Source organism: Romboutsia maritimum (assembly GCF_002251085.2).
Classification (GTDB): Bacteria; Bacillota; Clostridia; order Peptostreptococcales; family Peptostreptococcaceae; genus Romboutsia_B; species Romboutsia_B maritimum.
On the sequence record NZ_NOJZ02000004.1, the window covers coordinates 1 to 57,671 of the forward strand.

General features: G+C 25.5%; 56 protein-coding genes, 1 tRNA gene and 1 other annotated feature (1 of these 58 running past the window's edge). Of the genes, 51 read left to right on the forward strand and 6 right to left on the reverse strand.

Annotated elements, in window-relative coordinates:
- The 18 genes from CHF27_RS14165 to CHF27_RS03735 form a co-directional block, all read left to right on the forward strand.
- Positions 1-340 (forward strand): hypothetical protein (locus tag CHF27_RS14165; protein ID WP_330409744.1); only part of this gene is annotated, 340 nt, incomplete at its 5' end.
- A 254-nt stretch (positions 341-594) separates the two neighbouring features.
- The gene (locus CHF27_RS03655) at positions 595-855 is read left to right on the forward strand and encodes a hypothetical protein (RefSeq protein ID WP_095406211.1); all 261 of its coding nucleotides are present in this window, start codon (positions 595-597) and stop codon (positions 853-855) included.
- 202 nt (positions 856-1,057) lie between these two features.
- Positions 1,058-2,425, forward strand: a complete 1,368-nt coding sequence (locus CHF27_RS03660) for an APC family permease (RefSeq protein ID WP_095406210.1) — start codon at positions 1,058-1,060, stop codon at positions 2,423-2,425.
- Between the two features lie 319 nt (positions 2,426-2,744).
- Positions 2,745-3,554 carry a polysaccharide deacetylase family protein gene (locus tag CHF27_RS03665; protein WP_095406209.1) on the forward strand — a complete coding sequence of 270 codons (810 nt, stop codon included), beginning with the start codon at positions 2,745-2,747 and terminating at the stop codon, positions 3,552-3,554.
- Positions 3,555-3,616: 62 nt separating this feature from the next.
- Positions 3,617-4,576, forward strand: coding sequence for a peptidylprolyl isomerase (locus CHF27_RS03670; protein WP_243444936.1), 960 nt, complete (start codon positions 3,617-3,619; stop codon positions 4,574-4,576).
- A 171-nt stretch (positions 4,577-4,747) separates the two neighbouring features.
- Positions 4,748-5,197: a GNAT family N-acetyltransferase gene (locus tag CHF27_RS03675; protein WP_095406207.1), complete on the forward strand. Its 450-nt coding sequence runs from the start codon at positions 4,748-4,750 to the stop codon at positions 5,195-5,197.
- A 203-nt stretch (positions 5,198-5,400) separates the two neighbouring features.
- Complete coding sequence (pdxS, locus tag CHF27_RS03680) at positions 5,401-6,279, forward strand: pyridoxal 5'-phosphate synthase lyase subunit PdxS (protein ID WP_095406206.1); 879 nt, start codon at positions 5,401-5,403, stop codon at positions 6,277-6,279.
- A gap of 1 nt (position 6,280) precedes the next feature.
- Positions 6,281-6,853, forward strand: coding sequence for a pyridoxal 5'-phosphate synthase glutaminase subunit PdxT (gene pdxT, locus CHF27_RS03685; RefSeq protein WP_095406205.1), 573 nt, complete (start codon positions 6,281-6,283; stop codon positions 6,851-6,853).
- 618 nt (positions 6,854-7,471) lie between these two features.
- Positions 7,472-7,780, forward strand: coding sequence for a YhdT family protein (locus CHF27_RS03690; RefSeq protein ID WP_095406204.1), 309 nt, complete (start codon positions 7,472-7,474; stop codon positions 7,778-7,780).
- Positions 7,780-9,282 (forward strand): sodium/pantothenate symporter, encoded by a 1,503-nt coding sequence (panF, locus tag CHF27_RS03695; RefSeq protein WP_095406203.1) that lies wholly within the window; start codon positions 7,780-7,782, stop codon positions 9,280-9,282. The genes CHF27_RS03690 and panF overlap by 1 nt, the downstream gene beginning before the upstream one ends.
- A 155-nt stretch (positions 9,283-9,437) precedes the next feature.
- Positions 9,438-10,754 (forward strand): sodium-dependent transporter, encoded by a 1,317-nt coding sequence (locus CHF27_RS03700; protein WP_095406202.1) that lies wholly within the window; start codon positions 9,438-9,440, stop codon positions 10,752-10,754.
- 225 nt (positions 10,755-10,979) lie between these two features.
- Complete coding sequence (locus CHF27_RS03705) at positions 10,980-11,768, forward strand: M48 family metallopeptidase (protein WP_095406201.1); 789 nt, start codon at positions 10,980-10,982, stop codon at positions 11,766-11,768.
- A 77-nt stretch (positions 11,769-11,845) separates the two neighbouring features.
- Positions 11,846-12,277, forward strand: coding sequence for a hypothetical protein (locus CHF27_RS14115; RefSeq protein ID WP_095406200.1), 432 nt, complete (start codon positions 11,846-11,848; stop codon positions 12,275-12,277).
- 90 nt (positions 12,278-12,367) lie between these two features.
- A complete protein-coding gene (locus CHF27_RS03715) occupies positions 12,368-13,189 on the forward strand; it encodes a hypothetical protein (RefSeq protein WP_095406199.1) in 822 nt (273 codons plus the stop codon).
- A 157-nt stretch (positions 13,190-13,346) separates the two neighbouring features.
- Positions 13,347-13,991: a TM2 domain-containing protein gene (locus CHF27_RS03720; protein WP_158534723.1), complete on the forward strand. Its 645-nt coding sequence runs from the start codon at positions 13,347-13,349 to the stop codon at positions 13,989-13,991.
- The gene (locus CHF27_RS03725) at positions 13,963-14,292 is read left to right on the forward strand and encodes a DUF2752 domain-containing protein (protein WP_095406198.1); all 330 of its coding nucleotides are present in this window, start codon (positions 13,963-13,965) and stop codon (positions 14,290-14,292) included. Before CHF27_RS03720 ends, CHF27_RS03725 begins: the two co-directional genes overlap by 29 nt.
- 413 nt (positions 14,293-14,705) lie before the next feature.
- On the forward strand, positions 14,706-15,419 hold the full coding sequence (locus CHF27_RS03730) for a CPBP family intramembrane glutamic endopeptidase (protein ID WP_095406197.1): 714 nt from the start codon (positions 14,706-14,708) through the stop codon (positions 15,417-15,419).
- 24 nt (positions 15,420-15,443) lie between these two features.
- Positions 15,444-15,791, forward strand: a complete 348-nt coding sequence (locus CHF27_RS03735) for a hypothetical protein (RefSeq protein WP_095406196.1) — start codon at positions 15,444-15,446, stop codon at positions 15,789-15,791.
- Between the two features lie 198 nt (positions 15,792-15,989).
- On the opposite strand, the gene cax is transcribed toward CHF27_RS03735, so the two are convergent.
- A complete protein-coding gene (gene cax / locus CHF27_RS03740) occupies positions 15,990-17,033 on the reverse strand; it encodes a calcium/proton exchanger (protein ID WP_095406195.1) in 1,044 nt (347 codons plus the stop codon).
- A 221-nt stretch (positions 17,034-17,254) separates the two neighbouring features.
- Between cax and CHF27_RS03745 the strand changes: the two genes are divergently transcribed.
- The 7 genes from CHF27_RS03745 to CHF27_RS03775 all read left to right on the forward strand — a co-directional run bounded on the left by CHF27_RS03745 (position 17,255) and on the right by CHF27_RS03775 (position 22,894).
- Positions 17,255-17,330: transfer RNA gene (locus tag CHF27_RS03745), tRNA-Met, on the forward strand.
- 100 nt (positions 17,331-17,430) lie between these two features.
- Positions 17,431-18,339 (forward strand): helix-turn-helix transcriptional regulator, encoded by a 909-nt coding sequence (locus CHF27_RS03750; RefSeq protein ID WP_095406194.1) that lies wholly within the window; start codon positions 17,431-17,433, stop codon positions 18,337-18,339.
- Positions 18,340-18,449: 110 nt separating this feature from the next.
- Positions 18,450-18,911, forward strand: a complete 462-nt coding sequence (locus CHF27_RS03755) for a GyrI-like domain-containing protein (RefSeq protein ID WP_095406193.1) — start codon at positions 18,450-18,452, stop codon at positions 18,909-18,911.
- A gap of 104 nt (positions 18,912-19,015) precedes the next feature.
- Entirely contained in the window at positions 19,016-19,216 is a 201-nt protein-coding gene (locus CHF27_RS03760) for a hypothetical protein (protein ID WP_095406192.1), read from the forward strand.
- 153 nt (positions 19,217-19,369) lie between these two features.
- Complete coding sequence (locus tag CHF27_RS03765; protein WP_095406191.1) at positions 19,370-20,623, forward strand: DUF4829 domain-containing protein; 1,254 nt, start codon at positions 19,370-19,372, stop codon at positions 20,621-20,623.
- Between the two features lie 164 nt (positions 20,624-20,787).
- On the forward strand, positions 20,788-21,396 hold the full coding sequence (locus CHF27_RS14170; protein ID WP_243444937.1) for a 3D domain-containing protein: 609 nt from the start codon (positions 20,788-20,790) through the stop codon (positions 21,394-21,396).
- Positions 21,397-21,568: 172 nt separating this feature from the next.
- Complete coding sequence (locus CHF27_RS03775; RefSeq protein ID WP_095406190.1) at positions 21,569-22,894, forward strand: hemolysin family protein; 1,326 nt, start codon at positions 21,569-21,571, stop codon at positions 22,892-22,894.
- 90 nt (positions 22,895-22,984) lie between these two features.
- Here the strand turns inward: CHF27_RS03775 and CHF27_RS03780 are convergent, their stop codons facing one another.
- Complete coding sequence (locus tag CHF27_RS03780; RefSeq protein ID WP_095406189.1) at positions 22,985-24,328, reverse strand: MATE family efflux transporter; 1,344 nt, start codon at positions 24,326-24,328, stop codon at positions 22,985-22,987.
- Between the two features lie 91 nt (positions 24,329-24,419).
- Between CHF27_RS03780 and CHF27_RS03785 the strand changes: the two genes are divergently transcribed.
- From CHF27_RS03785 to CHF27_RS03795, 3 genes are all read left to right on the forward strand, one after another.
- On the forward strand, positions 24,420-25,250 hold the full coding sequence (locus tag CHF27_RS03785; RefSeq protein ID WP_095406188.1) for a MerR family transcriptional regulator: 831 nt from the start codon (positions 24,420-24,422) through the stop codon (positions 25,248-25,250).
- A gap of 129 nt (positions 25,251-25,379) precedes the next feature.
- Positions 25,380-25,847, forward strand: coding sequence for a methylated-DNA--[protein]-cysteine S-methyltransferase (locus tag CHF27_RS03790; RefSeq protein ID WP_095406187.1), 468 nt, complete (start codon positions 25,380-25,382; stop codon positions 25,845-25,847).
- Positions 25,848-26,155: 308 nt separating this feature from the next.
- On the forward strand, positions 26,156-27,109 hold the full coding sequence (locus CHF27_RS03795) for an alpha/beta hydrolase (protein ID WP_095406186.1): 954 nt from the start codon (positions 26,156-26,158) through the stop codon (positions 27,107-27,109).
- A 23-nt stretch (positions 27,110-27,132) separates the two neighbouring features.
- Here the strand turns inward: CHF27_RS03795 and CHF27_RS03800 are convergent, their stop codons facing one another.
- Positions 27,133-27,855, reverse strand: coding sequence for a glycosyltransferase (locus tag CHF27_RS03800; RefSeq protein WP_095406185.1), 723 nt, complete (start codon positions 27,853-27,855; stop codon positions 27,133-27,135).
- A 113-nt stretch (positions 27,856-27,968) separates the two neighbouring features.
- Positions 27,969-30,056: a leucine-rich repeat domain-containing protein gene (locus CHF27_RS03805; protein WP_095406184.1), complete on the reverse strand. Its 2,088-nt coding sequence runs from the start codon at positions 30,054-30,056 to the stop codon at positions 27,969-27,971.
- A gap of 180 nt (positions 30,057-30,236) precedes the next feature.
- Between CHF27_RS03805 and CHF27_RS03810 the strand changes: the two genes are divergently transcribed.
- The 8 genes from CHF27_RS03810 (at position 30,237) to CHF27_RS03845 (ending at position 40,377) form a co-directional block, all read left to right on the forward strand.
- On the forward strand, positions 30,237-31,805 hold the full coding sequence (locus CHF27_RS03810; RefSeq protein WP_095406183.1) for a CgeB family protein: 1,569 nt from the start codon (positions 30,237-30,239) through the stop codon (positions 31,803-31,805).
- Positions 31,806-31,922: 117 nt separating this feature from the next.
- On the forward strand, positions 31,923-33,182 hold the full coding sequence (locus CHF27_RS03815; protein WP_095406182.1) for a nucleotide sugar dehydrogenase: 1,260 nt from the start codon (positions 31,923-31,925) through the stop codon (positions 33,180-33,182).
- Positions 33,183-33,234: 52 nt separating this feature from the next.
- On the forward strand, positions 33,235-33,888 hold the full coding sequence (locus tag CHF27_RS03820; RefSeq protein WP_095406181.1) for a hypothetical protein: 654 nt from the start codon (positions 33,235-33,237) through the stop codon (positions 33,886-33,888).
- Between the two features lie 235 nt (positions 33,889-34,123).
- A complete protein-coding gene (locus CHF27_RS03825) occupies positions 34,124-35,497 on the forward strand; it encodes an alanine/glycine:cation symporter family protein (RefSeq protein WP_095406180.1) in 1,374 nt (457 codons plus the stop codon).
- 451 nt (positions 35,498-35,948) lie between these two features.
- Positions 35,949-36,767: a 3D domain-containing protein gene (locus tag CHF27_RS03830; RefSeq protein WP_095406179.1), complete on the forward strand. Its 819-nt coding sequence runs from the start codon at positions 35,949-35,951 to the stop codon at positions 36,765-36,767.
- Positions 36,768-36,877: 110 nt separating this feature from the next.
- The gene (locus tag CHF27_RS03835; protein ID WP_095406178.1) at positions 36,878-38,575 is read left to right on the forward strand and encodes a phospho-sugar mutase; all 1,698 of its coding nucleotides are present in this window, start codon (positions 36,878-36,880) and stop codon (positions 38,573-38,575) included.
- A gap of 119 nt (positions 38,576-38,694) precedes the next feature.
- A complete protein-coding gene (locus CHF27_RS03840) occupies positions 38,695-39,528 on the forward strand; it encodes a YihY/virulence factor BrkB family protein (RefSeq protein WP_095406177.1) in 834 nt (277 codons plus the stop codon).
- A gap of 111 nt (positions 39,529-39,639) precedes the next feature.
- On the forward strand, positions 39,640-40,377 hold the full coding sequence (locus CHF27_RS03845; protein WP_095406176.1) for a TIGR00266 family protein: 738 nt from the start codon (positions 39,640-39,642) through the stop codon (positions 40,375-40,377).
- 387 nt (positions 40,378-40,764) lie between these two features.
- On the opposite strand, the gene CHF27_RS03850 is transcribed toward CHF27_RS03845, so the two are convergent.
- The gene (locus CHF27_RS03850) at positions 40,765-41,157 is read right to left on the reverse strand and encodes a hypothetical protein (RefSeq protein WP_095406175.1); all 393 of its coding nucleotides are present in this window, start codon (positions 41,155-41,157) and stop codon (positions 40,765-40,767) included.
- A gap of 440 nt (positions 41,158-41,597) precedes the next feature.
- Between CHF27_RS03850 and gap the strand changes: the two genes are divergently transcribed.
- On the forward strand, positions 41,598-42,617 hold the full coding sequence (gene gap, locus CHF27_RS03855) for a type I glyceraldehyde-3-phosphate dehydrogenase (protein WP_095406174.1): 1,020 nt from the start codon (positions 41,598-41,600) through the stop codon (positions 42,615-42,617).
- Positions 42,618-42,852: 235 nt separating this feature from the next.
- A complete protein-coding gene (locus CHF27_RS03860) occupies positions 42,853-44,016 on the forward strand; it encodes a CD0519/CD1768 family membrane protein (RefSeq protein WP_095406173.1) in 1,164 nt (387 codons plus the stop codon).
- Positions 44,017-44,127: 111 nt separating this feature from the next.
- On the opposite strand, the gene CHF27_RS03865 is transcribed toward CHF27_RS03860, so the two are convergent.
- Entirely contained in the window at positions 44,128-44,322 is a 195-nt protein-coding gene (locus tag CHF27_RS03865; RefSeq protein ID WP_095406172.1) for a hypothetical protein, read from the reverse strand.
- Between the two features lie 323 nt (positions 44,323-44,645).
- On the opposite strand from CHF27_RS03865, the gene CHF27_RS03870 reads away from it, so the two are divergent.
- The 13 genes from CHF27_RS03870 to CHF27_RS03930 form a co-directional block, all read left to right on the forward strand.
- Positions 44,646-48,884, forward strand: coding sequence for an acyl-CoA dehydratase activase-related protein (locus CHF27_RS03870; protein ID WP_095406171.1), 4,239 nt, complete (start codon positions 44,646-44,648; stop codon positions 48,882-48,884).
- 94 nt (positions 48,885-48,978) lie between these two features.
- Positions 48,979-49,347 (forward strand): C-GCAxxG-C-C family (seleno)protein, encoded by a 369-nt coding sequence (locus CHF27_RS03875; RefSeq protein ID WP_095406170.1) that lies wholly within the window; start codon positions 48,979-48,981, stop codon positions 49,345-49,347.
- Positions 49,348-49,563: 216 nt separating this feature from the next.
- Entirely contained in the window at positions 49,564-50,241 is a 678-nt protein-coding gene (locus CHF27_RS03880; protein ID WP_095406169.1) for a nitrite/sulfite reductase domain-containing protein, read from the forward strand.
- Between the two features lies 1 nt (position 50,242).
- On the forward strand, positions 50,243-50,428 hold the full coding sequence (locus CHF27_RS03885; protein WP_095406168.1) for a DUF1858 domain-containing protein: 186 nt from the start codon (positions 50,243-50,245) through the stop codon (positions 50,426-50,428).
- Positions 50,429-50,569: 141 nt separating this feature from the next.
- On the forward strand, positions 50,570-51,868 hold the full coding sequence (locus tag CHF27_RS03890; RefSeq protein WP_095406167.1) for a hypothetical protein: 1,299 nt from the start codon (positions 50,570-50,572) through the stop codon (positions 51,866-51,868).
- 73 nt (positions 51,869-51,941) lie between these two features.
- Positions 51,942-52,209 (forward strand) — a binding site (T-box leader).
- A 131-nt stretch (positions 52,210-52,340) separates the two neighbouring features.
- Positions 52,341-53,117 carry an amino acid ABC transporter substrate-binding protein gene (locus CHF27_RS03895; protein ID WP_095406166.1) on the forward strand — a complete coding sequence of 259 codons (777 nt, stop codon included), beginning with the start codon at positions 52,341-52,343 and terminating at the stop codon, positions 53,115-53,117.
- Between the two features lie 36 nt (positions 53,118-53,153).
- The gene (locus CHF27_RS03900) at positions 53,154-53,765 is read left to right on the forward strand and encodes an amino acid ABC transporter permease (RefSeq protein WP_095406165.1); all 612 of its coding nucleotides are present in this window, start codon (positions 53,154-53,156) and stop codon (positions 53,763-53,765) included.
- 11 nt (positions 53,766-53,776) lie between these two features.
- Positions 53,777-54,439, forward strand: coding sequence for an amino acid ABC transporter ATP-binding protein (locus CHF27_RS03905; protein ID WP_095406164.1), 663 nt, complete (start codon positions 53,777-53,779; stop codon positions 54,437-54,439).
- 384 nt (positions 54,440-54,823) lie between these two features.
- On the forward strand, positions 54,824-55,060 hold the full coding sequence (locus CHF27_RS03910) for a hypothetical protein (RefSeq protein ID WP_095406163.1): 237 nt from the start codon (positions 54,824-54,826) through the stop codon (positions 55,058-55,060).
- 163 nt (positions 55,061-55,223) lie between these two features.
- Positions 55,224-55,598, forward strand: a complete 375-nt coding sequence (locus tag CHF27_RS03915; protein ID WP_095406162.1) for a GntR family transcriptional regulator — start codon at positions 55,224-55,226, stop codon at positions 55,596-55,598.
- Between the two features lies 1 nt (position 55,599).
- Positions 55,600-56,451: an ABC transporter ATP-binding protein gene (locus tag CHF27_RS03920; protein ID WP_095406161.1), complete on the forward strand. Its 852-nt coding sequence runs from the start codon at positions 55,600-55,602 to the stop codon at positions 56,449-56,451.
- A gap of 4 nt (positions 56,452-56,455) precedes the next feature.
- On the forward strand, positions 56,456-57,106 hold the full coding sequence (locus tag CHF27_RS03925; RefSeq protein ID WP_095406160.1) for an ABC-2 transporter permease: 651 nt from the start codon (positions 56,456-56,458) through the stop codon (positions 57,104-57,106).
- Between the two features lie 356 nt (positions 57,107-57,462).
- A protein-coding gene (locus CHF27_RS03930; RefSeq protein ID WP_095406159.1) for a ligand-binding sensor domain-containing protein crosses the window boundary here: on the forward strand, positions 57,463-57,671 show its 5' end (the start). 3,019 nt of this gene lie beyond the right edge of the window; 209 of the gene's 3,228 nt are visible here — the first part of the coding sequence; the start codon lies at positions 57,463-57,465; its stop codon lies off the right edge, out of view.

A 57,671-nucleotide genomic window follows, 5' to 3' on the forward strand; every position in this document is an offset into this window, starting at 1 on the left:
GTTCGGTCAAACTAAAAAGATAAGTAATAGTACAATTAAAAAAGAAGAAGCTACTGTAGTTAATACTCAAATAGTTGTACTATCTGAAAGCGATAATAAAATAAATGAAAGTAATAATGCTAAAGCAGTAGTAGAAAGCTTTAAATCTATAAGTGAAGATAATATATTAGAAGGAAGAAAAATAAATAAAAAAGTAAATTTTGAATCTTATAATATAGGTACTGATATAAATAAAGTAAGTTGTGAGGAAGCTTCTAACTTTATAAGTTTACCAGGAACTGATTTAGATTTTAATTATTTAGTAATTATATATATTATTAATTCATTTATAAAAGTATAAATTTTGGTTAAGTTGTTATAATCAAACATAACAACTTTACTCACATTTTTACTACATATGTTATAGAATATGCAAATAAACATATATAATATATAAGAATAACTTATAGTTTTTAAAATTTATTTTGATTATAAAGTAATGAGTATAATTTAATAAAATAAAAAAATTATAAAATTTTTATTTTACAAAATAACTAAAATAAATAGAAAAAATGTGAATTTATATATATAATATGTATAAAGGGGGGAGTATTTATGACAATTACAATCAGTAAACAACAAATAGAAATGTTTTATGACAATTTGAAGTTGTATACTAAAGGGGATGAAGCTAGTAAGGTAGATTCTAAGTTTTATCTAATGTTTTTTGTAAACACTATATTAAATTCACTTGAAGAAGGGGAAATTGTTCATTTTGGAAATGAAATATTTGAATCAATAGATGAATTTAATAAATGGCTATATAATGATTACAATAAAAAGTTAGGGACAGAAAATTTAAAATATATATTATAAAAATAAAAAAATGACCTTTAAGGTCATTTTTTTGTTTTTACTTATACTAAATAATAAAATTTAAAATCTAAAAAACATTTGGAAATTAAAATATTAAATAGTTTGAAAAATGAGAAAATATGTTGAAAAATGGAGAAAATATATTATAATATATAATAATGTATATTAAGACAAAAATAAATAATAATTTTTGGAGGCAAAAATGGAAGACAAAGAATTGAAAAAAACACTTGGTATGTCAACTGCTTTATCTACAGTAGTTGGAATGGTCATAGGGGCAGGAGTGTTTTTTAAGCCACAATCAGTTTATTTAACAACTGGAGGAGCTCCTGGACTTGGTATTATAGCTTGGGTACTAGCAGGAATGATAACTATATTTGCAGGATTAACAGCCGCTGAGATATCAGCAGCTATACCAAAAACTGGTGGCATGATGATTTATATAAAAGAAATATATGGAGATAAATTAGGATTTTTAACTGGTTGGATGCAAACAGTTCTATTTATCCCAGGAACTATAGCAGCTTTAGCAATTATATTTGCTCAACAAGCAACAACTTTAATAGGAAATAATGATTTATTATTGCCTATATCAGTAGGAATAATAATGATAGTTGCGGGATTAAATTCTTTAGGCTCTAAGGTGGGAGGAAGTATACAAATAGTTTCTACAGTATGCAAATTAATACCTCTTATTTTAATAATTGTATTTGGTTTTATCAAAGGATCTGGAAATAATCCTATTTTACATCCGATAGTAGGTGAAAATATAAATTTTGCTAGTGTATTAGGTCAAGTTTTAATAGCTATATTATTTGCATATGATGGTTGGATTAATGTTGGAGCATTAGCAGGAGAGATGAAGAATCCAGGTAAAGATTTACCGAAAGCGATAGTTGGAGGATTATCAGTTGTTATGGCAATATATGTGGTTATTAATTTAGCTTATTTATGGGTGTTACCAGCAGAAAAATTAGCTACATTTTCAGCTCCAGCATCAGCAGTTGCAGAAACTATATTTGGACCTATAGGAGGAAAAATTATAATTGTTGGGATACTAATATCAGTGTTTGGAACACTTAATGGTTTTTTATTAACTGGTTCAAGAATAACATATACATTAGCCTGTGAAAAGACGTTACCAGGATATAACTTTTGGGCTAAATTAAATTCAACTAAAGTACCAATTAATTCAATATTTTTAGTTGCATTTATTTCATCATTATATGCACTTTCAGGTCAATTTAATTTATTAACGGATTTATCTATTTTTACTATATGGTTGTTTTATATATTAACATTTATAGGAGTAATTAAATTAAGAAAAGATCAGCCGAATTTATATAGACCATACAAAGTACCTCTATACCCGATAATACCAATGATATCAATAGCAAGTGGATTATTTGTTGTTATTAATCAATTATTTTTCTCTGGTATGAAAAGTACTATGATATGTATTGGTGGATTAATAATAACAATTATAGGATTACCAGTATATATTTATATGAATAAAAAATTGGAAATAAATTCGGAAATAAATTCGGAAAATTTTAACAATATAGCATAACGTTATTTAAAATAAAAAACGTATTAAGTTAAAATATAACATTTTAACTTAATACGTTTTTATTTTTTTGAAATTTAAAATGCAGATAAATTTTAGTTTATTTATATTCAGAAATAAGAAAAATAAAATTTTTAATATTAACTAATATGGGTGATAAAAGAGATATTTTGACTAATACTATTAAATAAAGTAAAAAAAATAAAATAGTTAAAACTTTTTGTCGAAGGTATACGTCTATATATCAGTGATAGAAAAATAAACAATGAAAAATAACAATATAACTAAATATAAATAATAACTAAGTATGGGGGTATGTGCGATGAATAAAAAGTTAAATAAAAAAAAGCTATTAATAGTTTCAGCTATGGGGACAATTGCTTTATTTGCAATTATAGCTACTTTTAATATAGGTTTTGTAAGTTCTAAAGAAGATGGTAAATTAAGAGATACTAATTTATCATCTGTTACAATGACAAATTTAATGGATTTTTCATCAAAGGAAATATATAAAGGACCAAGTGAAAATTCTGGTAAGGTTGCTTACATAACAATAGATGATGGTCCATCTAAATACACTGATGATATAATAAAGATTTTAAATAAATATAATGCAAAAGCAACATTTTTCATGATTGATGGAAATATGAAAATATATCTTGAGCAAGTTAAAAATATAATAGAAAGTGGAAGTACAACTGGATTTCATAGTGTTTCTCATGATATACATAAACTTTATGAAACAAATACATCTGCTAGGGAAGAGTTTGATATAAATAACAAGACACTATTTAAGATAGCAGGTAAGTATTCAAAAGTAATAAGATTACCTTATGGTAGTAAACCTTATATGCCATCATCATCATACGAGGTTTTGAATAGCGCGGGATATAAACTATGGGACTGGGATATAGATACACAAGACTGGAAATCAACTTCCACTCAAATTATAAATAATGTAAAAAAATACTCTAAAGATAGAGACAATATTGTTATATTAATGCATGAAAAGAAACAGACATTACACGCTTTAGATGAAATGTTAAAATATTTAAGTGATGAAGGATATGAATTTTTACCTATAGACCAAAATGAGAAGCCAAAAAACTATTGGTTAGGGAATCTAAGTTAATATAAAAAATAAAAAAACATATATATATATAGTGAAAATAAATAAAAATGAGGTGCATTGAAGTGAAGAGGATATTGTATACAGGAATAATTGCTATACTAACATTATCCATGACTGGATGTAGTGGAAAAATTATAGCTACAGTAAAGGGGATTGATATAACGAACGAACAATTTGAAAAAACATTACAAATAGTATCGTCTACTAGAAATTATATGGATAGTGAATATGTAGAAGATATGGAGAAATCTTTAGGTAAAAAATACAAAAAAAATTTGGAAAATACAGTATTATCATTTATGATAGATAATGAACTTTTATATCAAGAAGCTAAGGATAAAAAATTAATTCCAAGTAGTGAAGTAATTAATTCTAAATATGAAGAATTAGAAAAAATTATTAATTCAAATCCAACATACAAAAAAGAAATTGATAAAGTTGGATTGAATAAAGAATACTTATTAAAACAAATATCTAAAGATTTAGCAATCGAAAAAAATAAAAATAACTTTGAAGAAAAAATAAATATAAGTGAAAAAGATATATTAGACTATTATGAAAAAAATAAAAGTAAGTTTAAAATTAATGAAGTAGAAGCTTCTCATATTTTAATATCAACTTTGGATAAAAATAAAAAACAAGTTAAAGAGGATGAAAAGAAAAAATTAAAAGAAAAAACAGAAAATTTATTACATAAAATAAATAATGGGGAAAGTTTTGAAGAGTTGGCAAATAAATATTCAGATGATAAATCTGCTGGTAAAAATGGCGGAAAATTAGGATATTTCTCAAAAAATGAAAAAAATGCTGAGTTTACAAATGAGGCATTTAAATTACAAAAAGGTCAAATATCAAAAGTAGTAGAAACATCATATGGATATCATATAATAAAGGTAACTGATAAAAAAGAAATTTTAAAAAATTTAAATGACAGTAAAGATGATATAAAAAAACTTATATTGAATGAAAAATATATAAATCATATAGAAGAGTTAAATAAAAATGCAGATATAAAGAGATAACATAAAATTATATGCATATATAGAATTACAATAGCAAATATCTTATACTTTAATTAAAATGAATTTATTTAAATTTTAGTATAAGATATTTTTATATTAAAAAATGTATAATTAAAATCAATATGAATAGTGAAGTAGTAAAGTAGTTTAATCAAAAGGAAAGGAACATATATGAATATAGAAATTAGAGAAGTTACAAATGAAAATAGAAATCAAATTTTAAATTTGTCAGTTAATGAAAATCAAAAGTCATATATTGAATCTGTAGAAGAATGTTTAAAAGAGTCAATGGAATATAAGAACTATAAACCAGTAGGACTTTACAAAAATAGTTGTTTAGTTGGCTTTGCAATGTATGGTTTTTTCCCTAAGGAGGGTGAAAATGGAAGAGTTTGGTTAGATAGACTATTGATAGATAAAAAATATCAAGGTAAGGGTTTAGGAAGTGAAATGTTAGAATCTCTAATCAAGCATTTGGTAAAAGAGTACAAGTGTAATGAATTATTTTTAAGTCTATATGAAAATAATAAACGAGCTCTTCATTTATACAAAAAATTTGGATTTGAATTTAATGGGGAATTAGATGTTAATAACGAAAAAGTAATGGTTAAACATTTATAATAAATATAATATTTTTAAGATATTAAAAATTAAATAAAAGGAATACAAATAAAAAAGAATTAATTGTATTGGTACAATGTGTGCTAAATTCAATATAATACCAAAAATATTGAAAAAGAAATGAAATCGTACTACTATAATAATTGTTAAAGTTAAATGTATTAGCAAAAACAATACAATTTAAAAATAAGGGGGATACAATTATGAATAGCAGATACGCATTAAACAAAAACTTAGCTGAAATGTTAAAAGGTGGAGTAATAATGGATGTTACTAATCCTAAAGAAGCGATAATAGCTGAAAAGGCAGGAGCTTGTGCTGTAATGGCTTTAGAAAGAGTACCATCAGATATAAGAAGAGATGGTGGTGTAGCTAGAATGTCAGATCCTAAAATGATAAAAGAGATTCAAGAAGCTGTGAGTATACCAGTTATGGCAAAAGTAAGAATAGGACATTTTGTAGAAGCTCAAATACTAGAAGCTTTAGAGGTAGATTTTATAGATGAAAGTGAAGTTTTAACTCCAGCAGATAATTTATATCATATAGATAAAGTTAAATTTGAAGTTCCATTTGTATGTGGAGCTAGGAATTTAGGAGAAGCTTTAAGAAGAATAAAAGAAGGTGCTTCTATGATAAGAACTAAAGGAGAAGCAGGAACGGGAGATGTTGTTGAGGCTGTAAGACATATGAGAACTATGACATCTGATATAAGAAAAATTGTGTCTATGGGAGAAGAGGAACTTATGAATGCTTCTAAAGAAATGGGAGCACCATATGACTTAGTTAAATACGTGCATGATAATGATTCATTACCAGTGGTTAATTTTGCAGCAGGAGGTATAGCAACTCCAGCAGATGCAGCACTTATGATGCAATTAGGATGTGATGGAGTATTTGTTGGATCAGGAATATTTAAATCTAACAATCCTGAAAAAAGAGCAGAAGCAATAGTTAAAGCTGTTACATACTATAATAATCCTAAAAAATTGGCTGAGATATCAGAAAATTTAGGTGAAGCTATGAGTGGAATATCTGTTAGTAGTTTAGGAAGTAATGAAAAATTAGCAATAAGAGGATGGTAATATGAGAATAGGTGTATTAGCTATGCAAGGAGCCTATAAAGAGCATATAAATATACTTAGACAATTAGGTATAGAAGCTATAGATTTAAGATATAAGGAAGAATTTGAAAATATAGAAGGGATAATTATACCAGGTGGAGAAAGTACTAGTATAGGTAAATTAATTAAAATATTAGATATATATGATGTTTTAAAAGATAAAGTTTTAGAAGGTATGCCTATATTGGGTACTTGTGCAGGTATGATTGTATTAGCAAAAAAAATACATAATCAAGAAAATACTCATATAGCTACAATGGATATAGAAGTAATAAGAAATGGATATGGAAGACAGCTAGGAAGTTTTAATACAAATGAAAGTGTAAGGTATATAGGAGAAAATATACCTATGGTATTTATTAGAGCTCCTTACATAAAGAGTGTAGGAAAAGACGTAGAAATATTATCAGTTGTAGATGATAAAATTGTAGCTGCAAAACAAGATAATATGTTAGTTACATCTTTTCATCCAGAGTTAACTAATAATACTAACGTTCATGAGTATTTTGTAAAAATGATTAAGGATAGACAATAATTAAAAAACATATTGATTTTAAAGATTATCTCAACTAATTTATAAGTATCTATATAAAATTTATAAATAAATAAAAATGTGATTTTGTAGGCGAAAGTTATTAAATTAATTACTAATATTAGGTATATTCTTCTAAATAGTAATTAAATTTAAATTAACTTAATATAATTGTCCTAAAATAGAAAATAGGGAGGTTATAGTTATGGCAACAAGAAAGCACAGAAGAGATAAAGTTAAAATTAGAAAGAAAATGTTAAAAGAAATAGTAGAGAGAAAGAAAAATAAAGAAAACGAATTACAAAAGGATAAAAAATAAAATAAATCGGGGTATACCAAAATTTTTAGGTATACCCCGATTTGTTTTTATATACAATTTAAGATAGTCAATATAATAAACTTAAGTGGATTTGAGCTATATGAAATAAAAATAGATAAATTATAATAAATAAACCTTATGGACATAAGGAATAATGAAATTAATAAAATAAGTAAATTTAACTTATAATACTTAAACATAATTAAGCAATATGGTATTATTAATAATGGTTGAAAAAAATGTAATTATTTGTAATAAAATGTGAATTATATTTAAAATATTATTAAAGAAAGGAGAAACTAATGAATAAAAAAGAGTTTACAGAAGACCCTAGATTTAAACAGTGCAACAAAGAAGCATTTATGGGACTAAGTCTTGGAATTTTAAATCTTATTTGGTGGTTTGGATGGGGATATGGATTAGGTTCTAAGCCTATATCAGAGTATACATATATTATGGGTTTACCAACATGGTTTTTTATGAGTTGTATAGTTGGCGGTATACTTTTTTCTGTATTAACTGTTATTATGATAAATAAGTTTTTTAAAGATATGCCTTTGGAGGGCTTAACAGAGGAAGAAGTTGAAAAATATAAAAAGGAGTTTAAGTAATGAATAATGTAAATTATGGAGTTTTAATTCCTATAATTATATATTTTATAGTTATTTTTGCAGTAGGATTTTATTCTATGAAATTTGTACGTGAAGCAAAAATGTCCAAAGATACAGAAAAAGGATTTATGGATGAATATATGACTGGAGGAAGAGGTCTTGGAGGTTTTGTACTTGCAATGACATTAGTAACTACGTATCTAAGTGCAGGTAGCTTTATAGGTGGACCAGGTACTGCTTATACTCAAGGTCTAGGATGGGTATTTTTAGCTATGGCTCAGATGCCAACCGGATATTTTACTTTGTCAGTTTTAGGAAAAAAGTTTGCAATTATAGCTAGAAAAATAAATGCAGTAACTATAACAGATTTTTTACGTGTAAGATATAAGTCTGATGTAGTGGTTATTATAACGTCTTTATCTATAGTTGTCTTTTTTATAGCAGCTATGGCCGCACAATGGGTTGGAGCTGCAAGACTATTGCAAGGTTCGGTAGGTCTTGATTATAATATAGCACTTACTGCATTTGGAGCTACAGTAATAGTACATACAGTAATAGGTGGATTTAGAGCAGTTACAATATCAGATACTGTACAAGGGATAATAATGACAATAGCTACTATAACAATATTTGTAGGAACTGTTATAGCAGGAGGCGGTATTGGAAATATTATCCAAAACATGACTTTAGTTAATCCAAGAATGATTACACCATTTGGTGTTATAAAAGGAGATATGAGTATAATTTGGGTAACTTCATTTTGGATATTAGTAGGATTTGCAGTTGTAGGTATACCATCAGTTTCTCAAAGGGCTATGAGTTACAAAGATACTAAAAGTCTTCATAAAGGAATAAAGTATGGAACAATAGTTTCTATGATTTTACTTTTAGGAATGCATTTAGTAGGAGCATTTGCAGTTACATTGGTAGGTGGTATAGAATCTGGAGATTTGGTTATACCAACTCTTACTACACAACTTTTCCCATCAGTTCTAGCAGGTATTTTATTAGCAGGACCACTTGCATCAATAATGTCAACAGTTGATTCACAGCTGTTGGTAGCATCTGGATCAATAGTAAATGACTTATACGTAAATTATATAAAACCTGATTTAAAATATGATTCTAGAAAAATTGGTAAGATAAGTACTATTGCAACTGCAATTATTGGAGTAGCAATTTATTTAGTAGCATTTAACCCACCAGAATTAATAGTATGGTTAAACTTATATGCAAATGCAGGTATAATAGCTACATTTTTATGGTCAATAATTTTAGGACTTTATTGGAAAAAGGCAAATTCTAAAGGTGCTATTGCTTCAATAATAGGAGGAATAGGAAGTTATATTTTATTTAGTAGAATATGGACAAGGCCTTTAGGAATGCATACAATAGTGCTTCCTTTAATAATTTCATTAATATTATTTATAATAGTATCAATGATTACAAAACGACCGGATGATGAAACTATAGAAATATTTTGGGGGGTATATACAAAATAATAAAGATTATTTACAATATCAAAATTTAAAAATATGTATAAAGAATATATTAATTGATTAATATTTGATAATATAGTATATATATTTTAGTCATATCAAAATCTATATTTAAAATATATAAGATAACAAAGGAAAATTTAGACAGGGGGGACATTATGGAAAAAAGCCGAGATAGTTTTAATTCAAAATTAGGATTTATTATAGCATGTATAGGTTCGGCAGTAGGAATGGGAAATATTTGGATGTTTCCTTATAGAATAGGACAATTTGGGGGTGCAGCGTTTCTTATACCATATTTAATATTTGTAATTTTATTAGGATATACAGGACTTATAGGAGAATTTGCATTTGGCCGTATGAATCAAACAGGTCCAATTGGTTCTTTTGATAATGCTATGAAATCGAGAGGATTAAAAGGTGGAAAGTTACTTGGAATTATACCTGTAATTGGAGCATTTGGGATAGCTGTAGGATATGCTGTTGTTGTAGGATGGTTTATTAGATTTTTAGTAGGTTCAATAACAGGAACAATGATAAATACTAATGATTTAGTTTCCTATTTTGCAGAAATATCAGGAAGTTTTGGTAGTATTATATGGCATTTACTAGCTATAATAATAACATCAGTAATATTAATAATGGGCATTTCTAGAGGAATAGAAAAAGTTAATAAATTTATGATGCCAGCTTTTTATATTTTGTTTGTAGTAGTATTTATAAGAGTAATTATGATAGAAGGTTCAATAGAAGGTATAAAATATATGTTTTTACCTAAGTGGGAGTATATATCACAGCCTAAAACATGGATTTATGCATTAGGTCAGGCGTTCTTTTCATTGTCAATAGCGGGTTCTGGAATGATAGTATATGGAAGTTATTTAAAAAGAGATATAGATATCCCAAGTTGCGCTAAAAATACAGCTATATTTGATACCATTGCAGCAATAACAGCAGGTCTCGTTATTATACCAGCTGTATTTGCATTTAATCTTGACCCAGCAGCGGGACCACCTTTAATGTTTATAACTTTACCTATAGTGTTTAAACAAATGCCATTAGGACAATTATTTGCAATTTTATTCTTTACATCAGTACTATTCGCATCTATAACTTCACTTATGAATTTATTAGAAGTACCAATAGAAGCAATACAAAATAAATTTGAGTGTAAGAGAAATTTTGCGGTGATTTTAGTTTGTAGTTTATGTTTTGTAATAGGATTATTTATTGAAAATGGAGATATTTTAGGTAAATGGATGGATTTAGTATCTATCTATATAATACCATTAGGAGCTTTAATAGCAGGAATAATGTTCTTTTGGGTAATCGGAATTAAAGTTGCAAAATCCGAAATTGAACAAGGAGCAAGTAAGCCTTTAGGAAAATATTTTGATTCAATGGCTAAATACCTATATGTACTGCTTACATTGTTAGTACTTATAGGTGGCGTTTTATTAGGAGGAATAGGATAATATTTAAGTTATAAAAACGTAGACTTATTAAAAAATACAGAATAATATAAAAAGCAATCTTAGCTAAGATTGCTTTTTATATTATGTTAATAAATTTATTTACCATTATAATAAGAAAATAGATTATTGAATTAATTTATATAAGTAAAGTATGATATAATCTTATCATATGTTAATTAGGTATGAGTTACTGAAAAAATATAAATGTAAAGGTTGGAGATTGTTATGAATAATAAAAAATATAATGATTTAAACAGCATAGATAAAAACAGTAGCGATTTATCGGTTAAATATAAAGGGATAGAAATAAAGGCTAACCTAATTTATAGAAAAAGAAAAACTATAACTATTCAAATAAAGCCAAAAGAGCAAGTAACAGTCATAAGCCCTAATAAGGTTCCTAGAAATATAATCAAGGATATATTAATGGAAAAAGGAGATTGGATATTAGAAAAATTAGAAGAATACAATCAAATTAAAAATTTTTATATAGAAAGAGAATTTATAACAGGAGATAAATTTTTTTATTTAGGAGAAGAATTAAATTTAGAAGTAGTTAAAAAAAATTGTGATGAAAATTTAAGAAATAAAAATCCTAAAATAGTTGTAGAAGATTCAAAGTTGGTATTTAAGACAAATAATACAGATAAAGAATATGTAAAAAAGTATTTAAAAGAATGGTACAAAAAAGAAAGTGAAAAAATAGTTTTAGAGAGATTAATTCATTGTAGAGAAAAATCGCAAATAATGATGCAGTTGATACCGAGTAAGCTAAAAGTAAAAGAACAAAAAAAAAGGTGGGGAACATGTACATCTAAAAGAGCTATTTATATAAATTCAAAAATATCAATGGCACGGGTTGAAGCAATAGATTATATATTGATTCATGAATTTAGTCATTTAATACATATGAATCATTCTAAAGATTTTTATAATTTAGTTAAAAGTATAATGCCAAATTATAAGCAGAATGAAGATTGGCTTAAAAAAAATAGTTATAAACTAATATTGTAGATTAGTTTATAACTATTTTTAGGATATCTTTTGCATACAATTATAACAGTAGATAATTGTTGTGAAGGAGGGTATATATGGCTAATAGTACGACTAATGATAAAAATTATAAAAATAAAAAACAAAAATCTAGTAGTAATGCAAATTCATCTGAGCAAAAAAGCTTAGGATTAGCATCTATTAGCTATGCTGATTATGTAATACTCTCATCAACACTAGCTTTTGCATTGTCAGAAGAATTAAATGATGAAGACTTAAGTATGTTGATTGCTTTCTTAGCGATGATATCTTCAGATTTAGCTATGTTAACAACTAAAAAAGGAATAAATAAATTAAAACAGCAGACAAGTAAGCAACAATTAGGAGCTGATGAAGGTGCAATAATAGCTGAAGAATCTGTAGAAGGAAGTAATATAATAGTCAGTGGATTAAGTAGAACTAATAATAAAAAAAGTAAAAAGAAAAAATATATAAAAAAAGTAAAAAGAAAAAAGAAAAAAGAAAAATAAAGAGAAATATTAGTTAATGAAATTGTGTTCAATAAAAAATTATATTTAAAGATACTAAAAATACGATTAATATTTCAAGGGAGTGTTTTGATGAGTTTGCAAAAATATGATACAGAAAATCCTACTTTAGTTAATTCAATTGTATGTGCAATAGATATATTAGGATTTTCACAGATGATAGATAATTCTTGTAATGAGGGTTATGGAAATAAACTTTTAAGAGAAATTAATTATCTTATACATAAAAATAAACAATGTATAGTTCCGAATAAGTATAGTCATGGAAAAATAAAAATATTTACAGATAATATGGTTGTAGCATATCCGATAATAGGTGATGGAGAAGAAGAGTTAGATGAAATACTTGAAAATGTTTCAGAGTATCAATTCAATTTAGCTTTAGAAGGTTTATTTGTAAGAGGAGGCGTAAGTACTGGAGATTTTTACATAAGTGATGATATAGTATTTGGAAAGGCTCTTCTTGATGCACATAACATAGAAAGTAAAATTGCTTGTTATCCTAGAATTATACTTGGAAAAGATACTATTAAGCAATTACAAAAATATATAAATTATTATGAGGATGCTCCACAAAGAAGTAAAGTACTTATTGATACCGATGGACAATGGTTTTTAAATTACTTAGAAACAATATTTAAATTTTATACAAAGTGTAATAATGAATATGAATTTGAAAGAGTTCAATATGAACTTTTAAATAGACATAAAATTAAAATTGAAGAAATGTTAGAGCTTTATAAAGAAGATATAAGAGTTTGGGATAAATATGTATGGACTGCAAATTATCATAATTATTTTTGTGATTTGCATTTTGAGGGAGAAAAAGAATTGAAGATATCTAGAAAGTCTCTTCTTTCATGGCCTAGAGAAATTTCAGATGAGGATATTTGATTATTAAAAAATTCAAAAGTAAAAAATAATTTTAAATAGCTGACTCAATTTTTGAGACGGCTATTTTTTTGCTAAATTATCATAACATATTTAGTAATTTACATATTATATTATAGAGCTTATAAAGGATTTAGAATAATTTTATATGGAGGGGAATATGTACTGTAAAAATTGTAAAAGAGAATTAAAGGAAAATGATCAAACTTGTGCTAATTGTGGAGTTAAAGTAGGTGAAGGAAATAAATTCTGTCAAATTTGTAGTGAAGAAATTAAAGAAAATGCAATTTTCTGCGCAAGTTGTGGAAAGCCAGTAGATGTAAATTATACAGAAAAAATTGATTTGAGTAAGGATAATTATAGTAGAAATGAAAAAAAGATATATTGTAGAAATTGTGCAAATGAAATGACTCAAGATGCAGCTGTATGCATAAAATGTGGATTTAAAAAAGGAAATGGAAATAATTATTGTAGTTCCTGTGGAGGAAAAACTAATGAAAATGCAGATGTATGTATTAATTGTGGAGCAGGATTAAATAATAAGAAAATTTATAGCTTAAATGGAAGTGGTAGCAAAAGTAAGTTAATAGCAGTATTATTATGTATATTTCTAGGTACGTTAGGTATACACAGATTTTATGTAGGAGACAATACAAAAGGGTTTGTTATATTAGCGTTGACACTAGGAGGAGTTTTAACTTGTGGAATAACCGCTATAATCAGTTGTATATGGGTTATTGTAGATTTGATTTTAATAATTTTAGATGAAATAACTGATGAAAATGGATTTCCACTTGAATGGTAGAAGATTAAGACTTCTTTTATATATTTCTATAATAATAATAATATATGTTGTACCTATAAGTTTTGTTGAAGGTAGAAGTTTTTGTATTTGGTATAATTTATTTAAAATAAAATGTCTGGGATGTGGAATGACAAGAGCAATTTTTAATTTATCTAGATTAAACATTAGAAATGCCTTGGAGTACAATTGGATGGTAGTATTTATATCTATTCCCATATGTTTTGTAGTTAAGGATATAGCAAATATTTTTTATGAAGAATTTAAGATATACAAATTAAAACATCCCAAAGTTCAAAAGTAAATAGAAATTAAAATATTCAATATTTATAGACTTTAATGAGGATGTAGATAAATTTGTGTGAAAACAAATTCACCTACATCCTCTGTACATTATCTAAAAAATCTAACTATCCAAAAAGGATCTTCAAATAATACGGTTAATTTACTACTAATCTTGTTCATGACTAGTTCCTCATGTTTTAAATTACAGAGAAGGGACAACCCCAGGAGGGCAGGTTATTGCTATTATAAGATATGTTCAGACTACCAACCGAAACCGTGTTTTTATCTCTAATTTTATTTTAGAATATTATTTAGGTATTTTCAAGTATACATAGTTTATACTAAAATTTTATCTATACAATAAAAGTATATGATAAAATATGGTAAAAGATTTAATTTTAAATTTAGTATAAAATACATGGAGGAAAAAAGTTGGAAAATTTAGATCATACATTTAAACCTAGGCAAAATAAAAAATTATATAGAAACTATATAATAATGAGTTCAATTTTATGTGCAACAATATTATTTATAATAGAGCAAATACTAATGGTAGATTATTTAACTAAAACCTTAAGTAAGATAATATTATTTACAATTAGTCCATTAATTTTAATAAAATTTATAAGAAAGACATCATTAAAAAAAGGATTAAATATTCAAAAGACAGATATAAAAACTATAAGTACAGGAATAGGTTTAGGATTAGTAGCAGTAGGCATATTAATAGGTACATTTATGATATTAAAACAATCTATAAATATGGAAACAATATCTATTGAGATGGCTACAAAATCTAAAATAACAGAAGCTAATTATTTAATAGTTGCAACTTACTTTACTTTAGGAAATTCTTTTTTAGAGGAATTTTTCTTTAGAGGTTTTGTATTTATAAATATGTTTAAAATGGGATATAAAAAGACTGCATATATATTTTCATCAGCACTATTTGCAATTTATCATATAGGCATTTTTAAAAATTGGTTCATTTTAGAATTAATAGTTTTATGTTTAATAGGATTGTTTTTAACAGGGATAATATTTGACTATGTAGATACTAAAAGTGATAATTTCTTAAATTCATGGACAATACATATATTAGCAGATCTAACAATAGCTATTATAGGGTATATATATTTATTTTAATAATTTTTATTAATAGAAGGGTTTATGAGTCAATATATTCTTTTGACATCAGATTGTGAATTACCAGAGATAGACTTAACTAATAAACAAAATATTACAGTAGAAGAAGCTAAAATAAAGGGAATATCATCACCTGATTGGTGTACATGGGATGAATTAGATCCAAATTGTGAAATTCTACACTTTGAAAATGAAGATGATATTAATAATCTCTGTATTTATGAAAATTATGATTTCATAGATGAGTTACGTTTATATACTGAAAATAAATATATTTATATGATAGATTGTTTAACTGATAAAAAGAGAGCGGAACAATTATTTGATTACATATGTAGTATAAATTTGCTTAATGAAATATGTATATATTAAATATGGTCTGGCGATGATGCTGAAATTACACCAGTGGAAGTGTTTATAGATAAACTTGATAAAAGTAAATTATTTAAAATAATAGATAGCTATAATTGTGGTTTAATAATAAAAAGAAGAAGTTAGAACTAAAATAATAATAATTATAAAAAATAACCGTATCACAAGTAAGTGATTCGGTTATTTTAGTATACTATATTATAAAATAAAAAATGAAGCAGCTATTATAAGATACACTGCTAGTAACTGTATACCTTCTAACCAATTAGATTCTCCGTCATGAGAAACACTATTGGCTATAAGTACGGTTGCAATAAGTGCTATTAGTTCGAATTCATTAAACACAATACTCATAGGAGTAAATATTAGGCTTAAGAATATTAACACAGGAGCTACAAATAATATTATTTGTAAACTAGATCCAATAGCGATTTCAAGAGCTACATCCATTTTATTTTTTAAAGCCATTACAATGGCAGTACTATGTTCAGCTACATTTCCGATTATAGGTATTAATATTATACCTACAAAAAATTCGCTCCAACCTAAACTTTCTGTTATAGGTTCTATGCCAGTTACTAAAAATTCACTTTCTATAGCTATTAATATGGTAGAAATTACTAAAATTAATATGGATTTTTTTAAAGACCATTTAGCATTCCCTTCATGCTCATGAACACTAGAGCAGAGATCTTTATGAGTACTAAAAGAAAAAAATAAGCTAAGAGCATATATTGAAATCATTACTATTGCAACGAAAATACTTAAGCCTTCATATCTTGTATTAAGCATGTTTGGATTTACTGTATGTGTAAATAATGCAGGAATACATAGTCCGATGACTGCAAATAATAGCATTGTTGAAGATACTTCCACAACTTTCTGATTAAAATATTGAGTTTTATATTTTAATCCACCAGCTAGCATACTTGCCCCAACTACGAGTAATATATTTCCTATAACTGAACCAGCAATAGAGGATTTAACAATTTCAAATAAGCCTTCTTTAAGTGCAAAAAAAGATATTATAAGTTCAGTGGCATTTCCAAAGGTACCATTTAAAAAACCTCCAATTTTAGGACCTGAATAAAAAGAAATTTCCTCTGTACCTTCTCCCATAAGTCCAGCTAAAGGTATGATAGATAAACATGACAATATAAAAATAATAGATGGAGAAGCATTAATAAATTTAGCTACAAAGCTTATAGGAATAAATATAAGCATATATTTCAAGACTTTCAAAAATAAAACACCTCCTTAATAAATAAAACTATGATTATGTTATGCTTACTTTAGTTAAATTATTTGTATTATAGTTGAATTAAAAAAATAAAATTTATAGTAGATATATTTAAAGTTGGATAAAAAAACTGAATATGGGTAAATTAAATAATATAAAGCTTGCTAATAAAGATTATATATGATAGTATTATAAATAAGTAGTAAAGAAATAACAATAATATCGCGGGGTGGAGCAGTTGGCAGCTCGTTGGGCTCATAACCCAAAGGTCATAGGTTCGAGTCCTATCTCCGCAACCAATTAGATACATAATAAAAGCTCTTATATTTTTATATAGGAGCTTTTATTATGTAATTAATGACATATAAAATTAAATATCTATTAACAAGGGGAATAGTTATGAAAATTAATAGATTAACAGAAATAATAGTAATACTTTTAAATAAAAAAACTGTAACAGCAAAGGATTTAGCCAATAGATTTGAAGTATCAACAAGAACTATATATAGAGATATAGAATCGCTTTCTTTATCAGGAATTCCGGTATATATGAGTAAAGGTAAGGGTGGGGGTATATCTCTGTTAGAAGAATATTCTATAAATAAAACTATATTATCAGATAGTGATAAACACAGTTTAATTGTTGCTTTAAAAACTTTAGAAGCTACAAAGTATCCTGAAATTAGTTCAGTCATAAATAAAATTAGTTTTATGCTTAATGAAGAAAATTTATCAAATTGGGTAGAAATAGATTTTTCTAGATGGGGTAGTGATTTTAATGAGAATGATAAATTTAGTAAAATAAAAATTGCTATATTAAATAATAAAATAATAAAATTTAGCTATATAAATAGTTTTGCAAATAAATCTATAAGGATTGTTGAGCCGATGAAGTTAATTTATAAGGGGCAAGCATGGTACTTATATGGATTTTGTAGATTAAAGCAAAATGTTAGGATTTTTAGGATAACTAGAATAAAAAACTTAATTTTAACAGAAGAAAGTTTTATTAAAAGAAAGTTTGAAGATACAGACTTTAAAAATGCAGATAAACTTATAGAAAATATGATAGATTTAAAACTGCAATTTAAAAAAGAGGCATTATATAGAATTTTTGATGATTTTGATCAAAATTTAATAAATGATAATGAGGATGGAACTTATGAAGTAAATATAAAATTACCAGAAAATGAATGGTTATATGGGTATATTCTTTCTTTTGGGTATTATGTAAAAGTTATAGAGCCTGTTCATGTAAAAGATATTATATTACAAAAAATGAAGAAAACCATTAATTTATATGATTAGGGTTAATATGAATTATTTAAAAATACATTAATAAAATTTATAATATGACATACTTATGTCATATTCACTCGGGTATACTTTTAGAAAAAAGTAGAAGAGGAGAATTAATTATGAATTATGAAATAGTTGATTTAGATGAAAAACAAGTTATTGGTTTAGTAAAAGAAACTACTAATAATAATGGACAGGCTGTAAAAGATATAGGATTATTATGGCAAGAATTTATAACAAAGGGGTATTATCAAAATATAGAAAACAAAAAGAATAATAAATGTATAGGTATGTATACAGATTATCAAGGCGATTTTAACCAACCATACAATTTCTTAGCTTGCTGTGAAGCAAATAATAAAGATTGTATAAAAATTCCTTTAGTATATAAATTTATTCCAGGTGGAAAATATGCAAAATTTATTATAAATGGAGATGTTCAAAAGTCAGTAGGAGAATTTTGGGGAAAATTATGGAAAATGGATTTGGATAGAAAGTATTCTTGTGACTTTGAGGAATATCAAAATAATAGTGATGATATGCAAAATCAAGAAATTCATATTTATATAGCTATAAATTAAAAAAGGAGCTGAAATTTATATATATAAGGTATTTCTAATATTTAACTGTATTAAAAAAATCATTTGTGGCAATCTAATACTAAAAATTGCAAAGGGATGATTGTATGCAAAAATTTAAAAATAGCAAAAAGACTTTAGATGAAACTCCACATTTAAACAATTGGGTAAGTAAAGCAGACACTCCAGAAGAATTATCTGATTTGATAGAAGATGAAAATGAAAAAGTTTCTAAAAAAGTAAAAAAGCAAGAAAATACTAAAGCTCCATCATATCAAGACTTAAGACCATATAATAAAGAGTCATAAAATTAAAAACCTCCTAATGTACTTTGGAAATTCTACATTAGGAGGTTTTTAATTTTAGAAAGATTATGTTTATAAAAAATATAAATTAGAAAATATCAATGATATAATAAAATATATTAGTACATTAGTTAAAAAACAGGGGGAGAATTTTAAATGAAAAATAAAAAATTTTTAAGTATAGTTATTTTATTAGTATCTATATCAATGATAATTGGATGTGAAAATAGTGATTTAAATAATCCATTACAAAAAACACAAAAAGTTTCTAGTGATTTATTTTCAGAACTTGAAGATACAACAAAGATAGATGTTTATCATAATGTTTATTTTGAAGAAGATTATAAGCCTTCAGTAATTTCGGATAAAAATATAATAAATGATTTTTTAAATTATACACTAGAAAGTGTAGATAATAGCAAAAAAGAACTAAGCGGTAATCCAGTAAAAAGTAAAATGATTTTTTATGATAAAAATAATAATAAAAAGGAATTAAAATATGTTTATGATGATTTATATGAATTTGGATACGTTTTAAATGGAGAAAAAAGATATGATTTACCTTATGATTTTTTTAGATTGTTAGCAGCAAGTGAAAAATATAGAAGTGAGCACGCTACTGTAAAACAAGACGTAAAGAATCTTTTTAGTAAATATAAGTATAAACCTAGTTTTATGATAAGCAGTCAATTTAAAAAATTACCCGAAAATTTAAAATATGGATATGAAGAAAATATAGAAAAAATATATTGGTCTTATTGTATGGAACTTTCTAAAGCTGTAGGTATGGATTTCTTAAATTTATTATCAAATGAAATAAGTGCAGAAAAATACTACCTATTAGAGCCATTGGGAAAATTTGCACAAGAAGCAAACGGTATAGTTATAAGACACAAAGGAAAGATTGTAGGGGCTTACATACAAGGCAATAACGATGGAATGGTTTCAACTTTAGATAAAAAGAGTTTTGAGAAAATAAAGAAGATGAAAATAGATACCTGGGTTTGTAATAATATTTTAGATAGACAAAGTAAGTTGTATAAAGAAAGTAGCAATAGGTCAGACTTAGATTTGATAAAAACTTATTTTGAAGCTATGGAAAATAAGAATTATGTAAATTTGTTATCTACAATGGATACAAAGAGTATAATAGATACTCTTAATTGTAATATTAAAAATAGTGAATTATATCAAGAAAATATCGGAGAAAGTTTGCCGCGATATGCTAATAAAATAAATATTTTAGATATAAAAAAATCTGAAAAAGATGAGAAAACTTATCATGTTGAAATGGATATAACCACTTCTGATTATGCAACCATTGAGAGTGGTAAAAATGTAAGAACTGTAGTTATTACTGAAGAAAATGGAGTTAAAAAAATAGAAATAGATGTACCTGGACCGCAGTGATTTTTATATAAAAATTAGTCAAGAATCAAAAAAATACATTAAGGGTAAATATATGTAATTTTATAAAACTTATTTTCAAGGGGTAATACGTCATGTATAATAACAACCTAAGGGCTGGCAAATGTTTTTTTAGTTGGCAGACAAAATTCTTAGGAGGTAACTACATGAAAAGGAAAATCCTAATAACTTTGACTACAATGTCTTTATTATTTACAATTAATATGAAATCTTTCGCAGATGAGATTAAAAATACACAAACTAATATAAGTAATGAACAGAGTGTGACAAGTGGATATATAAATACTATTTCAGTAAATTTTAGAAAGGAGCCTTCATTAGATTCTAGTGTATATTATACTTTAGATAAAATGGACAAGGTTGATATAATTGAAAAAGAAGGTGACTGGGCAAAAATTAGGAAAGATGAAAAGACTGGATATGTTTATACTAAATATGTTTCAGAAAAAAAGGATGATATAGAGGTATCATCAATGTCTCTTGAAAATTCGAATAAAATGAATGTTAAAGCTACAGCTTATGCAGGAGATGCAATTACTTCAACAGGAACAGTTCCTAAATGGGGGACTATAGCAGTAGATCCAACAATTATACCTTATGGAACAAAGGTATACATACCTAAATTTGATAAGGTATTTATAGCAGAAGATACAGGGAGTGCTATAAAAGGCAATAAGATAGATATATTTATGGATACTCAGGATGATTGTAAGGCATGGGGAGTAAAGGATTTAGAAATTTATATATTAGTATAGAAATAGATATTATACTATCGGTGGTTTTGAAAATTAAATCTACCGATAGTATTTTTAATTATTAGGAAAATATATTTAATATTAAATATATTTATTGAAAAGAGTAACTAATTAATTGATTTTTTAATATAAATATGATAACATCATATAAATAGATTTTAGGAGGTAAAAAATGAATTTAGAACCTGAGCCCGAGAGGCTTGTGCTACAATTGATATTAATAGTCTTGTTAACTAGTATAAATGCTTTTTTCGCATCGTCAGAAATAGCAATAGTATCAGTTAATAAAACAAAGATTAAGAGCCTATCAAAAGAAAACAATTCTAGAGCTAAGATACTAGAAAAATTAATAGAAGAACCGAGTAAGTTCTTAGCTACAATTCAAGTAGGGATAACTTTAGCTGGATTTTTCTCAAGTGCATCAGCAGCAACAAGTATATCAAGTATAATAAGTAGTAAGTTATCAGTGCCTCATGCACAAACCATATCCATAGTGATAGTAACATTAATATTATCATATATTACATTAGTATTTGGAGAACTTGTACCAAAAAGAATTGCGTTACAAAACAAAGAAGAAATTGCATTAAAATCATCGAAGATAATTTATTTTGTGTCAATAATTACAAGGCCATTTACTAAAATCCTATCAATGTCAACAAATGTAGTTTTAAGAATTATGGGATATGATGAAGTGAAAAATGAGGAAGAACTATCAGAAGAAGAAATTAGAGACTTGATAGCATATTCGCAGAAACAGGGTTCTATCCAAAAAGAAGAAAAAGATATGATAGAAGGTGTATTTGAACTTAATGATAAATTATGTAAGGAAATTATGACATCTAGGAAAGATACCTATTTAATTGACATAGATGATAATATAAAAAGTTATATAGATGAATTATTGAGTTTGCCATATTCAAGAATTCCTGTATATGAAGATAATATAGATAATATTATAGGAATTCTTCATATAAAAGATTTATTAAAGCAAGCTAAACAATTAGGATTTGAAAATCTTAATATAAGAGAAATTCTTAAAAATCCATTTTTTGTTCCAAAGACTATAAAGGCAAATGAATTATTTAAGATTATGCAGTCAAAGAAAATTCAAATGGCTTTATTAGTTGATGAATATGGTGGATTTTCTGGAATAGTAACTTTAGAAGATTTAATTGAAGAAGTAATGGGTGATATAGAAGATGAATATGATATGGAAGAAGATGAAGTAATAAAAATTAATGATAGTAGATATAAAGTTAAAGGAAGTATATCTGTGGATGAGTTTAATGAAATATTTGATGTAAAATTAGATGAAGGTGATTATGATACATTAAATGGATATATTATAAATACTTTAGGAGAAATACCAAAAGAGAATGAATTAAAAGAAATTCAAGTAGATACACTTAAAATAAAAATTGATAAGATAAATGATAGAAGAATTGAAGATGTAATAGTGACCCATCAATATAAAGTAGAAGAAAATATAATTTAATGTATTAAACTAATTATTAAAATAAAATAGGATTTAATAAATAAGCTAGTAGAGATTAAAATTTCTACTAGTTTATTTAGTTATTAAATATTATATTGATTTAACAGTTCCATACCCATAAATTTCCTTATACTTAAAAAAATAAAATATAGAAAAGACTAATGTGAAAATTTCAGATATAGGTATTACAAGCCATGCACCATTTATTCCAAATAGTACAGGTAATACTAAAATTTCTATTATAAAAAATACAAAGGTTCTTAAAAACGAGAGTATTGCTGAAATTTTTCCATTAGAAAATGCTGTAAACATTCCTGAAGTAAAAATATTTATCCCACAAATTAAGAAACTAAATGAAAATAAATTAAACCCATTTAAGGTAATATTATAAAATTTAGTTCCTTTTCCAGTAAATATAGAGATTAAAGCTGTTGATAACATTTTAGATACAATAAATGAAGCAACAGATAAAGTAAATATAAATAAATAGCTATACTTTATTATTTTTTGAAGTTGTTTCTTATCATTACTTCCATAATTATAACTTATACGGGGTGAAACTCCTGAAGTAAAACCCAGATAAGCTGATGTTAGTAAAAATTTAGAATATAGAATTATTGTTATAGAAGCAACTCCATTTTCACCTAAAAATCTAAGCATTATGATATTATATAAGTAAGTAGTAATAGCTGAAGACATTTGAGTTACCATTTCGGATGAACCATTACTACAACTACTTAATATTAATTTTAAATTAAATTTAGGTTTAACAAAATGAAGGTTATTGCTTTTATTAGAAAAATATAAAATTCCTATAATTGAAGGTATTGCATATCCAATACATGTTGCAATTGCAGCACCTTTGATGCCCATATTTAAAGGAACAATAAATACATAGTCTAAAACTATATTAGTAACTCCGCCAATTATAGAACTAAGTAATCCTAAGTTAGGACGCCCAGCAGTTACTAAAAAATACTCAAAAAGTAATTCCAAAATAATAACAGGTGTACATAATAACATTATAGATAAGTAAGAACTACAATAGTCATATAAAATATCAGTTGAACCTAAGGCATAAATAATTTGATTTAAAAATAATAAACAAATTACTGATATTATACAACCAAAAATTAAAGCTGTTATTATAATAAGAGAAAAGCTTTCTTTAGCTTCTTCAACTTTTCCTTCTCCCATAAGCCTTGCTACCATAGCATTACCACCAGTAGCTAGCATTATACTAATGCCAATAAGTATATTTATAATAGGGTAGACTATATTTGTAGCAGATAAAGCGTTAGAGCCTACAAATCTAGAAACAAATATACCATCAATAATAGTATAAAGAGAAATAAATACCATCATTACCATTGTTGGAAACGTATACTTAATAAGTGAAAAAAATGTGACTTTTTTTCCTAGTGAATTATTCATATAATACCCTCCTAATTTATGTTGAAAAAATTATCTATATTTTTATAATAAAGTATCCTGTTACAGGATAGTCAAGTAAGGAGATGAGAAGATGAGTAGAAACAGAATAAAATATTTTACTACAGGTGAATTTGCAGAATTTTGTGGAGTACATAAAAAGACTCTTTTCTATTATGATAGTATAGGCTTATTTAAGCCAGAAAAGGTAATGAACAATGGATATAGATATTATTCAGATTATCAGTTAGATGTATTTAATGTGATTTCGGTGTTAAAAGAAATTGGTATGCCTTTAAAGAAAATAAAAGAATTTTTAGATAATAGAACTCCTGATTTTCTTATAGATTTATTTGAGTATGAAAAAATTCAAATTGAGAAAGAGATAGAAAACTTACAAAGAATAAAATCTCTTATGGAAACTAAAATAAATATTACAAAAGCAGGAAAAAATATAACTAGTGATATTAAATTAGAATATGAAAAAGAAGAATTCTTGATTTTAAGTGATTATATTAATATAGAAGACGATTATTATATTGATGCATATACACAACATTTAAAACATTGCATTAATAATAAATTAAATAGTGGTCATCCAATTGGTGTAATGATAAATAAAGAAAACTTAATGAGTAATGAGTTCTTTAAATATAATTATTATTTTACCAAAGTAAATAATAGTGATGTATCTAAAGAAGTAATGATAAAACCAGAGGGATTATATGTAGTTGGGTATATGAGAGGATATTATGATAAAACAATATTTTTATATGAAAAATTAATGGACTTTATAAATAACAATAACCTTTGTATATCTGGATATTCTTATGAAGAAGGATTAATAGATGAAATTTCAGTTAGAGACAAAGAGAGTTATGTTATTAAGATTTCTATTAAGGTAGATGAAAAAAAATATATATGAATAATTATAACATCAGTATTAATATTAGAATTATATCCTGAAAAATAGGAAGATTTTTAATTGGGATTATGATAAGCTTTATTAAGAAGAAAAGATAATTATAAAATCCATAAAATAGAGGGACGATTAATGAAAAAAGCATTTTATTATGAAACGGTAATAGGGAAAATAGGAATTGCTGAAAATGGGAAAGCAATAACGAATATATTTTTTGGTAAAACGGTAGTTCCAAAAGAAATTAAAGAAGAGGAAACATTGTTGTTAGAAAAAGCATCTAAGCAACTTAATGAGTATTTCCAAGGAGAGCGTACTGTATTTGATTTACCACTTGAAGCAGAAGGCACAGAGTTTGAACGTATGGTATGGGATGCACTTTTGACTATTCCATATGGTGAGACAAGAACATACGGACAAATTGCAAAACAAATAGGAAGACCAAAAGCTAGTAGAGCGGTAGGTAGAGCTAATGGGCTTAATCCGATTTCTATTTTTATTCCATGTCATCGTGTAATTGGTTCAAATGGAAAACTAACTGGATATGCTGGAGGACTATATATTAAAAAAAAATTATTAGATATGGAAAATATAAATAATTAAAGTATTAATTCAAGTAATCGATACCTATAAATTGATTCCATTATGGAATTGATTTATCCTATACAGAATTGATTTAATGTATACACTAAGCTACTATTAAATTAGAGAAATTGTTATATAAAAGTCAATTAAGCATTAGCTTAAATAATTTAACCCACCATTGCGCGGAAATTTATTAGGTGATAAATTGGCCGTGCGTTTTTTTGTGTAAAAATAAACACGGAAGTACTTACAAGTAGATAATTTATTCTGATATAATGTAATAAGAAAAAAATAAATAATAGTTAAATAGAAATGAGGTAATTGTGATGAAGTGCACAACATTCACATTTAAGGGGGAAGAAAATTTAGATATATATACGTATAAATGGGAAAGTGAAATCAATAACGAAGTTAAAGGGATTGTTCAAATTGCTCATGGAATGTCAGAGACTGCAATAAGATATGAAGCCTTTGCGAAAGAATTAACTGACAATGGATATATAGTTTATATAAATGATCACAGGGGTCATGGGAAAACAGCTAAAGTTGTAGAAAATGTAGGATATTTAGCAGAAAAAAATGGATTTAGATGTTTAGTTGAAGATATGAATAAACTAACAAGTATAATAAAAAAAAATCATGAAGATTTACCTATTTATTTGTTTGGTCATAGTATGGGTTCTTTTGCAAGTCAAAGGTATATAATGGAATATGGAGATAATATAGATGGACTTATTTTATCAGGTTCAAATGGAAAGAACGGTACGATACTTAGTATAGCAACTATAATAATAAATCATGAAATAAAAAGATATGGTAGGAAATATAGAAGTAAAAAATTAGATAACTTAATTTTTGGAGGAAATAATAAAAAATTTAAACCTTCAAGAACTGATTTTGATTGGTTAAGTAGGGATACTGCACAAGTAGATAAATATATAGAAGATCCATTTTGTGGAGTATTGTTTACATGCGGGTTCTTTAGCGATTTAATTCAAGGGTTAAAAGAAATAGAAGATAAAGAAAATTTAAAGAAAGTTCCACTAAAATTACCTATATTTATAATGTCAGGAGATAAAGACCCTGTAGGTAAGAATGGAAAAGGGGTTTTAAATTTAAGAGATAGGTATATAGGCTTAGGTGTAAAAGATGTTTCATGTAAACTATATGAAGGTGGTAGACATGAGATGTTAAATGAAGTAAATAAAGATGAAGTAATAAAAAATATTATATGTTATTTAGATAAAAAAGTTAAACAAAGAAAAACTCAAAGAGTATAAAATAAGAAGTTGTCTCAAAATTTTTATATTCTTGAGACAACTTCTTTGTTTACAAAATCAAAACAACCATTAAAGCTTATATCAGATTTAATATTAACACATCTTTTTATTAATAGAGATATATTAGATTTAAAGGTATGTTTATTATTATCAGCATGTTTAAATACTATATGATTAAATCTAGAACTTGCAAATAATTTGTATCCATTATTTAAACAATCATTGCTAAACAAATAATCTTCTTTTATAGAAACATGTCTAAATTGAACCTTTTCTACTATATATTTATTAAAACATATAGTAGAGCCCATAATAGTATTAGTATAGGTGTTTTCAATTTCATCTTTTAAGAGCATTAGTTTATTAAATTTTTCAAAATAAGAAAATGTTTTATATTTGCCAACAACTTCACAATCATAATTTGAAAATATATTATAAGCTTCATCAAGGTAATATGGTCCGTAGTAATCATCATCATCAAATTTAGCAATATAATTAAAATTAGACTTATTAATTCCAAAATTTAGGCACTCTCCTAAAGTGATTTTCTCAGGTAACTTATATACATTAATATTTTCATATAAAGAAGTGTATTTATTAAAGTTAGACATTGGTATAGAATCATTATTTATTATTATTATAAGTTCTTTATGTTTAAAATTTTGAATTAAATAATTTTGTATTAAGTTATCTATACAAAATCTTCTGGATGTTACTGTAATGATTGAAAATCCATCAGTATTCACAGTTAAAAATTATCCTTTCTAATGATTCTAAGTATTAAAAATATAGCAATAAAAACATTGATAACAAATTAATCAATGTTTTTATATGCAATAAAAAGATTAAAACTATTTAATTATTCAGTAATATTTTTTTGTATATTTACAAAAATTGTTCCATTAAAAATACTATCAACAGTAAATGGGTTAATTCCTATTCCAGAAAATTCAACTGTAGCATTTTCAATAGTAAATTCTACATTTTCCCAAACTATTGATGGAGGATCGCAACTTAAAGTTTCATCACATACAACCCCATCATTAGATATAGCATCAATTGAAGGAGTATCACCAGCTAAATTTTTCAAAAAACTTATATCAAGTATAGCCATATCATCAATATCTACGTATATAGGAATGTGATATATTGCTTGGTTATTTGCAAATAAGGTAGCTAAATTTTCAAGTATTTCTAATGGGCTAATATCACTAATTTGGTTATGTGATATATCTAAAGCTTTTAAGTTTATTAAATTAGCCAAAGGGATAATGTCTTTAATAGCATTGTGTGATACATCTAAGAAGCTTAAATTTGTAAGAGTTCCTACTATACTTAAGTCACTTAAAGGAAATTTATTATTATCAATATCAAGTTCATTTAAATTATCTAAACTAGATATAGGTGTTATTGGATTTACAACTGTAAGTATATTTTTTAAAGTTAAAGAAGTTATATTTGATAATGAACCAAGTTCTGAAACTTTAATTGTACAAGTATCTAAAATTAATTCCTCAAAATAAGGTAGTATAGATAGTATATCAATATTATTTACAGTGTAACCAGTAATACTAAGATAAACTAAGTTTGGAAGATACTTTGCAAAATTAACATCTAATGCATTATCTTTAGGATTAACAGGAGGGTTTATAACTAAATGAGTAACACTATTTAGTTCATCTATTGTTATTGGTGAATTAGGAGGTAATCCAAGTGAATCTCTTATAGCATCAAATACATTAGGGTTAATTGGAGTTGGTAAATCAAATTCTTCTAATGATATATTAATATTTAGTTTATAAATATAGTAGTTATCGCTAGATGTATAGAGAATAGGATCACCAACATTTACTATAGGATTAAATATTTTTGAATTTAATATATCTATATCTGTTGTATTACAAAAATCCAAATCTCCTACAATAAAATCATCTAATAAAGTATAAATATCTAAGTTTGTAGGATCATCTTCAATATTGTTGTACAATCCTATTGAATAGTAGATATATACATTTAGATTAGTATCTATAGTATTTATAAAAATAGGTATATTTTGTTTATCATCAGGATTTTCTGAACAAGCAATATTCACATTAGATTTTTTATATGAATTTGTTTTTTCATGATAAGAGTATGGTATTCTAAGAACAGTACTAAAAGCTGAAATATTATTTATATTAGAAGGAAAAATTTTGTATTTTGGAACTTCTATTAATAAATTTTTCTTGCCTATAAAATAAGTTTCTGTTGCTTTAGATTGAATTTGTTTTAAAGTATATACCTTATTTTCAACAGATCTATCATAAGTATCTAAGTTTAAATTAGCTTTATTATTATCTAAATTAAAATTAATGTTTTTATCATAAATTGGTTTATTAAATTTTAAATCAAAATTAGGCATATTAATTTTCAAGGTATTATCTTCATCAAAAGATAAAATTTCATTTTTATTTACAGATATATTGATATCTTCTGGATTACAATTTTGATTTAATATAAAATCGCATTCTAGTACACCATCTTTCATATATAATGACATGTCTATTTTAGGATATATGTCTTTATATAAAATTTTAGAAAAAGATATTGTACTCTTAGTTGGTAAATTATCAGTTAGTTTGTCCTCGCCAAAAATTTTTGTATCTTGATTACTATTGTTGAATTCGACTTTTAAAACACTAGTTTTAACAGCTATGTTCTCATTAAGGTTAGAATCTGGCTTAAATTTATTTTTTAGTTTACTAAAAAAGGATTTAAGTCCACTATTATCTTCATGTGAATACTCTACTGAATATATTTCTATCATATTATTTAAAAATAATATTTCATAGTTATTATATTTTAATACATATGTTGGAGTATTATTATATTTAGTAGAATTACTATTTTCTAGGAACATAGGAGTATCATTTGATAGACCGTTATCTATTTTATTTATGTTAATCACCTTCTTTATTATAGTAAACTAACTTGTAGGAAGTTATACTAAGTTAATTTATAATATAATATGTTATTTGAAATAAAAAAGTGTCAAATTTAAATTTAAAATTGTTAGATAAAAAGACCTTATAATATATATGTATCCTATAAATAGGTAAGTAATATAAAATGAAGGGGATGTGAATATATGAGATACCATGATAAAACAATAGATAGACTAAATGATACAAATATGGCTTGTATATTTGATGATTTAACTAGGCTTTGTTTTAAAGATAGCTGTAATCTTATTAATATTAGTCCAGATGATTGGAAATATAAATTTTTGAATTTTAAACCAGATATATTTATGGTAGAGTCTGCATGGTGTGGATATAAAAATTCATGGGGGAACATAATTTCTTCAAGTAAAGAAGAAAAATTAAAGCCTTTAAGTGACATATTAACATTTTGTAAAAAAAATGATATACCAACCATATTTTGGAATAAAGAAGATCCTGTTAGTTTTGATTTATTTTTACCAGTAGCTAAAAAGTTTGATTATGTTTTTACTACAGATGAAGGTTGTATTGTAAAATATAAAAATGCACTAAATCATAAGAGAGTATACTCTTTGTTATTTGCTGCAAATCCTAAAATTCACAACCCTATAAAAATATTAGAAGAAAGAAATTCAAAAGCTTGCTTTGCAGGAGCATATTATAGATTAAGGTATCCTCAGAGGTGTGAAGATTTAAATGAAATTTTAGATGCAGCTGTAAATACAATAGGTTTAGAAATATATGATAGAAATTATAAACTTGGAATGATTCAATATAGATTCCCTAAAAAATACATGCCTTTTGTTAAAGGGAGTCTAGAAGCAGAAGAATTAGATATAGCAAATAAAGGTTATAAAGTAATGATAAATGTTAATAGTATAAAAAATTCAAATACGATGTTTTCAAGAAGAGTATTTGAGGGTTTAGCATGTGGTACGCCTGTAGTTAGTTCCTATTCAAAAGGAATAAAAAATATATTTAAAGATTTAGTATTTATGGGTAATTGTATAGATGATATAGAAAAGGAATTTTTAAGACTTTCACAAGATGAAAATTATTATGAAAATAAGGTAATAAAAGGGATTAGATATATACTAAATAATCATACTTATAATCATAGATTGATTTATATTTTATCTAAAATTGGAATAGGTATTAAAGAGGAAGTAAAAAATATTGCTGTAATTTCAAAAGTTAACTCAAAAGATGATTTTAATAAATTTATTGAAATGTACAATAAGCAAACATATAGATATAAAAAATTAATAATAATAACAAATAATAAAAACATAATAAAATTAAAAAAATATAATAAAAATATAAGCTATATATTATATGATGAAAAATCTAAATATAAATTTCTAGATAATTTTATAAATGAAGAATATATTTCTATTATAAATGTTAAAAATAATTATGGTGAAAATTATTTAGAAGACTTAATTAATGCAACTTTATATACAGATGCAGATTTTATAGGAAAAAAATCTTATTATATAGAAGATAAAGAGCAATTAAAATGTATAAATAAAAGTAGTTCTTTTAAATATGTAAATAATATAGATTTAGATAAAGGTATATTAAAATTTAAATCATTAAGTAATTATACATTAGAAGAACTTATAAAAGATGTAAATAAAAACTATATAAAGTTAGATAATTTGCCTATTAAATATTTTTCAATAGATAATTTTAATTTAATTTGTAAAATCTAAAATAAGGAAAATAATTCACCTATATTTTTTATTAACATAAAATAAATTAGATATATTTTAAATAAAAAATTAAAAATCAGAAATCTTTACAATGACATTAAAAAAGGAGTAATTAGTATGAATAAGAAAGTTTGTGTGATAGGACTAGGATATATAGGACTCTCTATTGCAACTTTGCTTGCTCATTATGGATATGATGTAATGGGTGTAGATACTAATGAAGAAATTGTATCTAATTTAAATGAAGGAAAAATTATAATTAAAGAACCGTATCTTGATATTTTAGTTAAAGATGTTATACAGAAAAAAAAATTGAAAGTATCTAACATTCCATGTGAGGCAGATATATTTATAATAGCAGTTCAAACTCCTATAAACAAATATAAAAGTGCAGATTTAAGATATGTAATATCTGCTACAAGTTCTATATTGTCATACCTAAAAAAAGGGGATTTAATAATTTTAGAATCAACATCTCCAGTAGGTACAACCCAAGAGATTATAAAGCCAATTTTAGAAAGTTGTGATTTAGAAGTAAGTAAAGATATATATTTAGGATATTGTCCGGAAAAAGTATACCCAGGAAATATATTAAATGAATTAGTGAAAAATGATAGAGTTATTGGAGGTATTGATGACAAGTCATCTGAAAAGTTAAAAGAATTTTATTATTCATTTGTTAAAGGTAATATATATGTAACTGATATCAAAACAGCTGAGATGGTTAAATTAGTTGAAAACGCGTATAGAGATGTAAATATAGCATTTGCTAATGAATTATTAAAAATATGTAATGAGATAGATTTAAATGTATGGAATGTTATTAAATACAGTAATAAGCATCCTAGAGTAAATATATTAAATCCAGGGCCAGGTGTTGGAGGTAACTGTTTGGGAATTGATCCTTGGTTTATAGTAGAAGATAATCAAGATTTAGCAAATATTATAAAATTATCAAGAGACATTAATGATTCAATGCCATACTATGTTTTTGAAAAAATAGAAAAACTTACAATTAACATTTTAGGATTAAAGAAAATTACTATTTTAGGAATTACCTATAAAGCAAACGTAGATGATATACGAGAAAGTCCAATAATTGATTTAATTAAGTTATTAAAAAATGCGGGATATACAATATCTATTTATGATCCTTTTGTTGATGAATATGAATTTTTAGAAAAGGACTTAATTAAAGCATGTGAGGATAGTGATTTAGTAGTATTAGGAGTTGACCATACAATTTTTAAAGATATAAGTTTTAAAGATATAAAAAAAGTAATGAAAGGTAATATTTTATTAGATACAAGAAATTTTTTAGATAGAAAAGAAATTGAAGATGTAAAGTTTATTTATAAATTATTAGGTGACAATTAAAGTTTAATCATTCCATAATAATATACATTTTTCTACTGGTGTATAAATACATATGGAAGTTATAAAAGCAAAAAAAGTCAAATTAATGAACGAAAATAAATATAAATTCATATACTACAATAGAATTACTAAACAAAAAATTTGTTTATGTAATATAATAAATAGTATTGGAGGAATACTATCAATGTCATGTCAAAATAAAATTTCTTTTGAAAACTTAGTAAAAATACCATTAGGCTTAAAATATAAGAAAAATACTGAAAATTTATCCATGGTTGCTAACACAGAAAATTTAAATATAAGTTTAGAACCATATAATACAGATTCAAAAACTGAAGCAATTATATGTGATAAAGCTCAACAATTAAATATAAAAATAAGATTAATGGAGATTAGACTATCAGGTTATCTGGTTTACTCAGTAATGGCAGATGCAATAGATAAAAGCGAAAATTTTCATATAAGCCCTAAGCTAGGAACGACTGTAGTTACACAAGGATGGACATCAGAATCTGCTGTTTTACCAATTGTACAAGATAAAAATCAATCATATATAGTAATAGGATATATTCAAGATGAAAAATTAAAAGCAGAGGATATAAAAGTTAACATATACGTAAATGATGTACATGTAGATCAAGTTATTAAATACGGTGATAATGTAGATTTATTATTAAAAGGAGAACTTGAGATAAAATTAGCTTAATATAAAAAAATAAAAAAGCAAAGAAATTTGCCTAGATGCAAGTTTTTTTGCTTTTATTTTTTACATAAAATGAAATGAAATTTGTATTAAAAAAGTATAAATTTACGATTTTTGGTCAAAATAATATGATTTTCTATTATAATATAAATATGGCACAATAGATGCTATATTTATAAGCATCTGAATATTCACATCATAAATAAACTAATATAAAAATACAAGGGGGGGTATTCTTATGTTTAATCTTTTAAAACAGATCACCGACTGGTTATGGCTTTATCCGATGTTGGTCATATTAGTTGGTGGAGGGATTTTAATGTCATTTACTTTGAGATTTTTTCAAGTAACTAAGTTTCCATTTATAATAGGAGAAACATTTGGAAAGATATTCAAAAAAAGTGATGGTAGTGGAACTATAACACCATTCCAAGCAGCAACATCTGCATTAGCATCTACAATAGGAGCAGCAAATATAGTAGGAGTACCTCTTGCTATAGCTACTGGGGGACCAGGAGCTATATTTTGGATGTGGCTTATTGCTATATTTGGATGTGCACTTAAGTATTCTGAAATTATATTGGGGATAAAATACAGAGTAAAAAATGAAGAAGGTGAATATGTAGGAGGGCCTATGTATTATCTTAAAAATGGAGCTAAATTACCTTTCATTGGTTCTTTGTTTGCATTCTTTTTAATGATTGAAATAGCACCATCAATAGCTACTCAATCTGCATCAATAGTTCAAACGGCTCAAACTATAAATATAAACCCAGTTGTAACAGGTGTAACAGTTATAATAATAGTTGGACTAGTTGTGTATGGAGGAATAAAGAGAATAGCAAAAGTTACTGAAAAGTTAGTTCCTCTTATGGCAATAGCATATTTTTTAATAGCAGCGATAACTATAGGAGCTAATTGGTCAAATATACCAAATACATTTAAATTAATATTTGAAGGAGCATTTAATTCTACAGCAGCAGTTGGAGGATTTGCAGGTTCTGTAGTAGCTGCAACCATAAAAGCAGGTGCATCAAGAGGAGCATATTCAAATGAAGCAGGTATGGGGACGTCAACCATAGCTCACTCAGCAGCTGTTACAGATTATCCAGCAAGACAAGGTTTATGGGGGATATTTGAAATAATTGTAGATACTCTTGGAATATGTACTGTAACTGCATTTTTAGTTTTAACAACAGGAGTATGGTCATCTGTGGGAGCAGATAAAGCAGCAGCTATGCCGTCTATAGCAATTCAAAGTGTGTTAGGTAATAAATTTGGTGGAGGATTTTTAACAATATGTATGATGATGTTTGTTTTATCAACTTTAATAGTAGTAATTTTCTATGGTGAAAAACAAGCAGAATATCTATTCGGGTTAAAAGCATCAAAAGTAGCTAGATTTGTTTATTTAGGATTTATAATGGTAGGTGCTTTATGTAACTTGGGTAATATAGTAGTTTTATTAGATTTTACATTGGCAGGGGTTATAGGAACAAATATGATAGGTGTTGTTAAACTTAGAAAAGAAGTAAAAAAAGAATCAGATAGATTTTTTAGAAGTATAGAATTTAAAAATCAAAGAATAAATGAAAATGATAAAATAATTTAATTACATATAATAAAAAATAAGCTGTATCAAAATAGAAATTTATTTCTGTTTTGGCGCGGCTTATTTTTTGTTATATAGATAATATGTGATAAAAATTTATATTTTTAATAACATGAAATGTAATATTACAACAAATAAGTAAATTTTTATGAAGAAAAGTACATAAAAATAATAAAATATAAAAAATAACAAAATGGTAACAAGAAATTTAAAACCGAATATATTGAAAATACTTATTGAGCGAGTTACGACAAAGTTGTCAATTGACAATTAGAAATTTAAAAGTTACAATTTAGTTACATAAATTCAACAGAAGTTAAATAAGATATATAAACACATAAGAAATTAGCTAATATGAAAAATATAGATTTTAATTAAATATATAATTAACTTTATGTATATCAAAATAAGAGTATAAAGTATATTAATTATAAAAAAGGGGAGAAATATTATGGAATTTAAGCGAAAAAACATAATAGTATCAATCTTAATGGGAGTGTTTGTATTAACAATTTTTTTAACAGGATATAAAATTTTAAATAAAGAACAGATAACTTTAACTGTTAAAGGTGAGGATAAAAAAGTTTCGACTTTTAAAACTACAGTTAAAGAGTTATTGGACGAGAAAAACATAAATTACAGTGAAGAAGATAAAATAACTCCAAAATTAAATACAAAATTAAAAGATAAAATGGATATTAAAATAGTAAAAGTTTTAAAGGAAGAAAAAAAGGAGTATGAAGAAATACCTTTTGAAGTAAGTTTAAAAGAAGATAAAAACTTGATAAAGGGACAAACTGAAATAGAAAATGAAGGAAAAGTAGGAAAGAAAGAAAAGGTTTATAAATTAATTTATAATGATGGAAAGCTAGTAGAAAAAAACTTATCAAAAGAAATCATATCTGAAGAACCTGTAGATAAAGTAGTTAGAAAAGGAATTAAAGAAGAAATAATGGTCGCGTCTAGAGAAGTCACATCAAGAAACAATAATTCTAAAAATAATGGTTCTAATCTTAGCGTTGTGGCAACTGCTTATGCTGGAGATACTATAACATCAACAGGAACAACACCTAGATGGGGAGTTATTGCTGTTGATCCACGAGTAATACCATATGGAAGTAGAGTATACATACCTGAATTTAATATGACATTTATAGCAGAAGATTGCGGAGGAGCTATTAAAGGAAATAGGATAGACATATTTATGAATAGTGAGAATCAAGCATATAGTTGGGGAAGACGTACAGTAAGTGTAAACGTACAAAATTAATATATAATATCTTTACTTAAAATAGGAAAAAGTATAAAATAATAGAATATTAAACTTAAAACAATTTACAAGCTAAACTTGAATTATTGCTAAAAAAGGAGAAATTAGATATGGATTATATGAGTATATATAATGATTGGATAAACAATTCCTATTTTGATGAAGATACTAAATCTGAATTAATTGAAATTAAAAATAATCAAAAAGAAATTGAAGATAGATTTTATAAAGATTTAGAGTTTGGAACAGCTGGCTTAAGGGGAATAATAGGTGCAGGAACTAATAGAATGAATATATATACAGTTAGAAGAGCTACATTAGGTCTTGCTAATTATATAATGAAAAATTCAAAAGAAAGCTCAAAAGCTAGAGGTGTAGTAATTGCACATGATAATAGATATATGTCTAAAGAGTTTTGTATAGAAACTGCAAATACATTAGCAGCATGTGGAATAAAAGCTTATATATTTAGTGACTTAAGAACTACTCCTGAATTATCTTTTGCACTTAGAAATTTAAATGCTATAGCAGGGGTAGTGATAACAGCAAGTCATAATCCTCCTGAGTATAATGGGTACAAAGTTTATTGGGAAGATGGAGCACAAGTTATGCCACAAATAGCAAATCTTATAACTGATGAAGTAAATAAAATAACTGATTATAGCAAAATACCAACTATAACTGAAGATAATAAAAATTTGATTATAGAATTGGATGATGTACAAGATACTGCTTTTATAGAAGCTGTGAAAACTCAAGTAATAAGAAAAGAGTTAATAAAAGAAGTTGGAAAAGAATTCAAAATAGTTTATACACCACTTTGTGGTACAGGAAATATTCCAATAAGAAGAGCTTTATCTGAAGTTGGATTTGAGAATATATTAGTAGTAGATGAAGAAGAAAATCCAGATCCTAATTTTGCGGGATTAGAATATCCAAACCCAGAAGAGAAAAAAGCATTAAACAGGGGTATACTTCTTGCGAAAAAAGAAGGAGCAGATATTGTGATTGCAACAGACCCAGATTGTGATAGGGTAGGTGTAGCAGTAAAAACTACTACAGGAGAGTATGCTTTATTAACAGGAAATCAAATAGGTGGAATGTTAACAAATTATATAATAGAGGGATTAAAAGAAAAAGGTAAATTAAAAGAAAATTCTACTATTATAAAAACTATAGTTACATCTGAATTTGGAGCGGATATAGCAAAAGAAAATAATGTTGATGTTTTAAATGTTCTTACAGGTTTTAAATTTATAGGAGAAAAAATAAAACTATTTGAACAAAATAATGATAAAACTTATGTATTTGGATATGAAGAAAGTTATGGGTATTTAGTTGGAACTCATGCAAGAGATAAAGATGGTGTAGTTTCATCGGTATTAATAGCCGAAATGGCAGCACACTATTATGTTAAGAACATGAGTTTATATGAAGGATTAATAGATTTGTATAATAAATATGGGTTCTTCAAAGAAGAAACAATATCTATTACATTAAAAGGAATAGATGGATTAGCTAAGATTAAAGAAATAATATCTTATTTTAGAGAAAATAAGATAGATTATATAAATAATATAAAAGTTTTAGATACAAAAGATTATAAAGAAGGCATTGATGGATTGCCTAAGGCAGATGTTTTAAAATATTTCTTAGAAGATGGATCTTGGGTAGCTATAAGACCTTCAGGAACAGAACCAAAATTAAAATTTTATGTTGCAGTTAAAGGAAAGTTAGAAATCAAAGCACAGAATAAGATAAAAGGTATAAAAGAATCAATAAATAGTATATTAGAAAAATTAATGTAAAAATTCAAATAAAAGGGTGTAACTATGTTGCACCCTTTTTAAATTATATATACTTAAAATTAGGTTAATTATATATAATTTTAATAGAACTTATAAATTAAATCAGGTGGAGATATAATATGATAATTAACATAAAAAATATTATTAATGTAATAAAAAATTCTAATTACAGTGAAATTAATTCAAAAGCGGCAGAGGTATCCTTTTATCTACTACTATCAATTTTTCCTTTTTTAATTTTTACAATAAGTAGTATAGTATATATACCAATAATACATTTAAATAGATATATAAACTTGCTAAAAAATATAATGCCTGAAAGTGCATATAATATGGTAGCTTCTATAATAAATTCAGCTATTGAAAATAGAAGTTTTAGTTTTTTACTTTTGAGTTTTTTTCTTACAGTATGGACTACGTCAAGGGCAGTTAGAGCACTAATAAAAGGAATAAACAGGTCTTATAATTTAATAGAAGATAGGTCTTATTTTAAAGTTTTAAAAATAGCTCTAATTTTTACTATAATACTTTTATTATTAATATTTTCATCTATGATATTTTTAGTGTTTGGTGAGAAAATAGGTTATTTTATTTTTAATTTAATAGGATTAAATAAAATATTTATTGGTGTATGGAATATATGTAGATATACTATAGGGGTGATTACGGTTATTATAATATTTATGAGTTTATATATGTATACACCGAATAAAAAAATTAAAGTAAAGGAAGCTATACCAGGAGCTGTAGTTTCTACTTTTGGATGGATTTTAGTATCTTTGATATATTCTTATTATACAAATTATTATGCAAATTATGAAGTTATATATGGTAGTATTGGAGGCATAATTGTTCTTATGACATGGATATATTTAAGTAGTTGGGCGATACTTATTGGTTTTGAAGTGAATTCAATCTTATATTTTAGGAGAAATAAGTATAAAATATATTAAACTAACAAATATAAAATTATAACTGATAACTATAGTATAGTGTTTATAATGATGATATAATTAAATAAAATTTTAGACAATATAAAACGTATTTGTAAAAGGAGAAATATTATGAGAGCTCATGAAATAGAATATGAACTTCACGGAGATGATATGCAATTTGTGGAGATAGAACTGGATCCTAGTGAAACTGTTGTAGCAGAAGCTGGAGCTATGATGATGATGGATCAAAATATAGAAATGGAAACTTTATTTGGAGATGGAAATAAAAAAGTAGGATTATTTGGAGCATTAGGTAGTGCTGCTAAGAGAGTTATAACAGGGGAAAGTATGTTTATAACTGCATTTACAAATCAAGGAAATACAAAACAAAAGGTTTCTTTTGCTTCTCCATACCCAGGTAAAATAATACCAATAGATTTAGCTAGATATAATGGAAAAATAGTGTGTCAAAAGGATGCATTCTTATGTGCAGCTAAAGGAGTAAGTATAGGTATTGACTTTACAAAAAAGATAGGAGCAGGATTTTTTGGAGGAGAAGGATTTATACTTCAAAAGTTAGAAGGAGATGGTCTTGCATTTATACATGCAGGTGGAACGATAATAAAGAAAACTTTATATGCAGGAGAATCTTTAAAAGTAGATACTGGTTGTTTAGTTGCAATGACTAGGGATATAAGATATGATATACAATTTGTAGGAGGAATAAAGAATACTTTATTTGGTGGAGAAGGTCTATTTTTTGCAACACTTACAGGACCAGGAGAAGTATGGATACAAAGTTTACCATTTAGTAGATTGGCATCTAAAGTTTTTGCATTAGCTCCTGCAACATACAATAGGGACTAAAAAGTTATGAATGTAAAGTATAAGTTATTTCAATTTATTTTATAATAATAAAGATTTACAAGAAATGAATAAAAAGACTGTGTAGTAAAATTTTGATTTTATCTACGCAGTCTTTTTATAGTTATATAGTTAAAAACATTTAAGTAAAATGCTGATATATTTTGTGATTTATTATTACTTGTTTTTGAATAATTAAGATTGCTGTTAAAATTTAGACTAGTCAAGTCGTAACTTAAATTCATAATAGTAATTAGAGAAATTATTGTTATAATACTTAGTTACCTATATTTTGTATATAATATATACAAAATAAAATTGTGTTAAACCACAATAGATATAAATAAAGGAACTAATATTTTAATAAAAAATCAATTTAAAATAAAATCATTATAATGCTATACTATCTTCGTCTTCTTTAAAAAATCCTTTACTATAATTATATTCTAAAATAAGACCATCTACTTCTGTATCACATATAAATAAGTATTTATTGCTAGAGAAAAAATTTTCTAAACTACAAGTTCCATAATATTTATTTTCTTTTTCGAAAAAGTACTTAGACACATGATATAAACTATGACCAGAATAATATGAATAGTTTTTACTTAAAGAATTAGATAAGGTTTTGTTGCTTAAAGATAGAGCTTCTTTAAGTTTCATTAAGGCATCATCATATGCCTTATTTACGAATATAGCTTCATATTGAGTTTTTTTAAAACCATGAGAATGTTTGTCATAAAAAACAGTCCAATTACAATTAGTCAATTGTTTAATAGCCATAATAACAACCCCTTAAAATAAAGTTAATATTTTATCAATATCTTTAACATGATTATATAACAGATTTGTTAAAAAAGAAACGTATTAGAAATACAAAAAATAAATTATATGTATATATTTTTTTATATATAATTTTAAATAAAAATTATACTGTATACATATTATAATTGTATAATTTATTAGAATATATTTAGGAATATCAATATATACATTAATAGAATTAAAGAAATAGTACAACTACTATAATAAAATAAATATATTTAAAATAAAATTTATATAGACGAAATACAGTATAAAGTGTATATTATAAAACGAAAGTGATACACTAATACTACAAAAAACGTAGAAAAATATCTTAAATGATATAAAAAGTGTTGATTAAATAAAATTAATAGTGTACAATAATTGTAGAAATATACAGTGAGTAAGGGGGATTTAATTTGAAGATTAAAGTAGGAATGAATGGATTTGGAAGAATAGGTAGAGCAGTTTTAAGAATTGCTCAAGATAGACTTAATGATAATATAGAAATAGTAGCTATAAATGCAAGAGCAACAGCAGAAACTTTAGCTCATTTATTTACGTATGACTCTTGCTATGGAACATTTAAAGGAACAGTGGAAGTTAAGGATGAAAATACTTTAATAATAAATTCAAAAGAAATAAAAATATTAAGACATAATGACCCAGAAGAAATACCATGGAAAGAAGTAGGAGTAGATGTAGTTATAGAATCTACAGGGTTATTTAATCAAAGGGAAAAGGCTCAAAAACATATAAAAGCAGGAGCTAAAAAAGTAATACTTACTGCTCCAGGAAAAGAAGAAGACATAACAATTGTTATGGGTGTAAATGAAGATAAATATGATGATAAATTACACAATATAATTTCTAATGCATCTTGTACTACAAATTGCTTAGCTCCAATGGCTAAAGTTTTAGATGATAAATTTGGTATAGAAAGAGGATTAATGACAACTATACATTCATATACTAATGATCAAAGAATATTAGATAAAACTCATAAAGATTTAAGAAGAGCAAGAGCAGCAGCAGAATCTATGATACCAACAACAACAGGGGCAGCAAAAGCTGTAGGTAAAGTTTTACCTCAATTAGAAGGGAAATTAAATGGATTCTCTGTAAGGGTTCCGACTCCTACAGTTTCACTTGTAGATCTTGTATGTGAATTAAAAAAAGATGTTACGTTAGAAGAAGTAAATAATGCGTTAAAAGAAGCATCAGAGGGAAAATTAAAAGGAGTATTAGGATATTGTGATAAGCCACTAGTTTCTGTTGATTATAAAGGAGATGAAAGATCTTCTATAATAGATGCATTATCAACTATGATATTAGAAAAAAATATGATAAAAGTAGTTTCATGGTATGATAATGAATGGGGGTATTCAACAAGAACTATAGATTTAGTAAATTATGTTGTTGAAAAAATGAATAATTAATAAGATGATAAATAAATTTATATAAATCAAAGAAAGATTGTTTTGAAATTAAATTCAAACAATCTTTTTTTAAACCTATTATTTAGATTTACTATTTTAAAAATAGTAAAAGGTTTTAAATTATTAAAAAAGTTGCATTTAGTAAACTTAACAATTATAATTAGTAATAAGAAATTAAGGGTTTTAAGAAAGAGCTTTAGCTCTTTTAGTAAAATTTAAAAGGGGATGATTTAATATGGACAAAGGAACATCGAGGAAGAAGGTTAAAGCAGTAAGTCTAGAAACCTTTGTATTTTTAGTAATTTTGCTAGCTGGATTAGGATATATAGCTAGTATTATGGGTGCTGGTATTATGTTCAAAGTAATAATGAAAACAGCACATGACTTACTTTTAAACACAGTATTTTTAATAATGGCAATGGCAGTGCTTGCAGGAGCACTAAGTGCATTACTTTCAGAATTTGGAGTAATATCGCTAATAAATAAAATATTTGCCATATTTATGAAACCCCTATATGGATTACCCGGAGCAAGTATAGCTGGAGCTATAACAACTTATTTATCAGATAACCCTGCAATAATATCTTTTGCAAAAGACAAAACATTTACTCAATACTTTAAGAAATATCAAATACCTGCTTTATGTAATTTAGGGACAGCATTTGGAATGGGTCTTATATTGACGACTTTCATGATATCACAAGGTAAACAATATGTATTACCTGCTATAATCGGTAATATAGGAGCAGTTATAGGAAGTATTATAAGTGTTAGAATGATGTTACATTTTACTAAGGAATTTTATAAAGATGAAGAGACTGAGTCTGAAAATAAAATAGAAAAAATTAAAGAATTTAGAGAAATTAGAGAAGGAAATGTATTTCAAAGAGCTTTAGATGCAATATTAGAAGGTGGTAAATCAGGTGTAGAAATGGGATTAGCAATAATACCAGGCGTTTTAGTAGTTTGTACATTAGTTATGTTATTAACTTTTGGACCTTCTACAGATCCAGCAACAGGTCAAAAAATTTATACTGGAGCTGCATATGAAGGTATAAGATTACTTCCTGTAATAGGTGAAAAACTTAGATTTATATTAGAACCATTATTTGGATTTACATCAGCAGAAGCTATAGCATTCCCTATAACTTCATTGGGTGCTGTTGGAGCAGCTATGTCTTTAGTACCACAATTTATAGTAGATGGTGTAGTAACACCAAATGACATAGCAGTATTTACAGCGATGGGAATGTGTTGGAGTGGATATTTAAGTACTCATGTAGGTATGATGGATGCATTAAATGCTAGAAAATTAACTAGTAAAGCAATTTTATCACATACAATAGGCGGAATTTGCGCTGGTATTTCAGCTCACTTTATATTTATGCTTATATCATAAAAAAGTTTTTTAGACAATAAGATATGAAAATAAAAAACCTCGAAATTATTTTAAAGTTAAAATAATTTTGAGGTTTTTTTAATTTAAAAGACCTATCTTTAAATTTTTTTCTTATTTACCTTGATGGTTTTTATGTGAACTTATTGGTCTAGCAGTATTTTGACTTACAGATCCTGTTTTAGAAGGTCTTAATCTAGGTGGAATATTAAGTTCTTCTCCAAGTTCTAAATTAAAATCAGGATTATCTTTATCATTTCTATTGTATCTTGTTTTTGAGTCTTCTCTTTTATGTTTATTTTTTGACATGATTTCCTCCTTAAATAAAAGCTCTTTAAGATACTAATAATTTAACCAAAAACTAAATTACTATTCTGATAAAGTTAAAGACTTTTATAGATTATTAAAGTAATTATTGATTAGGATAAATTAGTTTGAATTTTAAATATAAAGATAGATAATCATTTACTTGAATAAAATTTAGCAATTTAAAAAGAATATCAGAACATTGTGCTAATATATTTTATCATAAAAAAACAAATCTACTAATAAATATAATATTAGAAGTCAATGCATTTAAAATCATAAAGTTACAATAGTTAAATTGAGTCATAAAATTGTGGGGGGATACAATGGACAATATATTTAATATAGGGGTTGATATAGGTTCTACAACAGTAAAAGTTGCAGTATTAAAAGATGATAATATATTATACACAGAATATAAAAGACATTATTCTGACGTAAAAAAATCGGTAAAAGAAGTATTAAATAATGTGTACAATAAATTAGGAGATATAACTATAACTATTGTAATAACTGGGTCTGGAGGCATTGATATATCTAGAAAATTGGGAGTTAAGTTTATTCAAGAAGTAATATCAAGTACGAAGGCAATAGAGTTTTATTATCCAAATACAGATGTAGTTATAGAATTAGGTGGGGAAGATGCTAAAATAACTTATTTAAGTGGTGGTATAGACCAAAGAATGAATGGTATATGCGCAGGAGGAACAGGTGCATTTATAGATCAAATGGCTTCTCTTTTAAAAACTGATGCAAAAGGATTAAATGAATTGGCTAAGGATTTTAATGTAATATACCCAATAGCATCTAGATGTGGAGTTTTTGCAAAAACAGATATACAGCCTCTTATAAATGATGGAGCAAAAAAATCTGATATAGCTATGAGTATTTTTAATGCAGTAGTTGTACAAACCGTTAGTGTATTGTCTTGTGGTAGAAGTATAAAAGGAAAGGTTGCTTTTTTGGGCGGGCCTCTTTATTTTCTTTCTGAACTTAGAAAAGCTTTTATAGATGTATTGAAATTAAAAGATGAAGATATTATATTTCCTAAAAATGCTCAATTATATATAGCAATAGGCGCGAGTATATTATCAGCTTATGAAAAAGAAATAAGCTTAAAATATCTATTAGAGAAAATAGACAGTATAAAAAATAATGAGTTTAATAGTATAAATAGCTTAGAACCTTTGTTTAAAAATGAAAATGAGTATAATGATTTTTTTAATAGACATAACAAAAATAAAGTTGTATATAAGGAAATAAATAATTATAAAGGAAATTGTTTTTTAGGTATAGATGCAGGGTCTACAACTACTAAAGCAGCATTAATTGATGAAAGTGGAAACTTACTTTATACATATTATAATAGCAACGAAGGTAATCCACTACAAACAGCAATTAAAGTTATGAAAGAAATTTATAAAGTATTACCCAACAAATCTAAAATAGTTGCTTCAGCAGTTACTGGATATGGAGAGGGATTAATTAAAAAGGCTTTAAAAATTGATTATGGAGAAATAGAGACTATTGCTCACTATAAAGCAGCAAAATTTTTTAATAAAAATGTAGATTTTATTTTAGACATTGGAGGTCAAGATATGAAATGTCTAAAAATAAAAAATGGAGTTATTGATAGTATCATTTTAAATGAAGCTTGTTCTTCAGGGTGTGGTTCTTTTCTAGAAACATTTTCTAATTCTTTATCAATGGATATTGATGAATTTGCAAAGGTTGGGATATATTCTAAGCATCCAGTAGATTTAGGCTCTAGATGCACTGTTTTTATGAATTCTAGGGTAAAACAATCACAAAAAGAAGGAGCAAGTATAGGCGATATATCAGCAGGATTATCTTATTCTGTTATAAAAAATGCTTTATTTAAAGTAATAAAAATAAGAGACACAAAAGAATTAGGAGAAAATATAGTGGTTCAAGGAGGTACGTTTTATAATGATTTAGTTCTTAGAAGCTTTGAAAAGTTAATAAAAAAAGAAGTTATAAGACCAAGTATATCTGGAATAATGGGAGCTTTTGGGGCAGCATTAATAGCTAAAGAAAATTATCAGGAAAAATATGAAACTAATCTTTTAAAAAAGGAAGAATTAGAATTTATAGACTTGAATGTAAATGTAAAAAGGTGCACAGGTTGTTCTAATAAATGCTTACTCACAATAAATAAGTTTAATAATGGAGAAGTATTTATATCAGGAAATAGATGTGAGAAAGGTGAAATTAATAATACAAATCAAAATCATAGAAAGGAAAAACAAATAAATCTTTTTAAATATAAATATAAAAAAATTTTTAAATATAGACCCCTAGAATACAATAAATCATCTCAAGGCGAAATTGGCATTCCAAGAGTTTTGAATATGTATGAAGACTATCCGTTTTGGTTTACATTTTTTACAAAATTAGGGTTTAGAGTAATATTATCAGATAGATCATCAAAAGAATTGTACAAAAGTGGTATAACTAGTATAGCTTCAGAAACAGTTTGCTATCCAGGTAAAATAGTTCATGGTCACATACAGAATCTTTTGGAAAAAGGAATAAAAAATATATTTTACCCGTGTATAACAAATGAAAAAAAAGAAGATGAAAATGCAGATAATAATTATAATTGTCCAGTTGTAATATCTTATTCTGAAATAATAAAAAATAATGTAGATGGAATAAAAGAAGAAAATATAAATTATATAAATCCATTTATAAGTTTAAATAATAAGAAAAAGTTAAAATATAGACTTTATGATGAACTTTCGAAATACTTTAAAAATATACATAAAACTCAAGTGTATGAAGCTGTTGATATAGCAAATGAAGAACAAGAAAAATTTAAAAAGGATATAAGATTAGCTGGAGAAAATGCACTTAGAGAAATTAAAAAAAATAATATCAAAGGAATCGTACTTTGTGGAAGACCATATCATTTAGACCCAGAGATAAACCATGGAATACCAGAACTTATTAATTCACTTAATATGGCAGTATTTACAGAGGACTCTATATGCCATCTTGCAAAATTAAAAAGGCCGTTAAGAGTAGTAGACCAATGGGTGTATCATTCTAGATTATATAAGGCGGCTAGCTTCGTTAAAGATAAAGAAAATTTAGAACTGGTTCAATTAAATTCTTTTGGGTGTGGATTAGACGCAGTAACTATAGAACAAGTACAAGAAATTTTAAATGAAAAATCGAAAATTTATACAGTTATAAAAATTGATGAAGGAAATAATTTAGGTGCAGCAAAAATAAGATTAAGATCTTTAAAAGCAGCTATAAAAGAAAGAGAATTGAATAAAGAAGATTTAAATGATATAGATAATATAGAAATAAGGTATCAAAAAAATTTAAAAATAAATAAAAAGGATACTATTTTAGCGCCACAAATGTCTCCTATTCATTTTCAGTTTATAGAAAAGGCAGTTAATTTAAGTGGATATAAATTGGAAATTTTAAAAGATACAGATAGAAGTATTATAGAAGAAGGATTAAGATATGTAAATAATGATGCGTGTTATCCAGCGATAATTGTTATAGGTCAAATAATAAGTGCATTAAAATCTGGAAAATATGATTTAGAGAGGACTTCTATTGCTATTACTCAAACAGGAGGAGGATGCAGAGCTACAAATTATATAGGATTTTTAAGAAAGGCGTTATATGACGCAGGTTATGAAAATATTCCAGTTATATCTTTAAGTGTAAATGGGATAGAGAAAAATGAGATTATTGAAAATATATCTCTAAAATTAATTAATAGAGTTTTTATGGGCGTTGTATATGGAGATTTGCTTATGAAGGTTGTTTACAGAGTTAGACCATATGAAAAATATAAAGGGAGCACAAATGAGTTATATGAAAAATGGGTTGGTATATGTAAACAATCATTAAAAAAAGCAAGAATATTACAATTTGTGAAAAATATAAAGTTAATAATTCATGAATTTGATAATATAGAAACATTAGAAATAAAAAAACCAAAAATTGGGCTAGTTGGAGAAATTTTAGTTAAATTTCATCCTATTGCAAATAATAATATAGTAGATATTATAGAAGATGAAGGAGCAGAAGCTGTTGTTCCTGAATTGGTAAATTTCTTTTTAAGCTGTTCTCTTAATTCAACATATAAATATAAATACTTAGAAGGAAAATATATAAATAAATTATTAGGTAAAGCTTTTATTTTTATAACTAAGATATATCAAATTGAATACAAAAAAAGTCTTAAAAAAAGTAAGAAATTTTCATCTCCAAAAGATATAAAGTATATAGCAAAAAATACGACTCCTATAGTATCACTCGGCAATCAAACTGGAGAAGGATGGTTGCTTACAGGGGAAATGATTGAATTAATAAATGAAGGAATTGAAAATATTATATGCATGCAACCATTTGGATGCTTACCTAATCATATAACAGGTAAAGGATCAATAAAAGAACTGAAAAGAATTTATAAAAATGCAAATATTATTCCTATAGATTATGATCATTCAGCAAGTGAAGTAAATCAATTAAATAGAATTAAACTAATGCTGTCTAAAGCATTTAATAATTTATAAAAAGTGAAATAAAATAGTTTTAGGCTACTAAATTTGGTACAATATTAGTAGAATAAATTTTATATAAACTTAGGATAACAGAGGGGACTTAACAATGGATAAAAAAATTAAAGCTTCAGAGTATAATGAAAAGGGATATAACTGTGCAGAATCTATTATAAAAGCATATAATGAAGAATTTAATACAGATATACCAGTATCTTTAGGCAGTGGTCTAGGAGCAGGTCTTACAGTAGGGAGTATATGTGGAGCTGTAAATGCAGCTAGTTTAATTATAGGGTATACAAAAGGTAGAAATGATGAAACAGAAATGAATAATGCTAGAGCATATACTAAAAAACTTATGAGCCAAGTTAAAGAAAAATATAATTCTGACTTGTGTAGAGATTTAAAGAGAAATAAAGTTAGTTGTAAAGAAATAATAGATTTTTCATATGAAAATTTAAAAGAAATTTTAAAATAATTAAATTAAATAAAGTATAAATAAATGGATTATCTTAAAAATTAAAAATTTTAAGATAATCCATTTATTTTATCTAAAATTTAAAAATGTAACGTTTGTTACGTATTTTATAAGCTTATTTAATATATAATAAATTAAAACTAAAGATGATATAATAAAAAAATATAATTTATCCTGTTTGGGGAAGACTATTAAAAAACTATAAGGAGTAATATAATGGCTAAGTATGGTAACCTACAAAAAATTAAAAATGGCAAAAGAACTTATGCTATTACACCGCACATACCTGGAGGTTTTGTACTTCCAAATACGCTTATAAAAATAGGTGAAGTTGCAAAAAAATATAATGGAGTTTTAAAATTAACATCAGGTCAAAGAATATTAATAACAAATTTAAAGGAAGAAGATTTAGAATCTATATGGAATGACTTAGACATGAAGCCAGCTGTTACAAATCAATATTCTGTAAAGAATGTTGAGATGTGTCCATCAAATTATTGTAAAAGATCTAAATATCATACTATAGGAATAGGAATGAAAATAAGTAAAAACTTCCACGGATATGAAGTACCAAATAGAACAAAAATAGGTGTAGCAGGATGTAGAAATGCATGTACAAGTGTTTATTGCAAAGATATTGGGGTATTAGTAGATATAGATGGAAAATTTTTTATAACAGTTGGAGGAAGTGCAGGTTTTTATCCAAGAAAAGCAGATATAGTTACTAAGGGATTAAATGAAGAAGAAGCTTTTTTACTTGTTAAAAATATACTAGAGTACTATAAAGAAAATGCTGAAATTGGAACAAAGCTTGGAGATTTTATAGATGAAATTGGAATTGAGAAATTTAGAAAAGATGTTTTAGAAAAATTAAATTTAAAGGAGATATTATAAAATGATAACAAAAGATAATACAATAGCAGAAATATTAAAGTTAAATTCAAATGCAGCATCAATACTTATGGGATTTGGAATGGGTTGTTTAGGTTGTCCATCGTCATCAATGGAGACTTTAGAACAAGCATGTAGTATACATGGAATTGATTTAGCAGAGGTTTTAGAAAAATTAAATGAAAAATAAATATTTAAAACAATTGAAGCTATCTTAGAAATAATTTTTTTCTGAGGTAGCTTTTTTTAATTAATATTATTTAATAGAGATATGTTGTGTGTATATGATATAATTATATTGAATTATACAAAGAGTAAAGGTGGGCTAGTAATGAAGGTAGTTAACGATGCTATATCTTCTAAATACTTAGATTATAATATAGATGAAGATATAAGCATTTACGAAGGAAAGTTTTGTATTTATTTAGATAAAAAATACAAGTGCAGTGGAAAAATATTTTATAAAATGACACCTCCAATATCTATAAACTTTAAAGCTAAAATTTTATATGTTGAAAATGAAGATATTGAACTAGCCTTGGACTATGATAACGCTATATTAGAAGTTTATGGTTATAAGCCAATATCTATAACAATAAATACTATAAATGATTTGAATATAGAGGGTTATATAAATGATAATTATATAAAATCTAAAAATTCTTATGTAGAATACATCGATTTTCATATAGTTAATTTAGATAAAATTCCAGGAAAACTTATAAAACACCAGGATAAGTTGTTTGCAGGAAGGATACAATTTGATATAAATGATTTTACTGTAACAATAGATAAGAGATACGATTATAGAAAAGAATTAAATGAAGAATTGAAATCAAAATCAGGAACTATAATAACTCATATTGGGAGAATTAAAAGAAAAGATAACAGACTTTTTAAAACTAATAATATAATAATTTTTTTAGATAGAATATCTACAGCATTAAGTTTTATGTGTGGTAGATATGTTGACATTTGTTTAGCTCAAGGCTATCAAAATGAAAATAATGTATATAGACTTTGGAAGGAAAGTACTGTTACTCCATTTAAATTTGTACCTACATGGACAGACACTTTATCTAATTATCATAACATTGAAAAATATATGAGTTTAATGTGTAAAAAATTAGAGGATGGTTTTTATGGTCCGGCAATTAAACATGTAATTGATTGGTATATAGAATCTAATGGAAATGTAACTTTAGAAAATAATATAATATCAGTACAAATAGCTTTAGAAACTTTGTCTTATGTAGTTTTAGTAGAACAATTTAAAATAATAACTGATGAAGAATTTGATATAAATACTACATCTAAAAATATTAGAATGCTTTTAGATGTATGTAAAATACCATATGGAAAAGAAGAACTTGTCACTTTAGGAAATCATATAAAAACTAAATTTGATGATGGAGTTGATTTAGTTACATATTTTAGAAATAAGATAGTACATCCAAGTCAAAAAGGTTATAGAGTAGTATTAAGTGTTGAAGATATGTGGAATACAATACAGATTGGGACAAGATATATAGAGCTTATATTACTTGCAATAATAGGATATAGAGGAGAATACTCCAATAGACTTAAAGATAGATGGTATGGAGAAGTTGAAGTAGTACCTTGGAATTAAATGAAATTTTCAAAAAATATTGACATATATTAATTTGTGATATATACTTTATTTAATAATTAAATTAAACTTATTAAATGCGATGATAAGAAATAGTATAAGTGATTTATCATTAACAGAGAGTTTCCAATTGGTGAGAGGAAATATTGATTTTACTTTGAACACATCTTTGAGCAGAGCACTGAAAAGAATAGTATTCTTAGTAGGCTGTTTCCGGTATCCCTGCACCCGTTATAGTGCTAGAGTATAGCAAATGTATTTGTCGTACTTAAAGAGGTTAGTGTCGTGAGGCATTAATAAATAGAGGTGGAACCACGAGAGAGTTAACTCCCGTCCTCTAGCAATAGCTAGAGACGGGAGTTTTTTAATGTAAATTTTTATGCGCGCTAAGAATTACATTTATCAAAATAACGTAAAAAATGAGAAGAAAAATAATCTAAATATTAAGAACATTAAAAAAGGAGAAAATAGTATGAAATCTATAGTGAAAAAATTAAGTGTGATTTTTATGAGTATTATATGTTTAATAGGAGTAGTTGGATGTTCAGATAATAAATCTAAGGAAAAAAAGGAAGTAATAATAGGATTTGATAATACATTTGTTCCTATGGGGTTTTTAGATGAAAATGGAGAAACAGTTGGATTTGATATTGATTTAGCAAAAGAAACATTTAAGAGATTAGGACTGGATGTTAAATTTCAAAACATAGATTGGTCAATGAAAGACAATGAATTAAATGTAGGAAATGTAGATGCTTTATGGAATGGATATAGTTTAACAGAAGAAAGAAAACAAAAAATTGCATATACGGATTCATATCTAGATAATAAACAAATTATAGTTACTTTAAAAAATTCTAAAATTAAAACAAAGTCAGAATTAAAAGGTAAAAAGATAGGAACGCAACAAGAGTCAGCTAGTTTTGAAGCTATCCAAAAAGATAGTACATTAATGAATAGCTTAGATGGTTCTAGCCCAATACTTTATGATACTTTTGATAAAGCATTTAGAGATTTAGAAATTGGAAGAACTGATGCAATAGTAGCGGATGAAGTGCTAGCAAGATATTATATGAGTCAAAAAGGTGAAAATAAATACAGTATTTTAAAAGATAATTTTGGGGAAGAAACTTTTGTAGTAGGATTTAAAAAAGATAATACAGTATTAAAAGATAAGGTTAATGAAACATTAAAGGAAATGAAAAGTGATGGAAGTTTTGATAAAATTTACAAAAAATGGTTTAAATAAAATTAAAAGCTGTAAAAATAAAAGGAGGCATTAGAAATGATACAAGGATTAAAAATAGTTTTATCAGTGTTTTTTATAACATTAATAGGATCAATGATTTTAGGTGTTATAGTAGCATTTTTAAGACTATCAAAAAATAAATTAATAAGCTCACTAGCAAAAGGATATATCCTTTTATTAAGAGGAACACCACTACTTTTACAATTAATATTTATATGCTTTGGATTACCTATTTTAGGAATCGTATTTGACAGATTTATTGTAGCTATATTAGCATTCACATTAAATTATTCTGCATATTTTGCTGAAATATTTAGAGGGGGAATAGAATCAATAGATAAAGGACAATACGAAGCTTCAATAGTGCTAGGTTTTGATAAATTTACGATGTATAAGAGAATAGTTTTCCCTCAAGTAATAAAAAGAATATTAGCACCATTATCAAATGAAGTGATAACTTTAATTAAAGACACATCATTAGTTTATATATTAGGAATAAATGATATTTTGAGAATAGCTCAAATAGCATCAAATAGAGAGTTAAGTTTAGTACCTTTAGTACAGGTAGGAATTATATATCTTATACTTGTGGCATTACTTACTCAGGCTTTTAAATGTATTGAAAAAAGATATTCATATTATAGATAGGAGAGAAGATGATGATTACAGTTAAAAATTTAAATAAATCATTTAAAGATAATAAAGTATTAAATAATATTTCATTTGAATTAAATCAAGGAGAAATAGGAGTTTTACTTGGAAAATCTGGGGCAGGGAAAACTACTATACTAAGATGTATTAATGGACTTGAAGAATTTGATAGTGGTGAAATTATAATATATAAAGAAATTACAAAGACATCTAAAGACATTCAAAAATTAAGAGGTAAAATTGGTATGGTATTTCAAAATTTTAATTTATTTCCTCACATGTCAGTTATTGAAAATGTTATAGAATCTCCTATCAATGTGTTTAAAATAAAAAAAGAAAAAGCAATAGAGTCAGCTAAAGAAATTTTAAGATTAGTAGGCTTAGAAGATAAATTAAATTCATATCCATGTGAATTGTCTGGAGGACAACAACAAAGAGTAGCTATAGCAAGAGCTTGTGCTTTAAATCCTAAAATATTATGCTTTGATGAACCTACATCTGCCCTAGATCCAGATACAATAAAAAATATTATAACAATAATGAAAAAATTAAAATCTCAAGGTATGACTATATTAATAATTACTCATGATGTTAATTTTGCAAATGAAGTATCAGATAAAATTATAAATATAAAAGAAGGTATTGTTGAGGAGATAAAAAAAGTAGTATAAATTAGTTTTGTTAAATTGTGTACAATGAAGTCACCTTTTGGGGTGACTTCATTATATTATATCAAAATAATCTTTGGTCATTATCTCGTTGTCAATTCTAAAACCTAGTGTTACAAAATTGAATGGATTAATTGAAAATTTAAAAGTTATATCAAGTTATTTATGTATATTATTCATTTTATTTACTTCTTGTATTTTATGATTATATTAATAATTATCAATAATGTTAATTTTGCAAATAAAGTATTAGATAAAATTATAAAAATAAAAGAAGGTATTGTTGAGAAGATAAAAAAAGTAGTATAATAAAGTATATAAAAAATTACAATAATTGACAATTTAAGCATAATATAGCTAAAATATGCAGATAGGAGATTAATTAACATGGATAAGAATACTATAGTTATAAGATATAAAAATGACATTGTACATACCTTTAAAAGAAATGAAGTAAGAAATTTTGGAGAATTGAAAAAATGGGTAGATTCTTTAATGAACGGAAGAGAATGTGACTTAACTATAATTATAAAATACTCAGGAAGAGAAAAAATTACTATAGTAGATAAGTCTGAAATAAGAGATCTTGAGATATTAGAAACAAGACAAATAGATATATCATAAAAATATTATAAATATATGTAAAAGATATTACGAAATAATTTAATTTTGTAATATCTTTTTTTTAGACAATTTAAATTTTTCATTGACGAGTTAAGAACATAAGTGTTAATATGTGTATATAATGAATATATACACTTTATATACAGTTGAAAGAGGTGTTAAATTGAATGTTAGTATAAAAAATTCATCATCAATTCCGCTATATGAGCAAATACAAAGCCAGATAAAATCTCAAATATTAAATGGGGATTTAAAACCAGGAGACGGTTTACCATCTATAAGAGGATTAGCTAAGGAGTTAAAAGTAAGCATAATAACTACTAAAAGAGCTTATGAAGAATTAGAAAAAGAAGGATTTCTAGAAACTGTAACTGGAAAAGGGACATTTGTAGCTATGCAAAATAATGACAGACTAAAAGAAATTGCTATGTATGAGATTGAAAGTAAATTAGAAGATATCATAAGACAAGCAAAATGTATAGGTATAAGTTTAGAAGAAGGAATAGAAATATTTAAAAGTCTATATGAGGAGGTATAGTATGGGGATTATAGAAATTAAAAACTTAAGTAAAACTTTAGGGGATTTTACTTTGAAAATTGAAAAATTAGATATAGAACAAGGATTTATAACAGGCTTTATAGGTCCAAATGGATCAGGTAAAACTACTACAATAAATTTAATAATGAATATGATATCAAAAGATGAAGGTTGTATAAAAGTTTTAGGTAAAGATTATGTGCGTGATGATTTAGATATAAAGGAAAAAATTGGATATATAGGGGATGTATCAGGATATTTACAAGATGCAAAATTAAAAGATATAAAAAAATCAATATATACATTTTATAAAAATTGGGATGAAGACTTATACAAGTCCTATATTAATCAATTTGAACTAAATGAAGAAAAGATATATAAGGAATTATCTAAAGGTCAACAGAAAAAATTTGAATTAGCAATGTCACTTTCTCATCATCCTAAATTAATAATTATGGATGAGCCAACAGCTAATTTAGACCCTTTAGTTAGAAATGAATTTTTAGAAATATTACAAGATAGAATAGAAAAAGATAATGCTACGATTTTTTATTCAACTCATATAACTTCAGATTTAGATAAAGTTGGAGATTACTTAGTTTTTATATATAAAGGAAAAATTATTTTATCAGGAGATAAAGATAATATTTTACAAAATCATGTAATAGTTAAAGGGAAAAAAGAACTTTTAAATTATGAAACTAAAGAAATTTTTATCTCAATACATGAAAATTCATTTGGATTTGAAGGACTATGTGTTAATAGATATGAAGCTTATGAAATATTTGGAGAAGAAGTTGTATATGATAAACCAAATTTAGAAGATATATTAACTTATTATACAAGGGGGTAATATTATGGGCAACACCATGAAATTAGTAAATTTGAGTTATTCAAATTTGAATTCAATAAAAAAGATGACATTTATTCCAGTTATTATTTTTGTAGCGGTATCTATTGTAAATCCAATATTTTTAAATATGTTAATACCACTTTTAATTTTAAATATAACCCAAACATTAACAAGCTATGAAGACACATATGGTATAAATCATCTTATATCTTATATACCAGTAAGAAGAAAAGAATATGTAGCGTCTAGGTATGTTATTGGGATTATAAATATATTAATATCAGTTTGTATATTTGTTTTATGTTATTATTTAGCTACTAAAATTCCATCAAACGCAGGAAAATTATTAGACTATAAATTAACTCTTGGAGTGGGGATAACAGTTGGGATTATAGGTATATCAGCAATGATACCTTGTGTACTAAAATTTGGGGCAGTAAAAGGTAGAATGTTTATGACTTTTTTAGTTATAGGAATTGTAATGTTGCCAACTATAGTATTTTCAATAGCTCAAGAAGTTGAATTTATGAAAGTTATATTAGAAAAATTAAGTTTAATTAATGTCTCAATTTTATTAATAATTATAAACATACTAATAATATATATTTCATATTTAGTGTCTAAAAATCTATATTGTAAAAAAGAAATATTATAAAAAATATATAAATATATAATGAAAAAGGAAGTATTCTAAAATTAAATGATTTAATTAAATAATCTACATTTGAAAAATAAAAGTAAACTGAGTATTGATATTAATAAATTATATTAAATATTAATATAATTTACAGGAAATTTATTTATAAATGTAGAATATTAATAAATTATTATTTTAGAGTATTTCTTTTTTTTGTAAATTAAACAATTTACATTAAACAATTTACATTAAAAAATAAAATAATTCATTAAATTTATAATAGATATTAAATAATATAGCGAGTTCTGTCTTTATGAATTACAATTAACTTGTAAAGTTTATTAATAAGTTTAAGTTGGGAAAGAGGGAATAAGATGCCATTTAGGGAAAAATGTAGATTGAAAATTTTAAGCTTACTATTAGTTATTTCTATAGGAATAATAGCAACAACAGATAATACCCTAGCATATGATGATATTAAATTTAGTAATATAACTGTTAACGAGGGGTTATCGCAATCAACAGTAACATCTATGATTCAAGATAGTGAGGGATATATTTGGATTGGAACATGTGATGGATT

Excerpts from the sequence above, each read along its gene's own strand:
- CHF27_RS03715 (WP_095406199.1), top strand. The coding sequence starts at position 12,368 with ATGAGTTTGCAAAAATATGATACAGAAAATCCTACTTTAGTTAATTCA.
- CHF27_RS03725 (WP_095406198.1), top strand. The coding sequence starts at position 13,963 with ATGAAAATGGATTTCCACTTGAATGGTAGAAGATTAAGACTTCTTTTA.
- CHF27_RS03840 (WP_095406177.1), top strand. The coding sequence starts at position 38,695 with ATGATAATTAACATAAAAAATATTATTAATGTAATAAAAAATTCTAAT.
- CHF27_RS03790 (WP_095406187.1), top strand. The coding sequence starts at position 25,380 with ATGAAAAAAGCATTTTATTATGAAACGGTAATAGGGAAAATAGGAATT.
- CHF27_RS03765 (WP_095406191.1), top strand. The coding sequence starts at position 19,370 with ATGAAAAATAAAAAATTTTTAAGTATAGTTATTTTATTAGTATCTATA.
- CHF27_RS03815 (WP_095406182.1), top strand. The coding sequence starts at position 31,923 with ATGAATAAGAAAGTTTGTGTGATAGGACTAGGATATATAGGACTCTCT.
- CHF27_RS03720 (WP_158534723.1), top strand. The coding sequence starts at position 13,347 with ATGTACTGTAAAAATTGTAAAAGAGAATTAAAGGAAAATGATCAAACT.
- CHF27_RS03700 (WP_095406202.1), top strand. The coding sequence starts at position 9,438 with ATGGAAAAAAGCCGAGATAGTTTTAATTCAAAATTAGGATTTATTATA.
- CHF27_RS03705 (WP_095406201.1), top strand. The coding sequence starts at position 10,980 with ATGAATAATAAAAAATATAATGATTTAAACAGCATAGATAAAAACAGT.
- CHF27_RS03660 (WP_095406210.1), top strand. The coding sequence starts at position 1,058 with ATGGAAGACAAAGAATTGAAAAAAACACTTGGTATGTCAACTGCTTTA.
- CHF27_RS03880 (WP_095406169.1), top strand. The coding sequence starts at position 49,564 with ATGGCTAAGTATGGTAACCTACAAAAAATTAAAAATGGCAAAAGAACT.
- CHF27_RS03865 (WP_095406172.1), bottom strand. The coding sequence starts at position 44,322 with ATGTCAAAAAATAAACATAAAAGAGAAGACTCAAAAACAAGATACAAT.
- CHF27_RS03785 (WP_095406188.1), top strand. The coding sequence starts at position 24,420 with ATGAGTAGAAACAGAATAAAATATTTTACTACAGGTGAATTTGCAGAA.
- CHF27_RS03905 (WP_095406164.1), top strand. The coding sequence starts at position 53,777 with ATGATTACAGTTAAAAATTTAAATAAATCATTTAAAGATAATAAAGTA.
- CHF27_RS03920 (WP_095406161.1), top strand. The coding sequence starts at position 55,600 with ATGGGGATTATAGAAATTAAAAACTTAAGTAAAACTTTAGGGGATTTT.
- CHF27_RS03910 (WP_095406163.1), top strand. The coding sequence starts at position 54,824 with ATGGATAAGAATACTATAGTTATAAGATATAAAAATGACATTGTACAT.
- CHF27_RS03845 (WP_095406176.1), top strand. The coding sequence starts at position 39,640 with ATGAGAGCTCATGAAATAGAATATGAACTTCACGGAGATGATATGCAA.
- CHF27_RS03895 (WP_095406166.1), top strand. The coding sequence starts at position 52,341 with ATGAAATCTATAGTGAAAAAATTAAGTGTGATTTTTATGAGTATTATA.
- CHF27_RS03735 (WP_095406196.1), top strand. The coding sequence starts at position 15,444 with ATGAGTCAATATATTCTTTTGACATCAGATTGTGAATTACCAGAGATA.
- CHF27_RS03780 (WP_095406189.1), bottom strand. The coding sequence starts at position 24,328 with ATGAATAATTCACTAGGAAAAAAAGTCACATTTTTTTCACTTATTAAG.
- CHF27_RS03850 (WP_095406175.1), bottom strand. The coding sequence starts at position 41,157 with ATGGCTATTAAACAATTGACTAATTGTAATTGGACTGTTTTTTATGAC.
- CHF27_RS03665 (WP_095406209.1), top strand. The coding sequence starts at position 2,745 with ATGAATAAAAAGTTAAATAAAAAAAAGCTATTAATAGTTTCAGCTATG.
- CHF27_RS03830 (WP_095406179.1), top strand. The coding sequence starts at position 35,949 with ATGGAATTTAAGCGAAAAAACATAATAGTATCAATCTTAATGGGAGTG.
- CHF27_RS03810 (WP_095406183.1), top strand. The coding sequence starts at position 30,237 with ATGAGATACCATGATAAAACAATAGATAGACTAAATGATACAAATATG.
- CHF27_RS03870 (WP_095406171.1), top strand. The coding sequence starts at position 44,646 with ATGGACAATATATTTAATATAGGGGTTGATATAGGTTCTACAACAGTA.
- CHF27_RS03925 (WP_095406160.1), top strand. The coding sequence starts at position 56,456 with ATGGGCAACACCATGAAATTAGTAAATTTGAGTTATTCAAATTTGAAT.
- pdxT (WP_095406205.1), top strand. The coding sequence starts at position 6,281 with ATGAGAATAGGTGTATTAGCTATGCAAGGAGCCTATAAAGAGCATATA.
- CHF27_RS03820 (WP_095406181.1), top strand. The coding sequence starts at position 33,235 with ATGGAAGTTATAAAAGCAAAAAAAGTCAAATTAATGAACGAAAATAAA.
- CHF27_RS03825 (WP_095406180.1), top strand. The coding sequence starts at position 34,124 with ATGTTTAATCTTTTAAAACAGATCACCGACTGGTTATGGCTTTATCCG.
- CHF27_RS03755 (WP_095406193.1), top strand. The coding sequence starts at position 18,450 with ATGAATTATGAAATAGTTGATTTAGATGAAAAACAAGTTATTGGTTTA.
- CHF27_RS03690 (WP_095406204.1), top strand. The coding sequence starts at position 7,472 with ATGAATAAAAAAGAGTTTACAGAAGACCCTAGATTTAAACAGTGCAAC.
- CHF27_RS03885 (WP_095406168.1), top strand. The coding sequence starts at position 50,243 with ATGATAACAAAAGATAATACAATAGCAGAAATATTAAAGTTAAATTCA.
- CHF27_RS03900 (WP_095406165.1), top strand. The coding sequence starts at position 53,154 with ATGATACAAGGATTAAAAATAGTTTTATCAGTGTTTTTTATAACATTA.
- CHF27_RS03835 (WP_095406178.1), top strand. The coding sequence starts at position 36,878 with ATGGATTATATGAGTATATATAATGATTGGATAAACAATTCCTATTTT.
- CHF27_RS03675 (WP_095406207.1), top strand. The coding sequence starts at position 4,748 with ATGAATATAGAAATTAGAGAAGTTACAAATGAAAATAGAAATCAAATT.
- CHF27_RS03760 (WP_095406192.1), top strand. The coding sequence starts at position 19,016 with ATGCAAAAATTTAAAAATAGCAAAAAGACTTTAGATGAAACTCCACAT.
- CHF27_RS03750 (WP_095406194.1), top strand. The coding sequence starts at position 17,431 with ATGAAAATTAATAGATTAACAGAAATAATAGTAATACTTTTAAATAAA.
- CHF27_RS03890 (WP_095406167.1), top strand. The coding sequence starts at position 50,570 with ATGAAGGTAGTTAACGATGCTATATCTTCTAAATACTTAGATTATAAT.
- CHF27_RS03795 (WP_095406186.1), top strand. The coding sequence starts at position 26,156 with ATGAAGTGCACAACATTCACATTTAAGGGGGAAGAAAATTTAGATATA.
- CHF27_RS03875 (WP_095406170.1), top strand. The coding sequence starts at position 48,979 with ATGGATAAAAAAATTAAAGCTTCAGAGTATAATGAAAAGGGATATAAC.
- CHF27_RS03860 (WP_095406173.1), top strand. The coding sequence starts at position 42,853 with ATGGACAAAGGAACATCGAGGAAGAAGGTTAAAGCAGTAAGTCTAGAA.
- CHF27_RS14115 (WP_095406200.1), top strand. The coding sequence starts at position 11,846 with ATGGCTAATAGTACGACTAATGATAAAAATTATAAAAATAAAAAACAA.
- panF (WP_095406203.1), top strand. The coding sequence starts at position 7,780 with ATGAATAATGTAAATTATGGAGTTTTAATTCCTATAATTATATATTTT.
- CHF27_RS03655 (WP_095406211.1), top strand. The coding sequence starts at position 595 with ATGACAATTACAATCAGTAAACAACAAATAGAAATGTTTTATGACAAT.
- pdxS (WP_095406206.1), top strand. The coding sequence starts at position 5,401 with ATGAATAGCAGATACGCATTAAACAAAAACTTAGCTGAAATGTTAAAA.
- CHF27_RS03775 (WP_095406190.1), top strand. The coding sequence starts at position 21,569 with ATGAATTTAGAACCTGAGCCCGAGAGGCTTGTGCTACAATTGATATTA.
- CHF27_RS14170 (WP_243444937.1), top strand. The coding sequence starts at position 20,788 with ATGAAAAGGAAAATCCTAATAACTTTGACTACAATGTCTTTATTATTT.